The 55,409-nt window shown below is 69.2% G+C and carries 57 protein-coding genes (1 of these 57 running past the window's edge); 35 read left to right on the top strand and 22 right to left on the bottom strand.

Features of this window, described 5'->3' with window-relative positions; genetic code table 11:
* Window positions 1-192: 192 nt before the first annotated feature.
* Window positions 193-1,704, top strand: a complete 1,512-nt coding sequence (locus ACOACQ_RS20720) for an LVIVD repeat-containing protein (protein ID WP_420289215.1) — start codon at window positions 193-195, stop codon at window positions 1,702-1,704.
* Window positions 1,705-1,725: 21 nt separating this feature from the next.
* Complete coding sequence (locus ACOACQ_RS20725; protein WP_378601224.1) at window positions 1,726-2,643, top strand: MBL fold metallo-hydrolase; 918 nt, start codon at window positions 1,726-1,728, stop codon at window positions 2,641-2,643.
* A 9-nt stretch (window positions 2,644-2,652) separates the two neighbouring features.
* Here ACOACQ_RS20725 and ACOACQ_RS20730 read toward each other — a convergent pair whose 3' ends face one another.
* Both ACOACQ_RS20730 and ACOACQ_RS20735 read right to left on the bottom strand, forming a co-directional pair.
* Complete coding sequence (locus ACOACQ_RS20730; protein WP_378601222.1) at window positions 2,653-3,702, bottom strand: acyl-CoA dehydrogenase family protein; 1,050 nt, start codon at window positions 3,700-3,702, stop codon at window positions 2,653-2,655.
* Between the two features lie 9 nt (window positions 3,703-3,711).
* Complete coding sequence (locus ACOACQ_RS20735; protein ID WP_378601220.1) at window positions 3,712-4,899, bottom strand: acyl-CoA dehydrogenase family protein; 1,188 nt, start codon at window positions 4,897-4,899, stop codon at window positions 3,712-3,714.
* 38 nt (window positions 4,900-4,937) lie between these two features.
* On the opposite strand from ACOACQ_RS20735, the gene ACOACQ_RS20740 reads away from it, so the two are divergent.
* Genes ACOACQ_RS20740 through ACOACQ_RS20750 form a run of 3 tightly spaced genes read left to right on the top strand, consistent with a single transcriptional unit; the run spans window position 4,938 to window position 7,543 of the window.
* Entirely contained in the window at window positions 4,938-6,080 is a 1,143-nt protein-coding gene (locus ACOACQ_RS20740; protein ID WP_378601218.1) for a Rieske 2Fe-2S domain-containing protein, read from the top strand.
* Between the two features lie 7 nt (window positions 6,081-6,087).
* Window positions 6,088-6,390 carry a hypothetical protein gene (locus ACOACQ_RS20745; protein WP_420289216.1) on the top strand — a complete coding sequence of 101 codons (303 nt, stop codon included), beginning with the start codon at window positions 6,088-6,090 and terminating at the stop codon, window positions 6,388-6,390.
* Between the two features lie 58 nt (window positions 6,391-6,448).
* Window positions 6,449-7,543 carry a 2Fe-2S iron-sulfur cluster-binding protein gene (locus tag ACOACQ_RS20750; RefSeq protein ID WP_378601214.1) on the top strand — a complete coding sequence of 365 codons (1,095 nt, stop codon included), beginning with the start codon at window positions 6,449-6,451 and terminating at the stop codon, window positions 7,541-7,543.
* 76 nt (window positions 7,544-7,619) lie between these two features.
* Here ACOACQ_RS20750 and ACOACQ_RS20755 read toward each other — a convergent pair whose 3' ends face one another.
* A complete protein-coding gene (locus tag ACOACQ_RS20755; protein ID WP_420289217.1) occupies window positions 7,620-9,560 on the bottom strand; it encodes a GMC family oxidoreductase in 1,941 nt (646 codons plus the stop codon).
* A 243-nt stretch (window positions 9,561-9,803) separates the two neighbouring features.
* Between ACOACQ_RS20755 and ACOACQ_RS20760 the strand changes: the two genes are divergently transcribed.
* Together ACOACQ_RS20760 and ACOACQ_RS20765 are read left to right on the top strand one after the other, a co-directional pair.
* Window positions 9,804-10,007 (top strand): cold-shock protein, encoded by a 204-nt coding sequence (locus ACOACQ_RS20760; protein WP_056711996.1) that lies wholly within the window; start codon window positions 9,804-9,806, stop codon window positions 10,005-10,007.
* Window positions 10,008-10,060: 53 nt separating this feature from the next.
* A complete protein-coding gene (locus ACOACQ_RS20765; protein WP_378601209.1) occupies window positions 10,061-10,669 on the top strand; it encodes a DNA-3-methyladenine glycosylase I in 609 nt (202 codons plus the stop codon).
* Here ACOACQ_RS20765 and ACOACQ_RS20770 read toward each other — a convergent pair.
* The 3 genes from ACOACQ_RS20770 to ACOACQ_RS20780 are packed head-to-tail and all read right to left on the bottom strand — an operon-like array spanning window position 10,653 to window position 12,824.
* Window positions 10,653-11,483, bottom strand: a complete 831-nt coding sequence (locus tag ACOACQ_RS20770) for an alpha/beta fold hydrolase (protein ID WP_378601207.1) — start codon at window positions 11,481-11,483, stop codon at window positions 10,653-10,655. The genes ACOACQ_RS20765 and ACOACQ_RS20770 overlap by 17 nt on opposite strands.
* Entirely contained in the window at window positions 11,480-12,151 is a 672-nt protein-coding gene (locus ACOACQ_RS20775; protein ID WP_378601205.1) for an MBL fold metallo-hydrolase, read from the bottom strand. The genes ACOACQ_RS20770 and ACOACQ_RS20775 overlap by 4 nt, the downstream gene beginning before the upstream one ends.
* A 7-nt stretch (window positions 12,152-12,158) precedes the next feature.
* Window positions 12,159-12,824 carry a maleylpyruvate isomerase family mycothiol-dependent enzyme gene (locus ACOACQ_RS20780; protein ID WP_378601203.1) on the bottom strand — a complete coding sequence of 222 codons (666 nt, stop codon included), beginning with the start codon at window positions 12,822-12,824 and terminating at the stop codon, window positions 12,159-12,161.
* A gap of 134 nt (window positions 12,825-12,958) precedes the next feature.
* Here ACOACQ_RS20780 and uvrA point away from each other — a divergent pair, with 134 nt between their 5' ends.
* From uvrA to ACOACQ_RS20850, 14 genes are all read left to right on the top strand, one after another.
* On the top strand, window positions 12,959-15,904 hold the full coding sequence (gene uvrA, locus ACOACQ_RS20785; RefSeq protein ID WP_378601201.1) for an excinuclease ABC subunit UvrA: 2,946 nt from the start codon (window positions 12,959-12,961) through the stop codon (window positions 15,902-15,904).
* Between the two features lie 33 nt (window positions 15,905-15,937).
* The gene (locus tag ACOACQ_RS20790; protein ID WP_378601199.1) at window positions 15,938-16,417 is read left to right on the top strand and encodes a Rieske (2Fe-2S) protein; all 480 of its coding nucleotides are present in this window, start codon (window positions 15,938-15,940) and stop codon (window positions 16,415-16,417) included.
* Window positions 16,414-16,845: a Rieske (2Fe-2S) protein gene (locus ACOACQ_RS20795; protein WP_378601197.1), complete on the top strand. Its 432-nt coding sequence runs from the start codon at window positions 16,414-16,416 to the stop codon at window positions 16,843-16,845. Before ACOACQ_RS20790 ends, ACOACQ_RS20795 begins: the two co-directional genes overlap by 4 nt.
* Before the next feature lie 22 nt (window positions 16,846-16,867).
* Window positions 16,868-17,512, top strand: a complete 645-nt coding sequence (gene nthB / locus ACOACQ_RS20800; protein WP_378601194.1) for a nitrile hydratase subunit beta — start codon at window positions 16,868-16,870, stop codon at window positions 17,510-17,512.
* Window positions 17,509-18,093: a nitrile hydratase subunit alpha gene (gene nthA, locus ACOACQ_RS20805; RefSeq protein WP_378601191.1), complete on the top strand. Its 585-nt coding sequence runs from the start codon at window positions 17,509-17,511 to the stop codon at window positions 18,091-18,093. The genes nthB and nthA overlap by 4 nt, the downstream gene beginning before the upstream one ends.
* A gap of 58 nt (window positions 18,094-18,151) precedes the next feature.
* Window positions 18,152-20,122: an excinuclease ABC subunit UvrC gene (gene uvrC, locus ACOACQ_RS20810; RefSeq protein WP_378601188.1), complete on the top strand. Its 1,971-nt coding sequence runs from the start codon at window positions 18,152-18,154 to the stop codon at window positions 20,120-20,122.
* Between the two features lie 12 nt (window positions 20,123-20,134).
* Window positions 20,135-21,004, top strand: coding sequence for an RNase adapter RapZ (gene rapZ / locus ACOACQ_RS20815; protein ID WP_378601185.1), 870 nt, complete (start codon window positions 20,135-20,137; stop codon window positions 21,002-21,004).
* Between the two features lie 8 nt (window positions 21,005-21,012).
* Entirely contained in the window at window positions 21,013-21,999 is a 987-nt protein-coding gene (locus tag ACOACQ_RS20820; RefSeq protein WP_378601182.1) for a gluconeogenesis factor YvcK family protein, read from the top strand.
* A 47-nt stretch (window positions 22,000-22,046) separates the two neighbouring features.
* On the top strand, window positions 22,047-23,033 hold the full coding sequence (gene whiA / locus ACOACQ_RS20825; RefSeq protein ID WP_056712041.1) for a DNA-binding protein WhiA: 987 nt from the start codon (window positions 22,047-22,049) through the stop codon (window positions 23,031-23,033).
* 97 nt (window positions 23,034-23,130) lie between these two features.
* Window positions 23,131-24,129, top strand: coding sequence for a type I glyceraldehyde-3-phosphate dehydrogenase (gene gap / locus ACOACQ_RS20830; RefSeq protein WP_378601178.1), 999 nt, complete (start codon window positions 23,131-23,133; stop codon window positions 24,127-24,129).
* A gap of 5 nt (window positions 24,130-24,134) precedes the next feature.
* Complete coding sequence (locus tag ACOACQ_RS20835; protein WP_378601175.1) at window positions 24,135-25,349, top strand: phosphoglycerate kinase; 1,215 nt, start codon at window positions 24,135-24,137, stop codon at window positions 25,347-25,349.
* A gap of 1 nt (window position 25,350) precedes the next feature.
* The gene (tpiA, locus tag ACOACQ_RS20840) at window positions 25,351-26,163 is read left to right on the top strand and encodes a triose-phosphate isomerase (protein ID WP_378601172.1); all 813 of its coding nucleotides are present in this window, start codon (window positions 25,351-25,353) and stop codon (window positions 26,161-26,163) included.
* 33 nt (window positions 26,164-26,196) lie between these two features.
* Entirely contained in the window at window positions 26,197-26,430 is a 234-nt protein-coding gene (gene secG / locus ACOACQ_RS20845; RefSeq protein WP_420289276.1) for a preprotein translocase subunit SecG, read from the top strand.
* A gap of 57 nt (window positions 26,431-26,487) precedes the next feature.
* Window positions 26,488-26,847 carry an RNA polymerase-binding protein RbpA gene (locus ACOACQ_RS20850; protein ID WP_082573556.1) on the top strand — a complete coding sequence of 120 codons (360 nt, stop codon included), beginning with the start codon at window positions 26,488-26,490 and terminating at the stop codon, window positions 26,845-26,847.
* Between the two features lie 155 nt (window positions 26,848-27,002).
* Here ACOACQ_RS20850 and pgl read toward each other — a convergent pair whose 3' ends face one another.
* Genes pgl through tkt form a run of 4 tightly spaced genes read right to left on the bottom strand, consistent with a single transcriptional unit; the run spans window position 27,003 to window position 32,740 of the window.
* The gene (gene pgl, locus ACOACQ_RS20855) at window positions 27,003-27,743 is read right to left on the bottom strand and encodes a 6-phosphogluconolactonase (RefSeq protein ID WP_420289218.1); all 741 of its coding nucleotides are present in this window, start codon (window positions 27,741-27,743) and stop codon (window positions 27,003-27,005) included.
* Window positions 27,740-29,458 (bottom strand): glucose-6-phosphate isomerase, encoded by a 1,719-nt coding sequence (gene pgi / locus ACOACQ_RS20860; protein ID WP_378601166.1) that lies wholly within the window; start codon window positions 29,456-29,458, stop codon window positions 27,740-27,742. Before pgi ends, pgl begins: the two co-directional genes overlap by 4 nt.
* Before the next feature lie 3 nt (window positions 29,459-29,461).
* Window positions 29,462-30,580, bottom strand: a complete 1,119-nt coding sequence (gene tal, locus ACOACQ_RS20865) for a transaldolase (RefSeq protein ID WP_420289219.1) — start codon at window positions 30,578-30,580, stop codon at window positions 29,462-29,464.
* 51 nt (window positions 30,581-30,631) lie between these two features.
* Window positions 30,632-32,740: a transketolase gene (gene tkt, locus ACOACQ_RS20870; protein WP_420289220.1), complete on the bottom strand. Its 2,109-nt coding sequence runs from the start codon at window positions 32,738-32,740 to the stop codon at window positions 30,632-30,634.
* A gap of 167 nt (window positions 32,741-32,907) precedes the next feature.
* On the opposite strand from tkt, the gene ACOACQ_RS20875 reads away from it, so the two are divergent.
* Entirely contained in the window at window positions 32,908-33,813 is a 906-nt protein-coding gene (locus ACOACQ_RS20875; RefSeq protein WP_378601234.1) for a heme o synthase, read from the top strand.
* Between the two features lies 1 nt (window position 33,814).
* Here the strand turns inward: ACOACQ_RS20875 and ACOACQ_RS20880 are convergent, their stop codons facing one another.
* From ACOACQ_RS20880 to ACOACQ_RS20890, 3 genes are read right to left on the bottom strand one after another with little or no spacing between them, the layout of a single operon-like run.
* Window positions 33,815-34,708, bottom strand: a complete 894-nt coding sequence (locus tag ACOACQ_RS20880; protein ID WP_420289221.1) for a COX15/CtaA family protein — start codon at window positions 34,706-34,708, stop codon at window positions 33,815-33,817.
* The gene (locus tag ACOACQ_RS20885; RefSeq protein ID WP_420289222.1) at window positions 34,699-35,478 is read right to left on the bottom strand and encodes an ABC transporter permease; all 780 of its coding nucleotides are present in this window, start codon (window positions 35,476-35,478) and stop codon (window positions 34,699-34,701) included. Before ACOACQ_RS20885 ends, ACOACQ_RS20880 begins: the two co-directional genes overlap by 10 nt.
* Before the next feature lie 8 nt (window positions 35,479-35,486).
* Entirely contained in the window at window positions 35,487-36,422 is a 936-nt protein-coding gene (locus ACOACQ_RS20890; protein ID WP_420289223.1) for an ABC transporter ATP-binding protein, read from the bottom strand.
* Window positions 36,423-36,465: 43 nt separating this feature from the next.
* On the opposite strand from ACOACQ_RS20890, the gene ACOACQ_RS20895 reads away from it, so the two are divergent.
* From ACOACQ_RS20895 to ACOACQ_RS20940, 10 genes are all read left to right on the top strand, one after another.
* Window positions 36,466-36,831 (top strand): hypothetical protein, encoded by a 366-nt coding sequence (locus tag ACOACQ_RS20895; protein ID WP_420289224.1) that lies wholly within the window; start codon window positions 36,466-36,468, stop codon window positions 36,829-36,831.
* The gene (locus ACOACQ_RS20900) at window positions 36,824-37,225 is read left to right on the top strand and encodes a hypothetical protein (protein ID WP_420289225.1); all 402 of its coding nucleotides are present in this window, start codon (window positions 36,824-36,826) and stop codon (window positions 37,223-37,225) included. Before ACOACQ_RS20895 ends, ACOACQ_RS20900 begins: the two co-directional genes overlap by 8 nt.
* 98 nt (window positions 37,226-37,323) lie before the next feature.
* Complete coding sequence (locus ACOACQ_RS20905) at window positions 37,324-38,001, top strand: helix-turn-helix transcriptional regulator (protein ID WP_378601145.1); 678 nt, start codon at window positions 37,324-37,326, stop codon at window positions 37,999-38,001.
* Window positions 37,998-39,416, top strand: coding sequence for a Fe-S cluster assembly protein SufB (gene sufB, locus ACOACQ_RS20910; RefSeq protein ID WP_378601143.1), 1,419 nt, complete (start codon window positions 37,998-38,000; stop codon window positions 39,414-39,416). The genes ACOACQ_RS20905 and sufB overlap by 4 nt, the downstream gene beginning before the upstream one ends.
* The gene (gene sufD, locus ACOACQ_RS20915) at window positions 39,416-40,582 is read left to right on the top strand and encodes a Fe-S cluster assembly protein SufD (RefSeq protein ID WP_420289226.1); all 1,167 of its coding nucleotides are present in this window, start codon (window positions 39,416-39,418) and stop codon (window positions 40,580-40,582) included. Before sufB ends, sufD begins: the two co-directional genes overlap by 1 nt.
* Complete coding sequence (locus ACOACQ_RS20920; RefSeq protein ID WP_420289227.1) at window positions 40,579-40,914, top strand: non-heme iron oxygenase ferredoxin subunit; 336 nt, start codon at window positions 40,579-40,581, stop codon at window positions 40,912-40,914. Before sufD ends, ACOACQ_RS20920 begins: the two co-directional genes overlap by 4 nt.
* Window positions 40,911-41,681: a Fe-S cluster assembly ATPase SufC gene (gene sufC, locus ACOACQ_RS20925; protein ID WP_378601137.1), complete on the top strand. Its 771-nt coding sequence runs from the start codon at window positions 40,911-40,913 to the stop codon at window positions 41,679-41,681. Before ACOACQ_RS20920 ends, sufC begins: the two co-directional genes overlap by 4 nt.
* 2 nt (window positions 41,682-41,683) lie before the next feature.
* The gene (locus tag ACOACQ_RS20930; protein ID WP_420289228.1) at window positions 41,684-42,928 is read left to right on the top strand and encodes a cysteine desulfurase; all 1,245 of its coding nucleotides are present in this window, start codon (window positions 41,684-41,686) and stop codon (window positions 42,926-42,928) included.
* 4 nt (window positions 42,929-42,932) lie between these two features.
* Window positions 42,933-43,406, top strand: coding sequence for a Fe-S cluster assembly sulfur transfer protein SufU (sufU, locus tag ACOACQ_RS20935; RefSeq protein WP_378601133.1), 474 nt, complete (start codon window positions 42,933-42,935; stop codon window positions 43,404-43,406).
* A gap of 110 nt (window positions 43,407-43,516) precedes the next feature.
* Window positions 43,517-43,849 carry a metal-sulfur cluster assembly factor gene (locus ACOACQ_RS20940; protein ID WP_056712323.1) on the top strand — a complete coding sequence of 111 codons (333 nt, stop codon included), beginning with the start codon at window positions 43,517-43,519 and terminating at the stop codon, window positions 43,847-43,849.
* Here the strand turns inward: ACOACQ_RS20940 and ACOACQ_RS20945 are convergent, their stop codons facing one another.
* The 4 genes from ACOACQ_RS20945 to ACOACQ_RS20960 form a co-directional block, all read right to left on the bottom strand.
* On the bottom strand, window positions 43,850-44,224 hold the full coding sequence (locus ACOACQ_RS20945) for a nuclear transport factor 2 family protein (protein WP_420289229.1): 375 nt from the start codon (window positions 44,222-44,224) through the stop codon (window positions 43,850-43,852).
* A 109-nt stretch (window positions 44,225-44,333) separates the two neighbouring features.
* Complete coding sequence (locus ACOACQ_RS20950; RefSeq protein WP_378601124.1) at window positions 44,334-44,627, bottom strand: hypothetical protein; 294 nt, start codon at window positions 44,625-44,627, stop codon at window positions 44,334-44,336.
* Window positions 44,628-44,921: 294 nt separating this feature from the next.
* Window positions 44,922-45,452 carry an SRPBCC family protein gene (locus tag ACOACQ_RS20955; RefSeq protein ID WP_378601121.1) on the bottom strand — a complete coding sequence of 177 codons (531 nt, stop codon included), beginning with the start codon at window positions 45,450-45,452 and terminating at the stop codon, window positions 44,922-44,924.
* 47 nt (window positions 45,453-45,499) lie between these two features.
* Window positions 45,500-46,474 (bottom strand): zinc metalloprotease, encoded by a 975-nt coding sequence (locus ACOACQ_RS20960; protein ID WP_420289230.1) that lies wholly within the window; start codon window positions 46,472-46,474, stop codon window positions 45,500-45,502.
* 65 nt (window positions 46,475-46,539) lie between these two features.
* On the opposite strand from ACOACQ_RS20960, the gene ACOACQ_RS20965 reads away from it, so the two are divergent.
* Window positions 46,540-47,154 (top strand): acVLRF1 family peptidyl-tRNA hydrolase, encoded by a 615-nt coding sequence (locus tag ACOACQ_RS20965; RefSeq protein WP_420289231.1) that lies wholly within the window; start codon window positions 46,540-46,542, stop codon window positions 47,152-47,154.
* Window positions 47,155-47,161: 7 nt separating this feature from the next.
* On the opposite strand, the gene ACOACQ_RS20970 is transcribed toward ACOACQ_RS20965, so the two are convergent.
* Window positions 47,162-47,617: a GNAT family N-acetyltransferase gene (locus ACOACQ_RS20970; RefSeq protein ID WP_378601111.1), complete on the bottom strand. Its 456-nt coding sequence runs from the start codon at window positions 47,615-47,617 to the stop codon at window positions 47,162-47,164.
* A gap of 64 nt (window positions 47,618-47,681) precedes the next feature.
* On the opposite strand from ACOACQ_RS20970, the gene ACOACQ_RS20975 reads away from it, so the two are divergent.
* The gene (locus tag ACOACQ_RS20975; protein ID WP_378601108.1) at window positions 47,682-48,587 is read left to right on the top strand and encodes a phosphotransferase; all 906 of its coding nucleotides are present in this window, start codon (window positions 47,682-47,684) and stop codon (window positions 48,585-48,587) included.
* A 21-nt stretch (window positions 48,588-48,608) separates the two neighbouring features.
* Here ACOACQ_RS20975 and ACOACQ_RS20980 read toward each other — a convergent pair whose 3' ends face one another.
* Window positions 48,609-49,574, bottom strand: coding sequence for a neutral zinc metallopeptidase (locus tag ACOACQ_RS20980; protein WP_378601105.1), 966 nt, complete (start codon window positions 49,572-49,574; stop codon window positions 48,609-48,611).
* Window positions 49,575-49,651: 77 nt separating this feature from the next.
* Between ACOACQ_RS20980 and ACOACQ_RS20985 the strand changes: the two genes are divergently transcribed.
* A complete protein-coding gene (locus tag ACOACQ_RS20985; protein ID WP_420289232.1) occupies window positions 49,652-51,250 on the top strand; it encodes an ABC-F family ATP-binding cassette domain-containing protein in 1,599 nt (532 codons plus the stop codon).
* A gap of 48 nt (window positions 51,251-51,298) precedes the next feature.
* Here ACOACQ_RS20985 and ACOACQ_RS20990 read toward each other — a convergent pair whose 3' ends face one another.
* The 3 genes in view from ACOACQ_RS20990 to ACOACQ_RS21000 are tightly spaced (at most 32 nt apart) and all read right to left on the bottom strand, a layout consistent with a single transcriptional unit that may run on beyond the window.
* Window positions 51,299-53,842, bottom strand: a complete 2,544-nt coding sequence (locus ACOACQ_RS20990) for an ABC transporter permease (RefSeq protein WP_420289233.1) — start codon at window positions 53,840-53,842, stop codon at window positions 51,299-51,301.
* A 1-nt stretch (window position 53,843) separates the two neighbouring features.
* Window positions 53,844-54,650, bottom strand: coding sequence for an ABC transporter ATP-binding protein (locus tag ACOACQ_RS20995; RefSeq protein ID WP_378601097.1), 807 nt, complete (start codon window positions 54,648-54,650; stop codon window positions 53,844-53,846).
* Between the two features lie 32 nt (window positions 54,651-54,682).
* Window positions 54,683-55,409: the 3' portion of an S-adenosylmethionine:tRNA ribosyltransferase-isomerase gene (locus ACOACQ_RS21000; protein ID WP_420289234.1), read on the bottom strand. The gene runs 347 nt beyond the window's last position; the window shows 727 of its 1,074 coding nt (coding positions 348-1,074); the start codon falls outside the window, past its right edge — the gene reads right to left on this strand; it ends in the stop codon at window positions 54,683-54,685.

The following is a 55,409-nucleotide window of genomic DNA, read 5'->3' on the forward strand; positions in this document are numbered from 1 at the left end:
TGAACTAGACAGCTCCACTTCACAACCGGGGGCCCTCACCTGTCAGCCCGACTCACCGCCGGAGGGCGGGACAACCTCCCTGGGCATCACAGCTAGGGGGAGCCGAGACGGTCGACACGTCCGCGGGCCTGTGCGAAGGTGTCCGGACTTGTCGGCTGGTCACGCCATGCCGCACGCGACACGGGAGTCGTCATGGGGTACGGAATCGGTCACGAGGACACGGGCGACGCGCAGGACGGCCGCCGTTCCCCGGGCCTCCGGAGGATGCTGCTCGCACTGCTGGCTGCTGTGCTGGTCGTCACCGGTGCCGTGGCGACGGCGGGCTCGTCCCGGGCGGACCTCTCCCTGAGCGGTGTTCCGGAGGCCTCGTGTGCGGACGGTGACCTGCGGGAGACATCGGCCCAGGGGCGGGTGCCGACGTCCGACTACGAGTCCGGGCGGGCAGCTCAGGGCTACCGTTGCAACACGGTGCAGGTCGGTCACCACGGCAGGCGGTCCGTGCTCGGCTCGGGCGGCTACAAGGTCCAGCGCTACACCGATGTGACCGGACGGACCTGCGCCTACTACGACTCAGCACTGATGGTCGGGCTCAACATCACCACCCTTCTCACCGGAGGAGCCGGTCTCGGGGTCGTGGTGCTCGACATGACGGACCCGGCAAGGCCCGTGAAGACGGCGAACCTGATCACACCCGCCATGCTCCAGCCCCATGAATCGTTGCTCGTCAACGAGAAGCGCGGACTCCTCGCGGCCGTGATGGGCACGTTGGGGACCGCGCCGGGAGTCCTGGACGTGTACGACGTGAGCCAGGACTGCCGCAGGCCTCGACTCATGTCGACGACCCTGTCAGGCGTGATGGGGCATGAGAGCGGCTTCTCGCCCGACGGGCAGACGTTCTGGACCGCCGGTGCCGCGGGCTTCACCCTGACGGCGGTCGACCTGGCCGAACCGCGGCGGCCGCGGATCCTGCACACGAAGACGGGCGTCGTCTACCACGGCGTGCGCCTCTCCGACGACGGACGCACGATGTACGCCGCGAACATCGGCAGCCCGGGCATTCTTGACGGAACCGTCCTCAACGGTGCCGGCCTCGACATCCTCGACGTCTCCGACATCCAGGACCGACGTTCGGCGCCCCGGCTCCGGCTCCTGTCCCGGCTGACGTGGGAGGAGTCGTCCATTCCCCAGGTCGCCGAGCCGTTCACCCGCGGTTCTCGCAGGTACGTCTTCGAGGTCGACGAGTTCAGCGACCTCTTCGGTGACATCACGCAGTTCAACTCCGCCAGGAGCCCGGTCGGAGCGGCCCGGATCATCGACGTCACCGACCCGCGCGCCCCCGTCGTCGTGTCCAACGTCCGGCTCGACGTGCACGACCCGCTCCTCCGCGGCGAAGTGATGGGCGACCGAGGCGCGAGGATGATCGTCCGGAGCTACACCGGGCACTACTGCTCACTCCCGACCCGCGACGATCCGCAGATCGCGGCGTGCTCCATGGTCGGTTCGGGCCTGCGCCTGTTCGACATCTCCGACGTCGAGCGCCCGCGCGAGGTGGGCTACTTCAACCAGCCCGGCCCCGACGGCGCCGCCGCAATGTCACAGCCCGCCTGGGACGTCGAGCGTGGTGAGGTCTGGTACACCGACATGGATGAGGGCTTCTTCTCCGTCGGCCTGCGAGGGCCGGCAGCCGCGCTGCTGCAGCGGTGACTTGCCCGCTAGCGTGGTGACATGCGCCTCAAGCTCGGTCGGCCTGACCTGACCCAGTACGCCGACCGGTTCGACGTTCCGGACGCGGAGGACGCCTTCGGTGTGACCTTCCTCGGCGTCGCCAGCCTGCTGCTGGACGACGGAACGTCAGCGGTGATGACCGACGGCTTCTTCTCCCGGCCGCCGCTGCTGAAGGCGGTCGTCGGCACGATCGCACCCGACCGGCACCGGATCGCCCGATGCCTGGCGCGCGCCGGTGTCGACCAACTCGATGCCGTCCTGCCCGTCCACACCCACTACGACCACGCCATGGACTCTGCGGTCGTGGCCGACCGGACCGGCGCGGTTCTCGTGGGCGGCGAGTCGACGGCCAACATCGGCCGCGGGCACGGCCTGGCTGCCGACCGGATCAAGGTCGCGACCCCGGGCGAACCGATGACGTACGGCGCCTTCACCCTCACCCTGATCGAGTCGCACCACTGCCCGCCGGACCGCTTCCCGGGCGTCGTGTCCGAACCCCTGGTCCCTCCCGTGAAGACGGGCGCCTACAAGTGCGGTGAGGCGTGGTCGATCCTCGTCGAGCACACGAGCGGTCGCACGGCGCTGCTCCAGGGCAGTGCCGGGTACGTCGCCGGGTCGCTCGCCGGGCGGCAGGCAGACGTGGCGTACCTCGGGGTCGGGCAGCTCGGGATCCAGAGCGAGGACTACATCCGGACGTACTGGGCCGAGACGGTCGAGACCGTCGCTGCCCGGCGGGTCGTCCTCACCCACTGGGACGACTTCTTCCGCCCCCTCGACCAACCGCTCCGGGCGCTGCCCTACGCCGGGGACGACCTCGACGTCACCATGCGCGTGTTCGACGAGCTCGCGACCGCCCAGGGGGTCGCACTGCACTTCCCGAGGGTGTGGCAGCGCGAGGACCCCTGGCGCGGTCTGTAACGGCCTGGACTAGCTGGCAGCGAACGCGCGGCCGATCAGCAGCGCCTGCTCGGTGGCCGCGCCGAACAGGAACTCGAACCGCTTGCCGGTGGTGAAGTACCGGTGCGCCTCGCCGTCCATGTCGATGCCGACACCGCCGTGCACGTGGACGGTGGTGTGGGCGATGCGGTGGCCCGCGTCGGCGGCCCAGAGCTTCGCGGTGGCGACCTCGGTCGCTGCCGGCATGCCCTCCTGCAGGCGCCACACGGCCTGCCACAGCGTCAGGCGCTGCCCGAGGACGTCGATGAAGCCGTCGGCCAGGCGCTGCGAGACGGCCTGGAACGTCCCGATGGGACGGCCGAACTGCTCGCGTGTCTTCGCGTACGACGCCGTGAGCCTCAACGCACCCTCGGTGACTCCGAGCTGCTCGGCAGCCGCCAGCGTGATGAGCAGCTCGCCGAGACGCGTCGCGGTCGACCCGTCCCCGACCCGGGTCGCGGCAGCGCCGGTGAAGGTGACCAGCGCAGCGACGTCGCCGTCGCTCGTCTTCTGCGCGACCCGGTCGACGCCGGGAGCGGTCGCGTCGACGACGTACACACCCGGACCGTCAGGGCCGGTCGCGGTGACGAGGAACGCGTCGGCTGCCATGCCGGCGCGGACGAGGGTCTTGGTGCCCGCCAGCGTGCCGGTGCCGTCGGCGGTGACGACCGGGGAAGCAGGCAGGTGTGCCCGCTCCTCGGCCACCGCGGCCGCGTAGAGGCGGTCGCCGACGGCGACGTTCGCACCAGCGAGGAGCGCCGTGCAGGCGCCGTGAACGGCCAGCGGCACCGGGGCGACCCGTCGGCCGACCTCGACCAGCACCCGGGCGAGCTCGATGAGCCCGAGACCTGCGCCGCCCTCTGCCTCGGGGAGGTGCAGGGTCGTCAGGCCGGCCGTGACCAGGTCGGCCCAGAGGTCGCGGTCGAAGCGGTCGCCGCCGGCCTCGACCTGCTTGAGGCGGTCGTTCGTGGTCTTGTCGGCGAGGATCCGGGCCGCGAGCTCGGCGGCCTCGTCCTGCTCGGGGGTGAAGAGGAAGTCCATGTCTGTCCCTTAGCGCTTTGCGGCCGGCAGGCCAAGTCCGATGTAGCCGATGATGTCGCGCTGGATCTCGTTGGTGCCGCCGCCGAACGTCATCACCAGCGAGGAGCGGTGGAACCGCTCGAGGCGCCCGGCCAGGGCGGCGCCGGGAGAGTCACCCGTGATGCCGGCGTGCGGCCCGACGACCTCCATCAGGGCGCGGTAGACCTCGGTGGCCAGTTCGGACCCGTAGATCTTGGTGGCCGACGCCTCGGCGGGGGAGAGGGCAACGCCGTGGTCGGCGTCGGCAGCGAGCTTCCAGTTGATCAGCGTCAGCGCCTCGATCCGGGCGTGGGCCCGGCCAAGGGCGATCTGCACCCACTCGGTGTCGATGACCCGGGAGCCGTCCGGGTTGCGGGTCTCGCGCGCCCAGTCCTTGACCAGGGTCAACGAGTGCTGGAGGGGCGCGGCGGAGGTGAGGGCCACCCGCTCGTGGTTGAGCTGGTTGGTCATCAGCGCCCAGCCACCGCCGCGTTCGCCGACGACGTTCTCGGCGGGGACGCGGACGTCGGAGTAGTAGGTCGCGGAGGTTCCGACGCCGGCCACCGTGTGGACCGGGGTGTAGGAGACGCCCTCGGCCTGCGCAGGCACCAGGATCATCGACAGTCCCTTGTGGCGTGACGCGTCGGGCTCGGTGCGGCAGGCCAACCAGAGCCAGTCGGCGTACTGGATCAGCGAGGTCCACATCTTCTGGCCGTTGATCACCCACTCGTCGCCCTCGAGCGTGGCCTTCGTCTGCAGCGAGGCGAGGTCGGTGCCCGACCCGGGCTCGGAGTAGCCGATGGAGAAGTGCAGCTCACCGGCGAGGATCTTCGGGAGGAAGTACTCCTTCTGCTCGTCGCTGCCGAAGCGCATGATCGTGGGCCCGACGGTGTTGAGCGTCAGGTAGGGGATCGGTACGCCGGCGATGGCCGCCACGTCCGTGAAGATGAGCTGTTCGACCATCGAGCGGGCCTGGCCGCCGTACTCCTTGGGCCAGCCGATGCCCAGCCAGCCGTCGGACCCGATCTGGCGGATGACGTCGCGATAGACGCCCGCCTCGCCGAACTCGCCCGTCGCGGACGCCAGGCCGGCGCGGATCTCGGGGGTGACCAGTTGTGCGAAGTACTCGCGGAGCTCCTCGCGCAGGGCAATCTGCTGCGGCTCCAGATCGATGTGCATGTTGCTAGGGTAACCACAAAACTGTAACGTGTTCTAGTATGACCGACACTCGCCTCCTGGATCAGGGAACCGCACCGCTGCGCTTCGCGCGCGGATGGCACTGCCTCGGCCTCGCGTCCGACTTCCGTGACGGCAAGCCGCACGCCATCAACGGCTTCGGCACCAAGCTCGTCGTCTGGCAGGACAGCAAGGGCGAGCTCAACGTCCTCGACGGCTACTGCCGCCACATGGGCGGCGACCTCACCCAGGGTGAGGTCAAGGGCGACGAGATCGCCTGCCCGTTCCACGACTGGCGGTGGGGCGGCGACGGCAAGTGCAAGCAGATCCCCTACGCCCGGCGTGTCCCGCTGCGCGCGCGCACCCAGCGCTACGAGACCGTCGAGCGCAACGGCCAGCTGCTGATCTGGAACGACCCCGAGGGCTCGGCCGCGGACCACGACATCCTGCCTCCCGAGCTGCCCGACGTGATGACGGACAAGTACACGCCGTGGTCGTGGCACACCCGGGAGATCAACGGCTCGCACTGCCGTGAGCTGATCGACAACGTCGCCGACATGGCGCACTTCTACTACGTGCACTTCGCGTTCCCGACCAGCTTCCGCAACGTCTTCGACGGCACGACCGCCACGCAGTTCATGGAGTCGAAGGGCCGCCCCGACACGATGGGGGGTGGGTACGGCGACGAGAACTCGACGCTCAAGTCGGAGGCGACCTACTACGGGCCGTCGTACATGATCAACTGGCTCGAGGTCGACTACAAGGGCTTCGTCACCGAGGTCATCCTGATCAACTGCCACATCCCGACGGGACCGGAGTCCTTCACGCTGCAGTACGGCATCAGCGTGCGCAAGCCCGAGGGCCTCGACGAGAAGACCTGCGCCTACATCGCCGAGCGCTACACCGAGTCCTTCGGTGACGGCTTCCTTCAGGACGTCGCCATCTGGGAGAACAAGGTCGCCGTCCAGAACCCGCTCCTGTGCGAGGAGGACGGTCCGGTCTACCAGCTGCGCCGCTGGTACGAGCAGTACTACGTCGACGTCGCGGACATCAAGCCCGAGATGGTCGACCGGTTCGAGTTCGAGGTCGACACCACCAAGGCCAATGAGTACTGGCACGCCGAGGTCGCCGAGAACCTGGCGAAGGTGGCGGCCGAGTCGGCCGAGACCCCGGCGGACGCGTAGCCCGGCCATGTCCTCCTTCGTGCCAGCGAGCCCGGACACCCTCGAGGAGCAGGAGCTCTACACCGAGGCCCGGCTCGTCGACGTCGCCTGCCTGGACTGCCTGGCCACCGTCAGGGTCAAGAAGAACAGCGACCACCAGACCTCGCTGCAATGGAGCAGTGAGGCGCGGGCGAATTGTCAAGAGTTTGCGCGACAGGATCAGGGGACCGGTAGGCGGGACGTGCACAAGCCCTGCTCCCGGATGATGGCTAGCATCGATGACGCAGTTCGGGCCGGAGATGTCCCGATCGGAGCGGTCGACGGCTACTGAGCCGGGTCGCTTCGAGCTGCTTCAAGTCGCTTCAACAGAGTCAGGTGTGGGGAGTTTCGTGGACATCGAGTCCTTTGTGCTGGATGTCGTCGGTGTGGTCGAGGAGACCGCCGACGCCAAGTCGATCAGCTTTGCCGTACCCGCCGGTGCGGAGGAGAAGTTCGCCTACAAGCCCGGCCAGTTCCTCACGGTGGCCGTGCCGAGCGACCAGACCGGCATCGCCGCGCGCTGCTACTCGCTCTCCAGCAGCCCCCACGACGGCGGACCGCTGACGGTCACCGTCAAGCGGACGGCCGAGGGCTTCGCGTCCAACTGGATCTGCGACAACCTCTCCGTCGGTGACACGCTGCGGGTGCTGCCGCCGTCCGGGATCTTCACCCCGTCCTCGCTGGACAACGACCTGCTGCTCTTCGCCGGCGGCTCCGGGGTCACCCCGATCATGTCGATCACGCGTACGGCGCTCGCGCACGGCACCGGCAAGATCGTCGTCTTCTACGCCAACCGCGACGAGAAGTCGGTCATCTTCGCCGAGGAGTTCTCGGCGCTGTCGGCACTGCATCCCGATCGTCTCCAGGTCATCCACTGGCTCGAGACCGTGCAGGGACTGCCGTCGCCCGAGCAGATGAAGGCCTTCTGCTCCGGGTACCTCGACCGCGAGTCGTTCGTCTGCGGTCCCGCGCCCTTCATGAAGATGGTCACCACCGTCCTCAAGGACCTCGAGGTCCCGCGTTCCCAGCGCCACCAGGAGAAGTTCGTCTCCCTCGGCGGCAACCCGTTCGGTGACATCGAGGAGATGCGGCAGCAGGCTGCCGCGGAGATCGCCCTCGCCGACGGGAATGACGACGGTGCCGACGACTTCGCGGACGCTCCGGCCGGCCCGGTCAAGGTCGAGGTCGAGCTGGACGGCGAGGAGTTCACCTTCGACGACTGGAACCCCCGCACCACGCTGCTCGACTTCCTGGAGAGCAAGGGCGTCAAGGCGCCGTACTCCTGCCGCGAGGGCGAGTGCTCGGCCTGTGCGATCCGGTTGCTGGCGGGCGATGTCCGGATGCTCCACAACGACGTGCTCGACAAGGAGGACCTCGAGGACGGGATCCGTCTCGGGTGCCAGTCGGTGCCGACCACCGACACCGTGAAGGTCACCTACAGCTAGCTTGAATCGGCCGAGCGCGTCTCCGGCGCAGCGACGGCGAGCAAGCTCGCGGCGACGCCTCCCGCCGCGCTGCCGGCTAGCTCAGCTTGGCGGCCAGCCGGGTCGCGGTCATGTGCGCGATGGACTCGATCGAGATCATCGGGTTTACGCCCGATGCCGTCGGGAAGCTCGAGCCGTCGGCGACGTACAGGCCCTGGACGTCCCAGGTCTGCCCGTCAGGATCGGTCGCCGAGGTCGCGGCCGAGCCACCCATCCGCGCACTGCCCATGATGTGCAGGGCCGCGAGGGCGAGGGTGGCGGGGGCCGCACCGGCGGCGCGGAGGTCGGCCTCGAAGGTGTCGATCGAGCCACGGACCCCGGGTTCGTAGCTGACCGTCTTGTGGTGGGTCGAGGCGAGCCACGTCGCGCCGGCGGCCTCGGCGATGCGGGCTGCGCCGACGAAGCCCTGGATCAGGTGCTCCGTGTCGCGCGGCGAGAGCTCGTACCGGACGACGGGCTCGTCATCCCGGCCGATGGCCACGGTGCCGCCCGGATCGCGGTCGCGCACGATCATCGCGACGCCGAGCGTCGACTTCAGCTCGTCCATCCGGCGCCGGTAGTCGTCCGACCCACGCCAGTTCACGAACCCGGTCCCGAGCGCAGGGGTCAGCGGTGCGGTCTCGAAGAGCACGCCGTAGCCGTTGCCGTCGAGGTCGGTCATCTTGTCGACGTACCGGCTCTGCATGGCTCCGACCCAGCTGTCGACCGGTTCCTCCATGCGTCCCCACAGGGCGGTGGCGGGGTGGAGGCGGAGGTGCCGCCCCACGTTCGGGTTGCCGAGCCCGGTGCGCTGGAGCAGCGCCGGTGTCTGGATCGCTCCGGCCGCGACGACCACCGCCCGGGCGCGCACCTGCACACGATGCCCGTCCGCGGTGGTGCCCTCGACCCCCGTGGCGCGCCCGAAGCTGGTGGTGACCGTCCGGACCGTGACGCCGGTGCAGATCCGGGCACCGACGGCCGCCGCGTCCTCCAGCCAGGTCTTTGCGGTCGACTGCTTGGCGCCGAGGCGACACCCCATCCCGCACCGGCCGCACTCGACGCCCTGGTCGCAGCCGAGCACGTTGCGCGGCATCGCAGCCACGTCCCAGCCGAGCGCCCTCGCTCCGCGCTCCAGGATCGCGTCGCGGGGCGCAGCCGTGTCGTGGTCGGTGTTCACGCCCAGGCGGGCGCACACGGCGTCCATCGACGCGGCGTACTCGTCGGTCGCGAACTGCGCCGCGCCGTAGGAGGCCCACTCGTCACGAACGTGGTCCGGGGTGCGGAACGAGGTCGTGTAGTTGACCACCGTCCCGCCGCCGAGCCCCCGTCCGGCCATCAGTGCGACCTGCCCCTCGGCCGTGCTCTGCGGGGCGAGGGCGTAGAGGTTGAGGAAGCCGGACTCCTCGCCGCCGTCGAAGTGGCGCTGGTCGTGCTGCCCACCGGCCTCGAGTACGACGACGTCGAGTCCCGCAGCGGCAAGGACACCCGCCGCCGTACCGCCGCCGGCGCCCGAGCCGACCACCACGACGTCGCAGCTCATGGCGGTGTCCCGCTCGATCGCGAGCGGAGTGATGGGGGAGGCGGGCGCGTCGGGGAGCACGCCGAGCGGGCCCGGATAGCCCATGCCGTCCCACAGCGGCGCGCCGGCGGTCATGTAGTACGGCAGGAGCGAGGCACCCTTCAGGCCCTGGAACAACACCCGCTTGGCGCCGACCCGCGAGTCCGAGAGCGACAGGAGGACCCGCTCGCGCTCACCCTGGCTCAGCTGGGAGAACCGCCGGGGCTTCCCGGTCAGGGCCAGGCCGAGCGACCGCGTGTCCCACAGGTCCAGCAGGCCCTTGAGCTGGCGCACCTCGCTGTGCCGGGGATTGGCTGCTGCGATGGACAGTGCGAGCTCGTGCGAACCGACGTCGGTCGGTGACGGAATCGTCCCGCTGCGAGCGGCGAACGTGTCGGCGATCAGGCCCATCGCCCGAACCTGGCGCGGAGTGAAGGTCACGGGGGGACTCTAGGCGCGATGATGCAGTGTGGTAACTGCTCCGGTGATAAAGTCTTCCGTGTTGAAGGGGAGCGGTAAAACGTCCCTCCCGCAGATCCGGCCGCTCCGATTGTTGGCGGCCGGGAACACGGTTCACTGTTGTAGCTCCATCTGGTTTTCCACGAGGCGCGGTGCAGTTGGTTTCAGCCCGCACCGGCACCATGCCCGAGCGGCTTCGTAGGAACAGACACAAGGAGTAAGACAATGGCAGTTGGCACCGTGAAGTGGTTCAACGACACCAAGGGCTTCGGCTTCATCGCGCAGGACGGTGGCGACGGCGACGTCTTCGTGCACCACTCCGGCATCTCGGGCAACGGCTTCAAGTCGCTGGCCGAAGAGCAGCGCGTCGAGTTCGACGTCACGCGTGGCCCCAAGGGCCTGCAGGCGGAGAACGTTCGCGCCATCTGACGTGAGCTGATCTGAACTGATCACTGTCGGGGCCGGGTGGCAGGGTTCGTCGCATGACGAACCCTCTGCCCGGCCCTGACGGCATTTTTCGGTGCCCCTGGGCCGTGTCGGCCCCGGAGTTCCCGGCCTATCACGACACCGAGTGGGGCTTCCCGGTCGTCGATGACCAGCGGCTGTTCGAGAAGGTCTGCCTCGAGGGCTTCCAGTCCGGCCTCAGCTGGCGCACGATCCTGGTGAAGCGCCCTGCCTTCCGCGCCGCCTTCGCCGGCTTCGACCTCGCCACGGTCGCCGCGTACGACGAGCACGACGTCGCGCGGCTGCTGGGCGACGCCGGGATCGTGCGGCACCGCGGCAAGATCGAGGCGACCATCAACAACGCCGGCCGCGCGCTCGAGCTGATCGAGGACCGCGGGTCCTTGGCGGCGTACTTCTGGGGCTACGAACCGACGCTGGCCGAGCTGGGGGAGCCCCAGTCACTCACCACGTCGCCCTCCTCCATCGCCCTGTCGAAGGACCTCAGGAAGCGTGGCTGGAAGTTCGTCGGGCCGACCACGATGTTCGCACTGATGGAGGCGATGGGGTTGATCAACAACCACGTCAGCGGATGCGCAACGCGCGACGAAGTGGTGGCGGCCCGAAGGGCGTTCACGCCACCGGCGTGACGAAGTCCCGGATCAGCTGGGCCACCTCGACTGGTCGCTCCACCTGTACCGAGTGGCCGGCGCCGTCAAGCACCACGACCCGGGCACCGGCAGCCTCGTACAACGCCCGGGATGCCTCGGGCGGGTAGAAGCTGTCCTGATCGCCCAGGATCACCAGTGCAGGCAGCTCGAGGTCCTTGAGTCGCCGGTCGAGGCCGTTCGCCTCCAGCTGTGCCCTGCGGTCGTGGATGACGATCCGCGGGATGCGGTGGTCCGCGCTGCGCAGGTCGATGTACGCCTGCTGCGGGTCGGCGAACGCGCGGGCGTGGTCGAAGCCCTTCGCGAACCCGAGCGCCAGGCCGCCACGCAGCAGGGCGTTCGGTGCGAACCGCTGTGTTCTCGCCAGACCGGGGATCGCGAGGAGGGCGCCCAGCTTCGGCATGGTGGCCACGCCCGGTGCATAGGTCGGTCCCTGTCCCAGGACGACCATCCGGGATGCCACACCGGTTCGAGCGGCCAGCTCGGTGGTGGTGTCGTTGCCCCAGGAGTGCCCGATCAACGTGACGTCGTCGTTCTTGGTGACGCCCAGCTCACTGAGCAGTGCCGCGAGCATCCGCGCCTGGTCACCCGGCTGGAGTCCTGCCCCGCCCCTCGTCGCGCCGTGGCCGCGAAGGTCCATCCGGATGATCCGGAAGGAATCCGACAGCAGGTCGGCGACGGCGTCGTACCAACGCAGCGAACAGGTCATGCCGTGCACCATCACCAGGATCGGCGCTCCCTCGGGACTGTCGACCTCGACGTGGACATCGGTGTCATCGACCTCGACGACGGTCACCAGCCACGCTCGCGCCACTCGGCGACGTGCGGACGCTGCTCACCGAGCGTCGAGTCGCTGCCGTGGCCCGGATAGAACCAGGTGTCGTCGGGCAGGGTGCCGAAGAGCTTCGTGTCGACGTCCTCGACCAGGGTCTGGAAGGCGTCGGCGTCGCCGAACGTGGCACCGACGCCGCCGGGGAAGAGCGAGTCGCCCGTGAACAGGTGCGGGTGGCCGTCGGGATCGCGGTAGAGCAGGCAGATCGATCCCGGAGTGTGTCCCGTGATCCGGATGACCTCGAGGGTGCAGTCGCCGACGGGGACCGTGTCGCCATCGGTCACCCGCCGGGCCACGGCGACACCGGTCTGCTCGGTGATCGCGTCTGCGTCCGGCTCGCCGGCGACGACGTCGGCTCCGGTTGCCTCGACGACGGCGGCGAGGGCGCGGTGATGGTCCCAGTGCTGGTGGGTGGTGACCACGGTGGTCAGGCCGGCATCGCCGACCAGCGCGAGCAGGGTGTCAGCAGCGTCGGCAGCGTCGATCAGCACCTGGTCACCGGTGGCACGACAGCGCAGCAGGTAGGCGTTGTTGGCCATCTTCTCGTCGACGGCAACCTTCGCGATGGTCAGCGCGGACAGCTCGCGGACCTGCGGGTCGCCCCCGACGGTCACGTCTCCGGTGTAGGTCATGGCTCCATCATGCCGGGGTGACCAGGTCCCCGGCGTCGCGGCCCGACGCCCACCACGCGAGGGCGGAGGCGGCGCCGGTCCAGGTCGGTGCGTCGGGTCCGGGTGAGCCGAACGTCCACTCCTCGCCGCCATCGGTGGCGACCACGTGGCAGTCCGGGCGCATCGGGCCGCGGGCGGCGAGGTCGAGGAAGGTGATCGCGGATTCCCGCGGCCAGTCCGCGTGGGAGTAGCCCGCGTCGAGGTCGGCGTGGTGGATCTCCACCTCGCGGAGCCGGAGCAGGGGGACGACGCCCGCCCGGAGCCACTGCCCGCCGGGAGTCCGCTCGAACCGGGAGTCCTGGGGGACCCCGAGGTCGGAGAGCGCGGCGTCGAAGGCCGCCGCGGAGGCCCGGAGGCGCTCGCGGATCTCCGCGGGGGCCGCGGTCGCCAGGGTCGCGATGTCGGTGTCGCGCTGCTCCTCGGAGACGTACATGGTCGTCGGTACGCCGTCGGTGAGTCCGCGGAGCGCACCGGCGAGTCCCTCCGCATTGAGTGCCACGTGGCCGAGCACGTGTGCCCTGCTCCAGCCCTCGCAGATGCTGGGGACTCCCCACGCGTCGTCGGGCAGGGCGTCGGCGGTGGTGATCAGGCGGGCGGTGGCGGTCTCGATCCGGCTGGCAATCGGCGTGGTCACCTCCCCATCATGCCCGCGAAACGGTGGCTGTCGGCGGCGGGTGAGAAGGTGGTTCCTGGCGTGGCGGCTTGCCCGGCGCCGTACCATGGCGAACACTTGTTCGAACGACCACGCACGACACCCGAGGACCGGTAGTGACCGATCAGCTGATCATTCGCGGCGCCCGCGAGCACAACCTGAAGGACGTCTCACTCGACCTTCCGCGCGACTCGCTGATCGTGTTCACGGGGCTGTCCGGCTCCGGCAAGTCGAGCCTGGCGTTCGACACCATCTTCGCCGAGGGCCAGCGTCGCTATGTCGAGTCGCTGTCGGCGTATGCCCGCCAGTTCCTCGGCCAGATGGACAAGCCCGACGTCGACTTCATCGAGGGCCTGTCCCCGGCGGTCTCGATCGACCAGAAGTCGACCTCGAAGAACCCGCGCTCGACGGTCGGCACCATCACGGAGGTCTACGACTACCTCCGTCTGCTCTACGCCCGCGCCGGCCGCGCACACTGCCCCACCTGTGGCGCACCGATCGAGCGGCAGACGCCGCAGCAGATCGTGGACCGGATGATGGCGCTCGAGGAGGGCACCCGGTTCCAGGTGCTCGCCCCGGTCGTGAGCGGCCGCAAGGGTGAGTACGTCGAGCTCTTCAAGCAGCTGCAGGCGCAGGGCTTCTCGCGGGCCCGGGTCGACGGCACGATCCACAACCTCGACGACCCGCCCGTCCTCGACAAGAAGCTCAAGCACTCGATCGAGGTCGTGGTCGACCGGCTGGCGGTCAAGGAGACCGCGAAGCGGCGCCTGACCGACTCCGTCGAGACGGCCCTCGGCCTGGCCGGTGGACTGGTCGTCTTCGACATGGTCGACGCGGCCAAGGGGGAGCAGCAGGAGCTCAAGTTCTCCGAGAAGATGGCGTGCCCCAACGAGCACGCGATCGAGACCGACGACCTCGAGCCGCGCTCCTTCTCGTTCAACTCGCCCTTCGGTGCCTGCCCGGCCTGCGCCGGCCTCGGCACCCGGATGGAGGTCGACCCCGAGCTGGTGGTGCCGGATCCGACCGCGACCCTGGCCGAGAACGCCCTCCAGCCCTGGAGCCACGCCCACGTCGCCGACTACTTCGGCCGACTGTTGATCGCGCTCGGCGAGGAGCTCGGCTTCGACGTCGACACCCCTTGGGAGAAGCTGTCCGCGAAGGCCCAGAAGGCCGTCCTCGAGGGCCACCCGACCAAGGTCCACGTCGTCACCAAGAACCGCTACGGCCGCGAGCGCTCCTACTACGCCGAGTTCGAAGGTGTCCGGAAGTACGTCGAGCGCCGGCACCGCGAGGCGGAGAGCGACACGAGCCGCGAGCGGTTCGAGGGCTTCATGCGCGAGGTGCCGTGTCCGACCTGCGCCGGCAGCCGGCTCAAGCCGGTGTCGATGTCGGTCACGCTCGGCGCCCGTGAGTCCGGCGGCAAGAACATCGCCGAGGTCTGTGCGCTGCCGATCAACGAGGCCGCGGCCTATCTCTCCGACCTCGACCTGTCGACCCGCGAGCGCCAGATCGGCGAGCGGGTGCTCAAGGAGATCCAGGAGCGCCTGAACTTCCTGCTCGACGTCGGACTCGACTACCTCTCGCTCAACCGGCCGTCCGGGTCGCTGTCGGGTGGCGAGGCGCAGCGGATCCGGCTCGCCACGCAGATCGGCGCCGGCCTCGTCGGCGTCCTCTACGTCCTCGACGAGCCGTCCATCGGGCTGCACCAGCGCGACAACCAGAAGCTCATCGAGACGCTGGTCCGGCTCAAGGACCTCGGCAACACGCTGATCGTCGTCGAGCACGACGAGGACACCATCCGCGTCGCCGACTGGGTCGTCGACATCGGCCCGGGCGCCGGTGAGCACGGTGGCCAGGTCGTGCACTCCGGCACCGTCAAGGGACTCCTCGAGCACCCGGACTCGATGACCGGTCAGTACCTCTCCGGGCGTCGCGAGATCCCCGTCCCCGCCGTACGACGTCCGCGGACGGTGGGGCGCGAGCTCAAGGTCCACGGGGCGCGTGAGCACAACCTGCAGGACGTCGACGTCAGCTTCCCGCTGGGCGTCTTCTGCGCGGTCACCGGCGTCTCCGGCTCCGGCAAGTCCACGCTCGTCAACGACATCCTCTACACGTCGCTGGCCAAGCAGATCTACAACGCCCGCGCGATCCCCGGCCGGCACCAGAAGATCACCGGCCTCGAGCACGTCGACAAGGTGATCCACGTCGACCAGTCGCCCATCGGCCGCACGCCGCGGTCCAACCCGGCGACGTACACGGGGGTCTTCGACCACGTCCGCAAGCTGTTCTCGCAGACGCCCGAGGCGAAGATGCGGGGCTACCAGCAGGGCCGGTTCTCGTTCAACGTCAAGGGCGGCCGCTGCGAGGCATGCTCGGGCGACGGCACGATCAAGATCGAGATGAACTTCCTGCCGGACGTCTACGTCCCGTGCGAGGTCTGCCACGGCGCCCGCTACAACCGCGAGACCCTCGAGGTGCACTACAAGGGCAAGACCATCGCCGAGGTGCTCGACATGCCGATCGAGGAGGCAGCGGAGTTCTTCGCCGCAGTGCCGGCGATCAGTCGCCACATGAAGACCCTCTGCGAGGTCGGCCTCGGCTACGTCCGGCTGGGGCAGCCGGCCACGACCCTGTCGGGCGGCGAGGCGCAGCGCGTCAAGCTGTCCTCCGAGCTGCAGAAGCGGTCGACGGGGCGCACCGTCTACGTGCTCGACGAACCCACGACCGGACTGCACTTCGAGGACATCCGCAAGCTGCTGGGTGTCCTGTCGAGCCTGGTCGACAAGGGCAACACGGTCCTGGTCATCGAGCACAACCTCGACGTCATCAAGACGGCTGACTGGATCGTCGACATGGGGCCGGAAGGTGGTTCCCGGGGCGGCACCGTCGTCGCCGAGGGCACGCCCGAGGACATCGCGGCGGTGCGCGCCAGCTACACCGGTCAGTTCCTCAAGCCGATGCTGGCCGGCCGGGCCGCGACCCAGCCCAAGGGACGGGTCCGGGCCAAGGCCACGACGAAGGCCACAGGGAAGGCCACAGGGAAGGCCACAGCCAAGTCATAGCCGCGGCTCAGGTACTGGTCGTAGCCTGACGGCATGACAGCCCCCTTCAGCAGGAGACGAGCCCTGACGAGCGCTGCCACTCTCGGTGTCAGCGTGCCCTTGTTGGCTGCGTGCGGCGACGACGGTGACTCCTCGGCGACCGACGACGCAACGTCCGAACCGACGGCCAGCGGGCCGACGTCGGCGACGACGACCGAGACCGCGGACGGCGCGACCAGTGCACCGGCCGGCGGGTTGGTCGCCGCTGCCGACGTGCCCGTCGGGGGCGGTGTCGTGATCGCCAAGGAGTCGCTGGTGGTCACCCAGCCGACGGCCGGGAAGTTCCAGGGTTACTCCGCGATCTGCACCCACCAGAGCTGCCTGGTCACGAAGGTCGCCGACGGCAAGATCCAGTGCCCCTGCCACGGGAGCAGCTACAACGTCTCGGACGGTTCGGTCGCGGGTGGCCCGGCCCCCTCGCCCCTGTCCAAGGTCGCGCTCAAGGTCGAGGGCGACCAGATCGTGCGCGGATGAGCGGTCCAGCCGCACGTCTGCAGGAGGTACGCGCCAGCCGGAGGATCATCTTCTCGGGCCTCGGTGCGCTCGGGGTCGCCGCGGCCCTCGCGGGCTGCGCGGGCAGTGGCGACGACGCCTCCGGGCCGGAGGTCGCCTCCGGCGCCGAGCTGGCATCGACCTCGGAGGTCCCGGTCGGCGGCGGCATCATCCTGACCGACGAGAAGCTCGTCATCACGCAGCCGACCGAGGGCGACTTCCAGGCGTTCACCGCCGTCTGCACCCATCAGGGCCTGCTCGTGACCTCCGTCGAGGGCGGCACCATCCACTGCGCCAACCACGGGTCGTCGTACGACGCAGCCAGCGGTGACAACACGGGTGGCCCGGCGTCCGGTCCGCTCGCATCGGTCGACATCACGGTGGACAACGGGAAGATCCTCGCCGGTTGATCCCGCACAGGTAGGAGGCGGCATGGAGGGCGTTCACGACATGGGCGGCATGCACGGCTTCGGCGCCGTGCCGGTCGACGACGTGGAGCTGCCCTTCGACGAGCCGTGGGAAGGGCGGACCTTCGGACTGTTCATCGCAGCCGGAGCAGCCGGTGCCCGATCCGGTTCGATCCGCCCCGGGATCGAGGCGATCGCCCCGGCGGAGTACCTCGCCATGGGCTACTTCGAGCGGTGGGCGCGCTCCCTCGAGGCGGGTCTGGTGGATGCGGGAACGCTCACGACCGCGGACATCGACGCCCGGGTGCGCCATCCGCAGCCGCCGAGTCGGCACGCCCGGGACACCAACCCGAAGATGGCGGCCGGGCTCGTCGCGGCGCTCATCGACCATCCGCGGCGCCCGAGTGGCGAAGACGTCCCGGCACGCTTCGCGATCGGCGACAGGGTCACCGTGAAGCGGATGGCGCCGGTAGGCCACCACCGGTGCCCGCGCTACGTCCGCGGTGTCAGCGGCACGGTGATCCGCCAGCCCGGGGGCTGGCCCCATGCGAGCGGTGACGGGCCGCCCGAGGCCACGTACACCGTTCGTTTCGAGATGGGCGACCTCTGGGGCGCGGACGCCGAGCCCGGTTTCCTCCACCTCGACCTGTGGGAGCGCTACCTCGCATGAACGACCGGACGGATCACCCGCCCCGCCCGGCCTCGCTGCGCATCGAGGCCATCGAAGCCCTGCTCGTCGAGCGCGGCGTGATCACCCCGGACGTCGTCGACGCCATCATCGAGACCTACGAGCACCATGTCGGACCGTTGAACGGCGCCCGGGTGGTGGCGCGCGCCTGGATCGATGCTGACTACCGGGCGCGGTTGCTCGAGGACGGGACCGCCGCGGTGGGAGAGCTCGGCTACGGCGGCGCGGAGGGCGAGCACCTCGTGGTTCTCGAGAACACCGAGGCCGTTCACAACGTCGTCGTGTGCACGCTCTGCTCCTGCTATCCGTGGCCGGTCCTCGGGTTGCCCCCTCGGTGGTACAAGAGCGCTGCCTACCGTTCGCGCATGGTCCGCGAACCCCGGGCCGTGCTCGCCGAGTTCGGCACGACCCTCCCCGAGGACGTGGAGCTCCGGGTCTGGGACTCGAGTGCCGAGGTCCGCTACCTGGTCCTGCCCCTGGCCCCGAACGGTGCCGAAGCACGCAGCGAGGACGAGCTGGCCGGCCTGGTCACCCGGGACCACATGATCGGCGTGGTGCGCTGACCGGCCACCACGAGCGGTCGTGCCTCCGGTTGTCGGTTCACCCTCGTAGGGTTGGGGCGTGCCCGATCCGCTGAGCTATCGCCCCAAGGCCGGGGAGATCCCGACCGTGCCGGGCGTCTATCGGTTCCGCGACAAGAACCGCCGGGTGATCTACGTCGGCAAGGCGAAGAACCTGCGGGCCCGCCTGTCGTCGTACTTCCAGGACATCGGGAACCTCCATCAGCGCACCGCGTCGATGGTCACGACCGCGACGTCGGTCGAGTGGACCGTGGTGAAGACCGAGGTCGAGGCGCTCCAGTTGGAGTACTCCTGGATCAAGGAGTTCGACCCGCGTTTCAACGTGAAGTATCGCGACGACAAGTCCTATCCGTGGCTGGCCGTGACGGTGTCCGACGAGTTCCCGCGGGTGATGGTGGGGCGCGGCGCGAAGCGCAAGGGCACCCGCTACTACGGGCCCTACGGCCACGCGTGGGCAATCCGCGAGACCGTCGACATCCTGCTCCGGGTTTTTCCGATGCGTTCGTGCAGCAACGGTGTCTTCAAGCGGTCCGCGCAGATCGGGCGACCGTGCCTGCTCGGTTACATCGACAAGTGCGCCGCACCCTGTGTAGGCAACGTGTCGGCCGAGGAGCATCGCGCGATCGTCGAGGACTTCTGCGACTTCATGGCGGGTCGCACCAAGCAGTTCACCAAGCGCATCGAGAACGAGATGTACGCCGCCTCCGAGGCCCTCGACTTCGAGAAGGCCGCGCGCCTGCGCGACGACCTCGGCGCCATGCAGAAGGCGCTGGAGAAGCAGTCCGTGGTCTTCGGCGACGGTTCCGACGCCGACGTGATCGCGCTGGCCGAGGACCCGCTCGAGGTGGCGGTCCAGGTCTTCTACGTCCGCGGCGGCCGGATCCGTGGCCAGCGCGGCTGGGTGGCCGACCGCACCGACGACGGCGACACGTCTGCCCTGGTCGAGGACTTCCTGTTGCAGCTGTACGCCGGCGTGGCTCCCGAGGACGCCCGGGACGCCGTGCCGCGGGAGATCCTCGTGCCCGAGCTGCCGCCGGAGAGCGCGACGTTCGAGCAGTTGTTGTCCGACCTTCGCGGCTCGCGGGTGGAGATCCGGGTGCCGCAGCGCGGCGACAAGAAGACGCTGCAGGAGACGGTGGAGCGCAACGCCAAGGAGTCGCTGGTCCTCCACAAGACGAAGCGGGCGAGCGACCTCACGACCCGCAACCGGGCGCTGGCCGAGATCGCCGAGGCGCTCGAGCTCGACGAGGCACCACTGCGGATCGAGTGCTACGACGTCTCGCACATCCAGGGCACCGAGATCGTGGCCTCCATGGTCGTGTTCGAGGACGGCCTGGCCCGCAAGGGCGAGTACCGCCGCTTCGTGATCCGCGACCAGGAGGGCTCGGACGACGTCGCCGCGATGCACGAGGTGATCACCCGTCGTTTCCGGCGCCTCCTCGACGAACAGGCGCGTTCCGAGCTGCGCCCCGGCGACGAGACCAGTGGCCCGCTGCTGGTCGACCCGGACACGGGACGTCCACGGAAGTTCGCCTATGCGCCGGGCCTGGTGGTCGTCGACGGTGGCGCTCCGCAGGTCGCGGCGGCCCAACGTGCGCTCGACGAGCTCGGCATCGACGACATCCCGGTCTGCGGCCTGGCCAAGCGACTCGAGGAGGTGTGGTTGCCCGGACAGGAGGACCCCGTGATCCTCGCGCGTTCGTCCGAGAGCCTCTACCTCCTGCAGCGGGTGCGTGACGAGGCCCACCGGTTCGCGATCACCCATCACCGCAACCGTCGGTCGAAGTCGATGGTGGAGAGCCTGCTGGACGACGTCCCGGGACTGGGGGAGGTGCGCCGCAAGACCCTGTTGCGTCACTTCGGTTCCCTGCGCAAGCTCCGGGTGGCGACGATCGACGAGATCGCGGCGGTGCCCGGCATCGGGCCGCGCACCGCAGCAGCCATCAAGGAAGCGCTGGACGGCGGGGACGCTGTGCCTCCGGCTTCCGCCTCGACCACAATGACCCCATGAGCAAGGCGCACCATGACTGAACACAGCCCCGGGCCCCTGGTCGTCGTCACCGGCATGACCGGTGCCGGTCGCAGCACCGCGGCCAAGGAGCTCGAGGACCTCGGGTTCTACGTCGTCGACAACCTTCCCCCGAACCTGCTGCCCGACGTCGTGCGCCTCGTCGACGAGAGCCACGGTCCCGCGCAGCCGATCGCGGTCGTCGTCGACGTCCGGTCCGGCTCGTTCTTCCTCGGCCTGCGCAGTGCCCTGGCCCACGGCGTGGCCGGTCGGGACGCCACGCTGGTGTTCCTGGATGCCTCGGACGAGGTCCTCGTCCGCCGGCAGGAGGCTGCGCGCCGTCCGCACCCGCTGCAGCAGGGTGGCCGACTGCTCGACGGCCTCCAGCGCGAGCGGGTGGCTCTGGCCGACCTGCGCTCAGAGGCCGACCTGGTGATCGAGACCAGCAACCTCAACGTGCACCAGCTGACCGACCGGATCGCGGAAGCCTTCGGCACGCCTGACTCCACCCGGCTGCGGGTCACGGTCATCAGCTTCGGCTTCAAGTACGGCAGTCCGGTCGACGCGGACTACCTCGCTGACATGAGGTTCCTGCCCAACCCGCACTGGGTGCCCGAGCTCCGGCCACGGACCGGCCAGGACCCCGAGGTCTCCAGCTACGTGCTCGGGCGGCCCGGGGCCGAGGAGTTCCTCGACGCCTACGTCCCGCTGCTCACCGTCGTCGCCGAGGGCTACCTCCGTGAGGGCAAGCGGTTCATGCGGGTCGCCATCGGATGCACCGGCGGCAAGCACCGCAGCGTCGCGATGAGCGAGGAGATCGCCCGCCGGCTCAGCGAGCAGGGCTACCTCGCCCGTGCCATCCATCGCGACCTCGGCCGGGAGTGATCGACCCGATGATCTCGGACTTCGGGGCGGTTCAGCGCGCCCAGTCGGTCGTCGCCCTCGGCGGCGGCCACGGGCTGCACGCCTCGCTCAACGCACTGCGCCACCTGCTCGACGACCTGACCCTCGACAAGCTCACGGCCGTGGTCACGGTCGCCGACAACGGCGGCTCCTCGGGACGGCTCCGCGGCGAGTTCGGTGTGCTGCCGCCCGGCGACCTGCGGATGGCGCTGGCCGCGCTCTGCGGCGACGACGAGTGGGGCGACACCTGGGCCAGGGTGCTGCAGCACCGGTTCGAGGGCGAGGGGGAGATGCGCGGCCACGTCGTCGGCAACCTGCTGATCGTCGGCCTGTGGGAGCTCCTCGGCGACCACATCGACGCGCTCGACTGGGTCGGTCGGCTGCTCGGCGCCCGCGGCCGGGTGCTCCCGATGGCACAGACGCCGATGGACATCACGGCGGAGGTGCGTGGACTCGTCGAGGGGCATCCCGACGAGCTCACCACCGTCCGCGGCCAGGTCGAGGTCGCCACGACCGAAGGTGTCATCAGCTCGATCGCCCTCGAGCCGGCCGATCCCGAGGTGAGTCCGGCGGTCATCGCCGCCATCACGGAGGCGGACTGGGCCGTCCTGGGGCCCGGGTCCTGGTTCAGCTCGGTGCTGCCACACCTGCTGGTGCCTGCCGTGCGTGATGCGCTGGTCCGCACCCAGGCCCGCCTTGTCGTCGTACTCAACCTGGCGGAGCAGGCGGGGGAGACCGGTGGCTTCGGCCCCGCCGACCACCTGGCGGTGCTGGCCGAGCACGCGCCCGACCTCGGCATCGACGTCGTCCTCGCGGACGAGACGGTCATGGAGTCCGGGCTTGCCGAGCTCCAGGAGACCGTGGCCGCGCTCGGCGCGCGGCTGGTCATCGCCGACGTGGCAGCCGATGACGGGTCTCCGCGGCACGATCCCGTGAAGCTGGCTGCGGCCTACACCCGGATCTTCGCCACCGAGTGACCCGGGCACCCGCGCAGGGTTGTTGACCACCATGGCAGGATCGGCTCATGGCGATGACGGCACAGGTCAAGGCGGAACTGGCCAGTACTCCGGTCACCAAGGCGTGTTGCCGCAAGGCTGAGGTCGCCTCCACCCTGCGGTTCGCCGGTGGCATCCACATCGTGGCCGGCCGCATCGTCGTCGAAGCCGAGCTCGACACCGGCGCCGCGGCGCGTCGGCTCCGCAAGGACATCTCCGAGATCTACGGCCAGACCTCCGACGTCGTCATGGTGCAGGGCAACGGCCTGCGCAAGGGCAGCCGCTACATCGTGCGGGTGGCCAAGGACGGCGAGGCACTGGCCCGCCAGACGGGCCTGCTCGACCAGCGGGGGCGTCCGGTGCGTGGCCTGCCGCCTGCCGTCGTCTCCGGCGGCGCCTGTGACGCGGTGGCGGCCTGGCGGGGAGCCTTCCTCGCCCACGGATCACTGACCGAACCCGGTCGCTCGTCGTCCCTGGAGGTCACCTGCCCGGGCTCGGAGGCCGCCCTTGCCCTCGTCGGTGTCGCCCGACGCCTCGGCATCCAGGCCAAGGCCCGCGAGGTCCGTGGCGTCGACCGCGTCGTCATCCGTGACGGTGACGCCATCGGTCAGCTCCTGACCCGCCTCGGCGCCCACGAGACCTTGATGGCCTGGGAGGAACGCCGGATGCGGCGCGAGGTGCGCGCCACTGCCAACCGGCTCGCCAACTTCGACGACGCCAACCTGCGGCGTTCCGCGCGCGCAGCCGTGACCGCAGGCGCCCGCGTCGAACGCGCGATGGAGATCCTTGGCGACGAGGTTCCCGACCACCTCAAGATGGCGGGCGAGCTGCGCCTCGAGCACAAGCAGGCCTCGCTCGAGGAGCTCGGCCAGCTGCACGAGCCGGTCCTCACGAAGGACGCGATCGCCGGACGCATAAGGCGTCTCCTGGCGATGGCCGACAAGCGTGCCGAGGACCTGGGCGTTCCGGACACCGAGGCGTCCCTGACGCCGGAGATGCTGGCCGGCGACGCGTGACGTCCAGCATGTGATGCGGGTCACCCCAACGCTCTTGGGTGCCAGGGGTGCGGGATAGGGTCGGAATCGACCATTCCCCACCCTCAGGAGGCTCACAGTGACCGTTCGTGTCGGCATCAACGGATTCGGCCGGATCGGCCGTAATTTCTTCCGCGCAGTGCGAGCGAGCGGAGCCGACATCGAGATCGTCGGCGTGAATGACCTCACGGGGAACGCCACGCTGGCGCACCTGCTGAAGTACGACTCGATCCTCGGTCGTCTCGACGCAGAGGTTTCCTCGACGGATGACGCGATCATCGTCGGCGACCAGCAGATCCGTGCCTTCGCGGAGCGTGATCCGGCTGCCCTCGGCTGGGGCGACCTCGGTGTCGACGTCGTCGTCGAGTCCACCGGCTTCTTCACCGACGCCACCAAGGCACGCGCCCACGTCGACGGCGGTGGGGCGCGGAAGGTGATCATCTCTGCGCCTGCGACCAACGACGACATCACCATCGTGATGGGCGTGAACCACGAGCTGTACGACCCGGCCGCCCACACCGTGATCTCGAACGCCTCGTGCACCACCAACTGCCTCGCCCCGATGGCCAAGGCCCTCAACGACGGCCTCGGCATCGTCAAGGGCCTGATGACCACAGTGCACGCCTACACCGCTGACCAGAACCTGCAGGACAACATCCACAGCGACCTGCGACGGGCGCGCGCTGCGGCGATCAACATCGTCCCGACGTCGACGGGTGCAGCGAAGGCGATCGGCCTGGTCCTGCCGGAGCTCAAGGGCAAGCTCGACGGCTACGCCCTGCGCGTCCCGACGCCGACCGGGTCGCTGACCGACCTGACGTTCGAGGCGGCGCGGGAGACCACGGTCGAGGAGGTCAACGCCATCGTGCGGGCCGCCGCCGACGGCCGGTACCTCCGTTACTCCACCGATCCCATCGTGTCCTCGGACATCGTGACCGACCCGGCGTCGTGCATCTTCGACGCTCCGCTGACCAAGGTCATCGGCAACCAGGTCAAGGTCGCCGGCTGGTACGACAACGAGTGGGGCTACTCCAACCGGCTCGCGGACCTCATCGTCCACGTCGGCGCTACGCTCTGACGCTTGTGACTGACTTCAACGGGCTCGGCCCGGACTTCCTCGCGTCCGTCAGCGGCAAGCGGGTCCTGGTCCGCTCGGACCTCAACGTCCCGCTCGACGGTGGACGCATCACCGACGACGGCCGGATCCGGGCCAGCGTCCCGACAATCAAGGCCCTGGCCGACGCAGGTGCCCGCGTGGTCGTCACCGCGCACCTCGGGCGCCCCGACGGCGCTCCGGATCCGGCGTACTCGCTGGCTCCGGTCGCTGCACGGCTGGGCGAGCTCCTGGGCGCCGATGTCGCCTTCGCGAGCGACACCGTGGGCTCCTCGGCGAAGGAGACCGTCGCCGGGCTCGCTGACGGCGACGTGGCCCTCCTGGAGAACGTCCGGTTCAACGTGGGGGAGACGAGCAAGGACGACACCGTCCGCGGTGCGTTCGCCGACGAGCTCGCCTCGCTCGCTGATGCCTTCGTGTCGGACGGCTTCGGGGTCGTCCACCGCAAGCAGGCAAGCGTCTACGACGTCGCGCAGCGACTCCCGCACGCCATGGGCGGGCTGGTCGCCACCGAGATCGACGTGCTGCGCCGCCTGACGGTGAACCCCGAGCGCCCCTACGTCGTGGTGCTCGGCGGTTCCAAGGTGTCCGACAAGCTCGGGGTCATCGACAACCTGCTCGACAAGGCCGACAAGCTGCTGATCGGCGGCGGCATGGTGTTCACCTTCCTCAAGGCCGACGGCCTCGAGGTCGGCAAGAGCCTGCTCGAGGAGGACCAGCTCGAAACGGTGCGCGAGTACCAGTCCCGTGCCGCCGAGCTCGGGGTCGAGATCGTCCTCCCGACCGACATCGTCGTCGCGGACAACTTCGGCGACGAGGCGTCCGCACGGGTGGTTGCCGCCACCGACATCCCCGCCGATGCACTGGGCCTCGACATCGGTCCGGCATCGGGCGCAGCCTTCGCGGCCGCCCTGGCCGATGCGAAGACCGTCTTCTGGAACGGCCCGATGGGCGTGTTCGAACAGGCTGCGTTCGCCGAAGGCACCCGTGCAGTCGCCGACGCGCTCACCCGGGTCGACGGCCTGTCGGTCGTCGGCGGTGGCGACTCCGCGGCCGCCGTACGCACCCTCGGCTTCGACGAGGCGGCCTTCGGCCACATCTCCACCGGAGGTGGCGCGAGCCTGGAGTACCTCGAGGGCAAGGAGCTCCCGGGCATCACGGTTCTGGAAGAGGAAGGTGCCTGAGATGGCCAACAACGCAGCGCAGGCCGGTCGCACACCCCTGATGGCGGGCAACTGGAAGATGAACCTCAACCACGCCGAGGCCGTGAACCTGCTGCAGAAGCTCGCCTGGACGCTCTCGGACAAGCGCCACGACTACGGCAAGGCCGAGGTCGCGCTCCTGCCGCCCTTCACCGACATCCGGTCCGTCCAGACCGTGGTGGACGGCGACCGCCTCGCCATCAAGTACGGCGCCCAGGACGTCTCCCCGCACGTCAGCGGCGCCTACACGGGCGAGATCTCCGCGGGCATGCTCGCGAAGCTCGGGTGCTCCTACGTCGTGGTTGGTCACTCCGAGCGCCGGCAGTACCACGCCGAGACCGACGAGCTGGTGAATGCCAAGGCCAAGGCCGCGCTCGACGCTTCGATCACGCCGATCGTGTGCGTCGGTGAAGGACTCGAGGTCCGCCAGGCAGGCGAGCACGTGCCCTACACGATGGCGCAGGTCGAGGGCTCCCTCGCCGGTCTCACGAAGAAGCAGGTCGCCAGCCTCGTCATCGCCTACGAACCCGTCTGGGCCATCGGCACGGGCGAGGTGGCCACCCCTGAGGACGCACAGGAGGTCTGTGCGGCCATTCGCGGGCAGGTGCGGGAATCCTTCGGGGACGAGGCCGCCGACGCCGTACGCGTCCTCTACGGCGGTTCCGTGAAGGCCGCCAACATCGCCGGCATCATGGCCAAGGCCGACGTCGACGGCGCCCTGGTGGGCGGCGCGAGCCTCGAAGTGGACGAGTTTGGCGGCATCTGCCGGTTTTATGACATGCCGGTGCTGTCCTGATCTCGGCCCTGACGTAGGATTCCCCGCGTGTTAATCACCCTGCTCACCGTTCTGCTCGTCACCGCGAGCCTGCTGCTCATCCTCCTGGTGTTGCTGCACAAGGGACGCGGTGGCGGACTCTCGGACATGTTCGGTGGCGGTATGTCGAGCTCGCTCGGCGGATCGTCCATTGCTGAACGCAACCTCGACCGCTTCACGGTCGGCATCGGCGTCATCTGGTTCGCGTGTGTCATCGCGCTGGGCCTCTTGCTCGCCTATCAGAACTGACCGAACAACAGGCCTGCCCGACTAGCGGGCTGTCCGAAGGCTTGAGGAGAAAATCCGTTGGCTGGTGGTGGAAACGCGATTCGCGGGAGTCGCGTCGGTGCAGGTCCGATGGGCGAAGCCGAGCGTGGAGAGGCCGCACCGCGGCAGGCAGTGACGTACTTCTGTACGAACAGCCACCGCTCGGTGATCACCTTCTCCGTCGAGGCGAACGTCCCTGAGTCCTGGGACTGCCCGAAGTGCGGCCTGCCGGCTGGTCTGGACTCGGAGAACGCTCCGCCGCCCAACAAGATCGAGCCGTACAAGACGCACCTCGCCTACGTGAAGGAGCGCCGCTCCGACAAGGAGGCCGAGGTCATCCTCGACGAGGCGATCCAGCTGCTGCGCTCGCGCCGCAAGTCGGGCGAAATAATTTTCTGACGGTCTGCGCGAGGCGGGCTGGCGAGCGGCACTGCTGGCTTGCCGCCAGACCAACCCAGGTCCTACGCAAGACAACCGCGGCGCGGCAGCGCGGCGAGAGCCGTCCTCCGGGCAGCTTGCTGCCCCGTATCAACGGCGAAGACGCGCTCGCGCAGTCAGATCAGCGAGGCGGCGGCCGTGTCGAGGAACCACACCGTCTCCGCGTTGCCGCGGACGCCACGGGCGGGCGTCTCTGCGACGGAGCCGTCCTCGGCCAGGCCCCGTCGTACGGCGTCGGCCTTGGCCTCGCCACTGGCGAGGAACCAGACCGACTGGGCACGGTTCAGTGCCTCGAACGTCAGCGTCACTCGGTCGGCCGGCGGCTTGGGGGAGTCGTGCACGGCCGCGGCGATCGCGTCGGTGACGCCCAACCCGGCGTGGTCGGGGAAGAGCGACGCGATGTGACCGTCCGGTCCGACGCCCAGCATGAGGACGTCGAAGTCGCCGTGGCCCTCCGCCCGCACCGTCTCGCTGTACGACGTCGCGGCAGCCTCGGCGCTCTCGGACTCGTCCGACGCGGGCATCTCGTGCACGCGCATGGCCCGGACCTCGTCGAGGAACGCCGCGCGGGCCTGACCGGCGTTGCGTTCGGGGGAGTCCGCCGGCACGAAGCGCTCGTCGCCGAACCAGAACTGCACGGCTCCCCAGTCGACCCCGGAGGCCGGTGCCAGGCGGGCCACCTCGCGGTGGATCGCGTCGGCGATCGTGCCGCCGGTCAGCCCGATGTCCGGCACGTGGCCGGCAGCCTGGGCGTCGGCGATGCGGTTCAGCAGCTCGCCTGCGACGGCGGTGGCCAGCACGGCGGCGTCGGCGTGGACCTCGATGAGCGGGCTCGGTCGGTCTGATGCATCAGTCATCGCGCACGGTGCTCCCGGTAGTAGTGGATCAGGGCCCGCGTTGACGGGTCCTGCTCGGCAAGGACGGTCTCGTCACCCGCGAGCGCGGGAGCGATCTGCAACGCCAGCTGCTTGCCGAGCTCGACGCCCCACTGGTCGAAGCTGTCGATGCCCCACACCACGCCCTGGACGAACGTGATGTGTTCGTAGAGCGCGATCAGCTGACCGAGCACCGACGGGGTCAGCGCAGGCGCCATGATCGACGTGGTGGGCCGGTTCCCGGGGAACACACGGGCCGGGACGATGGATTCGGCGGTGCCCTCGGCGCGGACCTCCTCGGCCGTCTTGCCGAACGCCAGCGCCTTGGTCTGGGCGAAGAAGTTCGCGAGCAGCAGCTCGTGCACGTCCGTGGCGCCGTCCACCAGCGGTGAGGTGGGGGTGGCGAAGGCGATGAAGTCGGCCGGGATCAGTCGGGTGCCCTGATGGATCAGCTGGTAGAACGCGTGCTGGCCGTTGGTGCCGGGCTCGCCCCAGAACACCTCGCCGGTCTCCGTGGTGACGGGAGTCCCGTCCCAGCGCACGCTCTTGCCGTTGGACTCCATCGTCAGCTGCTGGAGATACGCAGCAAAGCGGTGCAGGGACTGCGCATAAGGGAGCACGGCGTGGGTCTGGGCTCCGAGGAAGTTGACGTACCAGACGTTCAGCAACCCCATCAGGACAGGCACGTTCGCGTCGAGCGGCGCGTTCTGGAAGTGCTCGTCGACGGCATGGAAACCGGCAAGGAACTCCTCGAACCGCTTCGGTCCGATCGCGATCACCAGGGAGGTGCCGATGGCAGAGTCGACGGAGTAACGGCCGCCGACCCAGTCCCAGAAGCCGAAGGCGTTGGTCGGGTCGATCCCGAAGGCAGCAACCTTCTCGAGCGCGGTGGACACGGCGACGAAGTGGCGGGCGATCGCTGCCTTTGCCTCGGGTGCCTCGGCGTCAGCCGTCTCGATGACACCGGCCGCGAGCAGGCCCTCCAGCAACCAGCTGCGGCACAGGCGCGCGTTGGTCAGTGTCTCGAGGGTGCCGAAGGTCTTGCTCGACACGACGAACAACGTCGTCGCGGGATCGAGGCCAGCGAGCGTCTCGGCCGCATCGGTCGGGTCGATGTTGCTGATGAAGCGGCACTCGAGGCCGGGCTGGACGTACGGCTTGAGCGCTTCGTAGGCCATCACCGGTCCGAGGTCGGACCCGCCGATGCCGATGTTGACGACGGTCGTGATGGCTGCACCGGTGACTCCGCGCCAGGTGCCGGAACGGACGTCGTTGGCGAAGGCGTAGACACGTCCGAGGACCTCGTGGACGTCGTCGACGACGTCGTGACCACCGATCTCCAGGTCGGCGTCGACGGGTTGCCGCAAGGCAGTGTGCAGGACGGCCCGGTCCTCGGAGACGTTGATGTGGTCTCCACGGAACATGGCGTCGCGCCGCCCCGAGAGGCCCACCTCGTCGGCCAGCGCCAGCAAGGCCGCCAGGATGTCGTCGTCAACCAGGTTCTTGGAGAGATCGACCAGCAGGTCTCCCGCGGGATGGGTGAGGCCTGCAGCGCGCCCGGGATCCGCGAACAGCTCACGGAGCGGGGTCTGCCACGACCCGTCGTCACCGCGGTGGGTGTCGGCGAGCTTCTGCAGTCGTGCCCACGCGGAGGTCGTCGTGGGGTCGACCGGAGCAGCGTTCTGCGGCTCACTCACCGGTCAGGCTCCCGCCTTGGCCATCTGCGCCTCGACGGTCTCGATCAGTTCGGTCCAGGACACCTTGAACTTGTCGACGCCCTCGGTCTCGAGCACGGTGAAGACGTCGTCGAGGTCGATGCCGACGGCGACGAGCTGGTCGAAGACGGACTGGGCCTCGGCGGCCTTGCCGGTCACGGCGTCGCCCCCGTTGTCGCTGACCAGCTCGCCGTGGTCGGCGAACGCCAGCAGCGTCTTCTCCGGCATCGTGTTCACGGTGTTCGCGACGACGAGGTCGGTGACGTAGAGCGTGTCGGAGTAGTTCGGGTTCTTCACGCCGGTGGAGGCCCACAGCGGCCGCTGCGCGTGGGCCCCGGCGGCGGCGAGCGCCTGCCAGCGATCGGATGCCAGGACCCCCTCGTAGACGGCATAGGCCAGGCGGGCGTTCGCAACGGCGGCCTTGCCGCGCAGCGCGAGGGCGTCGTCGGTCCCGATCTTGTCGAGGCGCGCATCGATCTCGCTGTCGACGCGGGAGACGAAGAACGACGCCACCGACCTGATGGTCGACAGGTCGATGCCCGCGGCCTGCGCCTGCTCGAGTCCAGCGAGGTAGGCATCCATCACGGCCTGGTAGCGCTCGGTCGAGAAGATCAAGGTGACGTTCACGCTGATGCCGGCGGCGATGACCTCGGTGATCGCGGGCAGGCCCTCGACCGTTGCGGGGATCTTGATCAAGGCGTTGGGGCGATCCACCGCGGCCCACAGGGCCTTCGCCGAGGCGACCGTCGCTGCCGTGTCGTTGGCAAGGGTCGGCTCGACCTCGATCGACACGCGGCCGTCGTCCGCCGTCGCGGCAGCAACGGGGGCGAGCACGTCGCACGCGTTGCGCACGTCGTCGGTGGTCAGCGCGAAGATGACGGCGTCGGCCGTGGCACCTTCGGCGACGAGCGTGCGGACCTGGTCGTCGTACCGCTCACCGTTGGCGATGGCACCGGCGAAGATCGTGGGGTTGGTGGTCACGCCGACGACCGACTTCTCGGCGACGAGCGCCGCCAGGTTGCCGGTCTCGATCCGCTCGCGGGACAGGTCGTCCAGCCAGATGGACACCCCCGCGTCAGCGAGGGCCTTCAGTCGTTCACTCATGAATCCTCCTCGAGAGGTACTGGGATGTGCTGGTGTACGACGAACGGTGCGTCAGGCTCCGGCCGCGGCAATGCTGTCCCTGGCGGCCGCGACGACCGCTTCAGGGGTGAAGCCGAACTCGCGGAACAGGGTGCCCGCGTCGGCGCTCGCACCGTAGTGGTCGATGCTGACGATCCGGCCGGCATCGCCGACGTACTCGCGCCAGCCCTGCTTCACGCCGGCCTCGACCGAGACGCGGGCCTTGACCGTCGGCGGGATCACCGAGTCGCGGTACGCCTGGGTCTGCGCCTCGAACCACTCAAGGCAGGGGAGTGACACGACCCGGGCGTTGATCCCGTCGGCCGCGAGCTGCTCACGCGCGGTGACCGCGAGCTGTACCTCCGACCCGGTCGCCAGCAGGACGACATCGGGTTCACCGCCGTCCGCGTCGATGAGGACGTAGCCACCCTTGGCGACACCCTCGGTCGAAGCGAAGCCGCCCTCCCCACGGGGAAAGGTCGGGACGTTCTGCCGGCTCAGGATCAGGCCGGCCGGGCGGTCGGTGTTGCGCAGCACCTGCAGCCAGGCCGCTGCGGTCTCGTTGGCGTCGGCCGGGCGGACGATGTCGATGCCCGGCATCGCGCGCAACGAGGCGACGTGCTCGATGGGCTGGTGGGTCGGGCCGTCCTCGCCGAGACCGATCGAGTCGTGGGTCCAGACGTAGATGACCGGCGCGTGCATGAGCGCCGCGACCCGGACCGAGCCACGCATGTAGTCGGAGAAGGTGAGGAAGGTGCCACCGAACACCCGCGTGCCGCCGTGGACGGCGATCCCGTTCATGATCGCGCCCATGCCGTGCTCACGGATGCCGAAGTGCAGGACGCGTCCCTGGTAGGGGTCGCCCTGCCACTCCTCGACCGAACGGTCGAGGGGGAGGAAGGACGGCGCGTCCTTGATCGTGGTGTTGTTGGAGCCGGCGAGGTCGGCGGAACCGCCCCAGAGCTCGGGCATGATCGGGGCAATCGCGTTGATGACCTTGCCCGACGCCGCACGAGTGGCAACACCCTTGGGGTCGGCCTCGAACGTCGGGAGGACGGCCTCGATGCCATCCGGGAGAGCGCGCCCCTTCATGCGGTGCAGCAGGGCAGCACCCTCGGGGTTCGCGGCGACCCAGGCGGCGTACTGCTCGTCCCAGTCGGCGGCCCACTGCTTGCCGCGGGCGACCAGGGAACGGGTGTGCTCCAGGACGTCCGCGGGCACCTCGAAGTCGGCGTGCGGGTCGAAGCCGAGCACGTTCTTCGTGGCGGCGACCTCGGCCGCGCCGAGTGCGGATCCGTGGGCGGCCTCGGTGTTCTGGGCGCTGGGGGCAGGCCAGGCGATCACCGTCTTGAGGACGATGATCGACGGCTTGTCGGTGACCGCGTCGGCGGCCTTGATGGCTTCGTACAACGCCGGGACGTCCTCGGCGTAGTGCGCGAGGTCGGAGTGGTCGTTGCCCGTCCAGTCGACCGTCTGCACGTGCCAGCCGTAGGCCTCGTAGCGCTGGGCGACGTCCTCGTTGAAGGCGATGTGGGTGTCGCCCTCGATCGAGATCCGGTTGGCGTCGTAGATCACCGTCAGGTTGCCGAGCTCCTGCGTGCCGGCGATCGAGGACGCCTCGCTGCTGACGCCCTCCTCCAGGTCACCGTCGGAGGCGATGACGTAGACGTGGTGGTCGAAGATCGAGGGACCGTCGCCGGCCTCCGGGTCGAGCAGGCCGCGTTCGCGGCGCGCCGCCATGGCCATCCCGACCGCGTTGGCCAGGCCCTGGCCGAGCGGGCCCGTCGTGACCTCGACGCCAGCCGTGTGGCCGAACTCGGGGTGGCCCGGGGTCTTGCTGCCCCACGTGCGCAGCGCCTTCAGGTCATCGAGCTCGAGGCCGAAGCCGCCGAGGTACAGCTGGGTGTAGAGCGTGATCGACGAGTGACCGCAGGACAGGACGAACCGGTCGCGGGCGGCCCAGTCGGGGTCGGCCGGGTCATGCCGCATGACCTTCTGGAACAGCAGGTACGCCGCAGGCGCCAGACTCATGGCGGTGCCCGGGTGGCCGTTGCCGACCTTCTGGACAGAGTCCATTGCCAGCACTCGTGCCGTGTCGACGGCCTTGCGGTCGAGATCGGTCCACACCAACTCCGGGATCATGTGTCCGAGCCTACCCAGCCCGAGTCGGCCGCCGACACTGGCTCGGTGCCAGCACATCGGCTCGCTCGGGCTACACTCAGACCGCTTTCGATCCCCTGCCCGCGAGGATTTCCGTGACCTACGTCGACCCGACCAGCCCCGAGCTGCTCGCTGACGACGGACGGCCCGTGGCAGGTGAGGCGAAGGCCACGGCGCGTGATGTGTTGATGGCGTACGTCGGCCTCACCAAGCCGCGCGTGATCGAGCTGTTGCTCCTGACGACCGTGCCGATGATGTTCTTCGCCGCCGGTGGCGTGCCGCCGCTCGGCCTCGTCGTCGCCACCGTCATCGGTGGAACGCTGTCGGCCGGGTCCGCATCGGTCTTCAATTGTGTCTACGACCGCGACATCGACGAGCAGATGCGGCGCACGCGCCGCCGGGCACTCCCGCGCCACATCGTGACGCCGCGCGCTGCGCTGGTGTTCGGGCTGGTGCTCGGGGTGCTGTCGACCGTCGTACTGGCCTGGCAGGTGAACACGCTCTCGGCCGTGCTGTCGGTCAGCGCCATCGCCTTCTACGTGTTCATCTACACGATGCTGCTGAAGCGCCGTACGGCCCAGAACATCGTCTGGGGCGGCATCGCCGGTTGCTTCCCGACCCTGATCGGCTGGACCGCGGTCACGAACGAGCTGTCGTGGGTCCCGATCGTGCTGTTCGCGGTCGTCTTCTTCTGGACGCCGCCGCACACGTGGGCCCTCGCGCTGCGCTATCGCGAGGACTACGCCCAGGTCGACGTCCCGATGCTCCCGGTCGTGAAGCCCGCGCGCAGCGTCGCCTTCCAGATCGTCATCTACAGCTGGGTCATGGTCGCCACGTCCCTGCTGCTGTGGCCGGTCGCCTCGACGGGGATCTTCTACCCGGTCGTCGCTGCCGTGCTCGGTGCGGTGTTCCTGACCCAGGCGCACGCGCTGCACCGCCGGTCACGGACGTCGGACGAGCTGAGCATCCTGCAGCCGATGCACCTGTTCCACTCCTCGAACCTGTATCTCTCACTGCTCTTCGTCGCAGTGGCCATCGACCCGCTGTTGAAGTAGGTCAGCGACGGCGGGTCGCGAGAACGACCGAGGTCAGCGCGGCCGAGGTGAGCCCGGCGCCGAGCATGTGGAACGCGACGAGGACCTCGGGCAGGTCCGTGAAGTACTGCCAGAAGCCGATCGTGCCCTGCAGGAGCTCGACGCCGAGGAGCACGGCGACGGCGCGGAACAGGACCCGGTTGCTGGTGCGCTGGGCGGTCCACAGCAGGCCGACGGTGAGCGCCACCAGGACGTAGACGGCCCAGGCGTGGACGTGCGACATCACCTGCGGGTCGAGGCCGGTGCGCCGCGACTCGAGGTCGCCGGAGTGCGGCCCGGAGCCGGTGACGACGGTGCCGAGGTAGAGCACCACCCAGCCGACGACGAACAGGAACCAGGCCAGCCGGCCGGTGCCCTGCGAGACACCTTCGCGCGACGGTCCGCGGAGGTGGTCGAGCAGGACGACACAGACACCGACGATCGCCATCGAGACGAGCAGGTGCAGCCCGACGATCCACGGGTTCAGGTCGGTCAGGACCGTGATGCCGCCGAGGACGGCCTGAGCAGGGATGCCGAGGGCGATGATCGTCGCGAGCCGTACGGCGCGGGAGTGCTCGGAAGCCCGGTTCCGGGCGGCCAGCCAGCAGGCCACCGCGATGACGACCAGGACGTAGGTCAGCATCCGGTTGCCGAACTCGATCGCGCCGTGGACGCCGAGCGCACTGTGCGGGAGGTACGACTCGTCCGTGCACTTCGGCCACGTGGGGCAGCCGAGTCCGGAGCCGGTGAGCCGGACAGCGCCGCCCGTGATGGCGATCGCGATGTTGGCGATCAGGTTGGCCCAGGCCAGCGGGACCAGCCGATCACCGAGCGCCCGCTGGACGGTCTCCCAGCGCGACGCCACGCTCACTCCCACTGGAAGGTCCTCGCTGTCAGCGCGGAGCCGACGACGGCCCAGCCCACGAGGACGAGCAGGTCGCGGACCGCCACGGTCGCGTCGCACGCTGCGCGCGCGGCCTCACCGAGCGCGCCCGAGGGCAGCCAGCGGACGACGTCGCCGAGACCGCCGTACGCCTCGGCCGGGAGCACGACGGCGCCGCCGGCGAGCAGCAGCAGGTAGACGAGGTTCGCGGCAGCCAGCGTGGCCTCGGCGCGCAGGGATCCGGCCAGCAGCATGCCGAGCGACGCGAACGCCGCCGTACCGAACACCGCGGCGAGGACCAGGGCGAGGTAGCCGCCCACGCCCTCGGGGCCGGACCAGCCGAGGGCGAAGCCGACGCCACCGATCACCACGAACTGCAGGACCTCGACGAGCAGGAGGGCGACGACCTTGCCGCCCAGCAGCGTCGCGCGGGACAGGGGAGCGGTGCCGAGCCGCTTGAGGACGCCGTAGCGGCGTTCGAAGCCGGTCGCGATCGCGAGCGACGTGAACGCGGTGGACATCACGGCGACGGCGAGCACTCCGGGAGTGAGGACGTCGATCGGCCGGCCGTCGAGGTTGACGCCCACCCGGTCGGCGCCACGGACCGATGCGACCAGCACGATGACCGGAATCACGACGGCCAACAGGAGCTGCTCGCCGTTGCGCAGCATCAACCGGGCTTCCATTCCGGCCTGCGTGACGAGCTGGCGCAGCACGGGAGCGGCGCCCGGCGCAGGAGCGAAGGTGCCGCTCGGGGTGCTCATCGAGGTGCTCATGCGAAGTCTTCCCGTCCGGTGAGCTCGAGGAAGACGTCCTCGAGGTTGCGCTGGCCGAGGGACAGCGACTCGGGCAGCACGTCGTGGTCGGTGCACCAGGCGGCGACCTTGCCGAGCGTGGAGCCGTCGGCAGGTCCGGACACCTGGAGGCTGAGCGGGTCGAGGACCGTGAGCTCGGTGCCGTCTCCGAGCGCCTTGGCCAGGGCTTCCGGCGAACCGGGCGGGAACGGCTGCGTCACGACGAGCCGGATCGTGGCCACCGTGCCGCCACGGGTGAGCTCGAGGGGCGACCCACTGGCCACCAGCTTGCCGTGGTCGAGGATATGGACCTTGTCGGCGAGCCGCTCGGCCTCTTCGAGGTAGTGGGTCGTCAGCACGACCGTCACGCCGTCGCCGCGGAGCTCCTCGAGGAGGTCCCAGACGGCCCGGCGGATCTGCGGGTCCAGTCCTGCCGTCGGTTCGTCGACGAAGACGAGTTCGGGGCGGCCGACGAGTGCCAGGGCCAGGCCGAGCCGCTGCTGCTGCCCGCCCGAGAGCCGGCGGTACGGCGTGCGGCCGCACTCGTGCAGCGCGAGCCGGTCCATCAGCAGGCCGGTGTCGAGCGGGTTCGCGTGCAACCGGGCGAAGTGGCGCAACATCTCGTCGGCGCGGGCGCCGCTCCACGCGCCGCCGGACTGCAACATCACGCCGATCCGGGGGAGCAGCTCGCGCCGCTCGCGCACCGGGTCGAGGCCGAGCACGCGGACGGTGCCCGACTGCGCGCGCCGGTAGCCCTCGCAGGTCTCGAGAGTCGTCGTCTTCCCGGCGCCGTTGGGGCCGAGGACGGCGGTGATGGTGTGGGCCTCGACCTCGAAGGAGAGGCCGTCGACAGCCGTGCGGTCGCCGTACCTCATCACCAGGCCATCGACGAGGACAGCAGGACCAGCGGGCACCCGGGGAGTCTAGAGCGCGGCCTCCGGGCCTACGCTGGCGGCCGTGACTGTCTGGTTCTACGGCGTCGTTCTCGCCCTTGCGGGTGCGGCTGCCGTGCTGCTCGTGGTGGACCTGGTGCGCGACCGCGCGGCCCAGGACTCCCACTACATCGCGCTGGCCGTGCTCGAGGTGGCGCTGCTGGCGCAGCTGGTCGGGGGAGCGGTGGCGCTGGCCCGCACCGAGCGCGACGTCGAGGGCGCGGTCTTCGTCAGCTACCTGGTCACCGTCTTCCTCGTCCCGGTCGTGGGTGCGCTCTTCTCGCTCGCCGAGCGGTCGCGGGTCGGGACCACCATCCTGCTGCTCGCGGTGGCGACCGTTGCCGGTCTCGAGCTCCGCCTGTGGGACGTCTGGGGAGGTCGGCATGCCTGAGCTGCAGCATCCGCTGTCGGAGGGCTGGGGCCGGGCACTCGTCTTCGTCTACGGCCTGTTCGCCGTCGCGGCGACCGGCCGCTCGGCCGTCCAGCTGGGCGTGGACCCGGACCGGGCGCCGCTGGCGTACTCCCTCTCGCTGCTCGCCGCGGTGATCTACCTCGTCGCCACGACCTGCCTGCTCTTCGGGGGCACCACCGGCTGGCGGGTGGCCGGTATCGCGGTCTCGATCGAGCTCCTCGGAGTGCTGTCCGTCGGGGCCATGAGCTACCTCGCGACGGACCTCTTCCCCGACAAGACCGTGTGGTCCCACTTCGGCCAGGGGTACGGATTCCTGCCGCTGGTGCTGCCGTTCGCGGGCCTGGCGTGGCTGCGGCACACCCGCCCGCGGTAGGCCCGGAGGGACCCGAATGTGACGCACGTCGCTAAGGGCTGCCTCAGTAAGCCTGACCTTGCTTGAATAGCCTCAGGCATTATCGGCACACTGTTGTTGTGGAATTGCCGACCGAGTGCGACCAGCCGACGCGCCAGCGCGTGGCTCAGTCGATCCTGGTCAACGGCGCATCCACTGCTGCGGCCCTGGCGGAGCGGCTCGACCTGACCCCCGCGGCGGTCCGCCGGCACCTCGACCAGATGGTCGCCGACGGTTCCCTGGTCGCTCGCGACCCGCGGCCCGTGGGTTCGCGCGGACGTGGTCGCCCGGCCAAGGTGTTCGTGCTGACCGAGCGTGGACGCGACGCCTTCGACCAGCAGTACGACGACCTGGCCACCGAGGCACTGCGCTTCCTCGCCGAGACGGGAGGCGACGCCGCCGTACGCGCCTTCGCGGACCGTCGGGCATCCTTCATCGAGAAGCGCTTCCCCGAGGTCCAGGCGGCCAACCCGGACGCGTCCCCGGCGCAGGTGCTCGCCACGATCTTCACCGCCGAGGGCTATGCCGCAGCGGTGCACGACATCCCCGTGGGTGCGGAGCTGTGCCAGCAGCACTGCCCCGTCTCCCACGTGGCCCATGAATTCCCGCAGTTGTGCGAAGCCGAGACCGAGGCGATCAGCCGCGTCCTCGGCACGCACGTCCAGCGTCTGGCCACCATCGCCCACGGCGACGGGGTGTGCACCACGTGCATCCCGACCGTCCACAGCATCCAGAAGAAGGAGCAGGTCACGTCATGACCTCGATCGAAGAACTGAACCCCGAGCTCAAGGGCATCGGACGCTACGAGTTCGGCTGGTCCGACAAGAACGACGTCGGTGCCGATGCGAAGCGCGGCCTCTCCGAGGAGGTCGTCCGCAACATCTCGGCGCTCAAGAACGAGCCCGACTGGATGCTCGACATGCGCCTCAAGGGCCTCAAGCTCTTCCACCGCAAGCCCATGCCCACGTGGGGTTCGGACCTGTCGACGATCGACTTCGACAACATCAAGTACTTCGTCCGGTCGAGCGAGAAGCAGGCTGCGACCTGGGACGACCTCCCCGAGGACATCAAGAACACCTACGACAAGCTCGGCATCCCCGAGGCGGAGAAGCAGCGTCTCGTCTCCGGTGTCGCCGCGCAGTACGAGTCCGAGGTCGTCTACCACTCGATCCGCGAGGACCTCGAGGCCCAGGGCGTGCTCTTCCTCGACACCGACACCGCGCTGCGCGAGCAGCCGGAGCTGTTCAAGGAGTACTTCGGCACGATCATCCCGATCGGCGACAACAAGTTCTCCGCGCTGAACTCCGCCGTGTGGTCGGGCGGCTCGTTCATCTACGTGCCCAAGGGCGTCCACGTGGACATCCCGCTGCAGGCCTACTTCCGCATCAACACCGAGAACATGGGCCAGTTCGAGCGGACCCTGATCATCGTCGACGAGGGCGCCTACGTGCACTACGTCGAGGGCTGCACGGCGCCGATCTACTCGTCGGACTCGCTGCACTCCGCGGTCGTCGAGATCATCGTCAAGAAGGGTGGTCGTTGCCGCTACACGACCATCCAGAACTGGTCGAACAACGTCTACAACCTCGTGACGAAGCGCGCTGTCTGCGAAGCCGGCGCGACCATGGAGTGGGTCGACGGCAACATCGGCTCCAAGGTGACGATGAAGTACCCCGCCGTCTACCTCATGGGCGAGCACGCCAAGGGCGAGACCCTGTCGATCGCCTTCGCGGGCGAGGGCCAGCACCAGGACGCCGGCGCCAAGATGGTGCACGCTGCGCCGAACACCTCGAGCTCGATCCTGAGCAAGTCAGTGGCGCGCGGCGGCGGCCGGACGTCGTACCGCGGCCTCATCCAGGTCAACGAGGGTGCGCACGGCTCGAAGTCCAACGTGCTCTGTGACGCGCTGCTGGTCGACCAGATCAGCCGCTCGGACACCTACCCGTACGTCGACATCCGTGAGGACGACGTCTCCATGGGCCACGAGGCGAGCGTCTCGAAGGTCTCCGACGACCAGCTGTTCTACCTGATGTCGCGTGGCATGGGTCAGGACGAGGCCATGGCGATGATCGTGCGCGGGTTCATCGAGCCGATCGCCAAGGAGCTCCCCATGGAGTACGCCCTCGAACTCAACCGGCTCATCGAGCTGCAGATGGAAGGAGCCGTCGGCTGATGTCGGCTGCTGTAGTGAGCGACGCCCTCGAGCAGGAGCACGTCGAGTCCCACCTCCACCCGGAGCCCACATTCGACCTCGAGGCGCACCCGCTGCCCACCGGTCGCGAGGAGGTCTGGCGGTTCACCCCGCTCAAGCGCCTGCGTGGCCTGCTGGAGGACGTCCCGTCGGTCGAGACCCTGGAGTGGAAGGAGTCCCTTCCCGCCGGTGTCACGCTGACCCGTTTCACCACCGAGGACGCGATCGCCCTCGGCGGTACGGCGCCGTTCGACCGCCTCGGTGCGCTCGCGGCCAAGAACGCCGGTGGTGCCCTGGTGCTCGACATCCCGTCGAACGCCGAGGTCGAGGAGCCGGTGCGGCTGATCCTGCACGGCACCGCGCTCGACGCCCTCGTCTGGGGCCACCTCGTCATCCGGATCGGCACGCACGCCAAGGCGACGGTCGTCGTCGAGCACTCGGGCAGCACGACGTACAACGCCTTCACGACGGTGCTCGTCGGTGACGGCGCGCACCTCGACCTGGTCCACGTCAACGACTGGGCCGACGACGCCGTGCACGCCGAGCAGATCAACGCCCGGGTGGGCCGCGACGCGACCCTGCGCCAGTTCGAGTTCACCCTCGGTGGCGACCTGGTGCGCACCAGCACCAACGTCGACTACGCCGGCCCGGGTGGAACGGCCGAGCTCTTCGGCCTGTACTTCGCCGACGCGGGGCAGCACTTCGAGCACCGTCTCTTCGTCGACCACACCGCTCCGAAGACCGTGTCCAACGTGGTCTACAAGGGCGCACTGCAGGGCGACAAGGCGCACACCGTGTGGGTCGGCAACGTCCTGATCCGCAAGGTCGCCGAAGGCATCGAGACGTACGAGGAGAACCGGAACCTCATCCTCACCGAGGGCTGCCACGCCGACTCGATCCCGAACCTGGAGATCGAGACGGGCGAGATCGCCGGCGCCGGCCACGCCTCGGCAGTCGGTCGCTTCGATGACGAGCAGCTGTTCTACCTGCGCTCGCGCGGCATCGAGGAGAAGGAAGCCCGCAAGCTCGTCGTGCGCGGCTTCTTCGACGACCTGATCCGCAAGGTCACCATTCCCGAGCTCGCCGCGAAGTTGAGCGGCCAGGTCGAGGAGGAGCTCCAGCGCCACGTCCTCGCGGACCTGGCATGACGTTCGAACGCGCGTGTGCGCTCGCCGACGTCCAGGCCGACGAGGCCCTGGCCGTGACGATCGACCGGTACGACGTGGCGATCGCGCGTAACGGCGACGAGGTCTTCGCCCTGCAGGACCTCTGCTCGCATGCAGCGGTCCAGCTGAGCGAGGGCGAGGTCGACAACGGCACCGTCGAGTGCTGGCTGCACGGGTCGTGCTTCGACCTGCGCACCGGCAAGCCCACGAACTTTCCGGCCACCGAGCCGGTAGCCACCTTCCCAGTAGAAATCCGCGACGGCGACGTGTACGTCGACGTGGAGTCCACCCTGAACGGAGTCACCCCCACATGAGCACTCTCGAGATCAAGGACCTGCAGGTCCAGGTCAACACCGAAGACGGTCCGATTGAGATCCTCAAGGGCGTCACGCTGACCATCAACTCCGGCGAGACGCACGCCATCATGGGCCCGAACGGCTCCGGCAAGTCGACGCTGGCCTACTCCATCGCCGGTCACCCGCGCTACGAGGTCACCGGTGGCACGGTCACCCTCGACGGCGAGGACGTGCTGAGCATGTCCGTCGACGAGCGCGCCCGCGCCGGCCTGTTCCTCGCGATGCAGTACCCCGTCGAGGTCCCCGGCGTCTCGGTCTCCAACTTCCTGCGGACCGCCAAGACCGCGATCGACGGCGAGGCCCCCAAGCTCCGCACGTGGGTCAAGGACGTCAACGGCGCGCTCGAGAAGATGAACCTCGACACGACCTTCTCGCAGCGCTCGGTCAACGAGGGCTTCTCCGGTGGCGAGAAGAAGCGCCACGAGATCGCCCAGCTCGACCTGCTCGACCCCAAGGTCGCGATCCTCGACGAGACCGACTCGGGTCTCGACATCGACGCGCTCAAGGTCGTCTCGGACGGCGTCAACCGGTTCCGTGAGCGCGACAACAAGGGTGTCCTGCTGATCACGCACTACACGCGGATCCTGCGCTACATCAAGCCTGACCACGTCCACGTGTTCGTTGCCGGCCGCGTCGCCGAGTCCGGTGGCCCGGAGCTCGCCGAAGAGCTTGAGGCCAACGGCTATGACCGCTTCCTCAAGGCAGCTGCGGAGTCTGGGGTCTGATCATGGCTCCCCTCACTGGTCTGCTCCCCGAGCTGGAAGTCATCCGCAAGGACTTCCCCATCCTGGAGCGCACGCTCGCGGGCGGGCTGCCGCTGGTCTACCTCGACAGCGCGAACACCTCGCAGAAGCCGCAGGTCGTCATCGACACGATGGTCGACCACCTGGAGCGGCACAACGCGAACATCGCACGTGCCATGCACCAGCTCGGTGCGGAGTCGACGGAGGCCTACGAAGCGGCGCGCGACAAGGTCGCCCAGTTCCTCAACGCCCCGTCGCGCAACGAGATCATCTTCACCAAGAACGCCACCGAGGCGCTCAACCTGCTGGCGCGCACCATCACGCTCGCGCCCGGCGACAACGTCGTGATCACGGAGATGGAGCACCACTCCAACATCGTGTCGTGGCAGCTCGCCTGCGAGCGCTCCGGTGCGGAGCTGCGCTGGTTCGGCCTGACCGACGATGGGCAGCTCGACTTCAGCAACGCCGACCAGCTGGTGGACGAGAACACCAAAGTCGTCGCGTTCACCTGGGTCTCCAACATGCTCGGCACCATCAACCCGGTCGCCGACCTGGCGGCCCGGGCCAGGGCAGTCGGTGCGGTGTCGGTCATCGACGCCTCGCAGGCTGCGCCGCAGCTGCACGTGGACGTCCAGGCCGTCGGTTGCGACTTCCTCGTGTTCACCGGCCACAAGGTCTGTGGACCGACGGGCATCGGCGTGCTCTGGGGTCGTGAGGAGCTGCTCAACGAGCTGCCCCCATTCCACGGCGGCGGCGAGATGATCGAGACCGTGACGATGGCGCGTTCGACGTACGCCAAGGCGCCGCACCGCTTCGAGGCCGGCACCCCGCCGATCGTCGAGGCCATCGGTCTCGGCGCTGCGGTCGAGTACCTCGGCCACATCGGGATGGATGCCATCCATGCCCACGAGCAGGCAATCACCGGCTACGCCCTCGAGGGGCTGCAGACGGTCAAGGGGCTCACCGTGCTCGGGCCGCTCGATGCGGCCTCCCGCGGCGGCGCGATCTCCTTCGAGCTCGACGGCGTGCACCCGCACGACATCGCGCAGGTGCTCGACAGCCGCGGCATCGCCGTACGCGCGGGTCACCACTGCGCGAAGCCGGCCCACGCGCGGTTCGGTGTCCAGAGCTCGACCCGGATGTCGTCGTACCTCTACACGGAGCCGCGGGAGATCGACGCGCTCGTCGAGGCGCTGGAATACACCCGCCGCTACTTCAAGTTGGACTGACCTGATGACTGCACAGGATCTGGACGCGCTCTACCAGGAGATCATCCTGGACCACTACAAGTTGCCACATGGCAAGGGACTGCGGGAGCCGCACGAGGCCGAGGTGCACCACGTCAACCCGACGTGCGGCGACGAGGTGACCCTGCGGGTGCACCTCGACGGCGGCGTCGTCAGTGACGTGTCGTACGACTCGGTCGGATGCTCGATCTCGCAGGCGTCGGCCTCGGTGCTCTACGACCTCGTGGTCGGCAAGAGCGTCGACGAGGCGATGGCGATCCACCAGGAGTTCCTGACCCTGATGCAGGGCAAGGGCACCGTGGTGCCCGACGAAGAGATTCTCGAGGACGGCATCGCATTCGCCGGGGTGGCGAAGTTCCCCGCCCGCGTGAAGTGCGCACTGCTGTCCTGGATGGCGTGGAAGGACGCGACGACACAGGTCGTCGCCTCAGCAGTTGACGCAGACGGAGGCAAGGCATGAGCGAGCACAACCATGACCACGACCACAGCCACGACGGGCATGGCCACGGCCACGGACACGGCGTCGACCACGGTGACCTCCCGGAGGTGCCCGAGGCGGGCGCCCACAAGATGGTCGGCTCGTCCGCGTCTTCGAACGTTGCGATCGCCGACGTCGAGGAAGCGATGAAGGATGTCGTGGACCCCGAGCTCGGCATCAACGTCGTCGACCTCGGCCTGGTCTACGGCATCCACGTCGACGAGGCCGCGAACCTCGTGCTGGACATGACGCTGACCTCCGCGGCCTGCCCGCTGACCGACGTGATCACTGACCAGACCAACTCGGCCCTCGAAGGCCTGGTCAATGACGTGGCGATCAACTGGGTCTGGATGCCGCCATGGGGCCCCGACAAGATCACCCCCGACGGCCGCGAGCAGCTCCGGGCGCTGGGCTTCAACGTCTGATTACTTGGTGCCCCAGATTCGTTCCTGGAGCGCGGTGTCGCCGTAGCTGGTGAAGCTCACGACCTGGTCACCATTGAACGTGATCACGTCGGCCGCTTCGCCTGTCTCGCCGGCAGCGGTCGTGGTCGTGAGGACCACGACCCGGTTCTCGTTGCCGAAGTAGTCGACCGGTGTCGTGGTGAAGCCCTTCTCGAGCAACGCCATCCACAGCCCCATGACGGCTTCCTTGCCGACATAGGTCCCCGAGAGTGTGCTGTTCCCCGGAACGATCCATTCCACCTCGTCAGCGAGCGCGGCCTGAGCGGCCACCGCATCGCCGGCAGCGAAGGCCGCGTAGGCCGCCTTGGTGTTCGCAATGTTGTCTTCTGCTGACATCGTGCTCAATCCCATCCGGTCCCGGGCGGGGCCACGACGTCCACGGTGCCACCGTCGTGGCGCCGTGTATGTAATCGGATGTGCGCATGGTGGCCGCCGACGAAGGCAGTCAGACCACCCACGCGAAGCTGGTCACGAAGTCACCCTCGGGGCCGCTCCCGAACAGGTCGACGCGGTAGGTGCCCGAGGTCAGACCGCTGGCAACGGTGATCGTGAAGTCCTGCGCCGCCGTGCGGGTGACGGCGCCCTTGCCGACCAGCTCGCCGGGATCGTCGCCGGGCACGTCGCGCATGAAGGACGCCTCGAAGGTCCACCCGGGACGCCCGAACCAGAAGTCGACGGTGGCGACCGGGCCGACGGTCTCGAGACGCTCCAGTTCTGGAGTGACGCCGTCCGAGCACATCGATGACGCCACGCCGTCCGGGCCGGCGGGTCCGCTCCAGCAGTGGTGCAGGCGTCCAGCGTGACGTCGCCGCGCGGCAGCACGAGCACCAGGGGCGATGGGGTGTTGCTCCACTCGTAGGACCGGGTCCCCGTGGCCCGGGTCCCTCCGTCCGCTGCCGGAGCCTCCTGGACGGACGGCGTGTCGATCGCCCGCTTCTCGTGCTCCAGCGCGCACCCCGCGAGCATGGGTCCGCCCAGGAGGACGCCGGTCGCCATCGCCAGGGCCGAGCGACGGGAGTGAGTCGTCATGGTCCTACGACGGGGGAGCGTCCGATCCGGTTCCCGGTTGCGCGAAACGTTCGTCGGTGTAGCGCCGCAGGTTCGTCAGGAAGCGCCGGAAGGTCGCGTTCATGACCGGCTTGCCCAGCGGCATGCCGAGTCGCGACGGTCCGCGTACGTCGAGGGCCAGCGTCCAGGTGAGTCGGCATCCGTCGGCGGTGGGGACGACGTCGTACCGCTCGGCGAAGGCCTTGACGGTCCGTGTCGAGGACTCGTTGAACCGGAACGACATCATCGTGGGCGGCTCCCACGCGAGGAACTCCTCGTCCCCGATCAACCCACCCCTCATCGTGACCGTGCGCCGGGTCCCCACGCCGATCGGTTCCGGCGTCGTCCACACCACGCCGGTGATCACGCTGGCCCAGCGCGGCCAGGCGCCGGCATCGGCGAGCACCTCGAACAATTGGTCCGGCGTGATCGCGAGGTCGACGCTGTTCGCGTAGCGGTACCTGGCCGTGTCGACGAAGTCGATCCCGACCTGGGTGCTGGGGTACATCGAGGGCATGTGCCGAGACTAGAACACGTTCCTGTCTGGCGCCCAGGCCCACCGGCTCAGAGCCTGTAGAGCGTCCACATCGTGTCCATCCGGCTCGACTGCAGCGGAGTGAACTCGTAGTAGCAGCTGTCGTAGCTGTAGTCCATGTAGTTGTGGATCGGGTCGTCGCCGGGAGCGGTGCAGGAGTTGCGTCCGGTCGGGCAGCCCGAGGACGGCGACGCCTGCGCCGCGGTGTCCGCGACCTCGTCGCCCGCGCCGGTGCAGCCGCCCTGGAAGGTGTGGTAGAGCCCGAGCCAGTGTCCGACCTCGTGCGTGGCCGTCTCGCCGAGGTTGTAGTTGGTCGCGCTGCCGCCGGGCAACGAGCTGTACTGGACCCGGATCCCGTCGATGTTCGGGTTGGCCGCGTAGTCCCACGGGAACGTGGCGATGCCGAGGTACTTGAAGTCGACCAGCCAGATGTTGAGCGCGTTCTTGCCGCCGTCGCGGGTCTGCGCGCGGTAGGTGGTGCTCTGCCTGTCGGTGTGCCAGCTGTTGTTGGCGATCCGCTCGGTACCGGCCAGGCGGAACCGGATGCCGGTGTCTCCGGCGGTGCCGTTGACGTCGTGACCCGAGTAGGTCTGGTTCAGGACGGCGATCTGTTGCGCGATCTGGGTGTCGGTCACGTCGCCCGCGCCGTTGGTCGCGGTCATCACGTGCACGTAGACGGGGATGTCGCTCTTGACCCCTCCGGGACCGGTGCCGCCACCGCCGCCCGGCGGGGGCTTGCCCGTGGCGCCCTTGCGCTCGGCGAGCAGGCGGGCGTTCTTCGCCTCGATCGCGCGCTGCTCCGCCGCTGAGATGTCGCGGTGGTCGAGGGCGCGGCCGCCTGCGCCGCGCGCTGCGGTGCCGTGCTCCGGCTCGAGGCATCCGCTGTCGGACCCTCCAGCCGGGGCCGCGGTCGCGCCCGTGGGAACGGGCACGGCCGATCCGGTGAGCACGAGCGAGCTGGCGATGGCACCGGCGGCGACCGCCGTACGCAACATTCGGTTCATGGCATTCCTCCGGTGGGGTGAGAGGAGCCTAAGGCGCGAAGGCGCCGAGAGGTAGCGTCTTGCTCGTGTCCGTCGTCCTGATTCCAGTTGCCCGCTGGCCGCGCTGGGTCACGAACTTCGCGGCATCCCACGGCGACCCGGTGTTGAGCGTCGTAGGGGGTGTGCTCTTGGGCGTGGCTCCGGACGGTTCGCACTTCTCTGCATCGCTCCCGTTCTCGCAGCCGTACGACGGCCAGCCGGCCGCCGACGCGTTCGTCGCGGAGGTGCGTCCTCCCGAGCGCTGGGGCGTGCTGCTGGTCCGCAAGGGCGGGTTCGCCGTCGCCCGCCTCGATGGTGGAACGGTCACGGAGTCGAAGGTGGGGCAGCGGCACGTGCAGGGCCGCACCAAGGCCGGCGGCCAGTCCCAGCAGCGGTTCGCCCGCCGCCGGGACAACCAGGCGCGGGCTGCCTACGAAGCCGCCGCTGACCATGCGGCGCGGGTGCTGGCCGGGGTGGAGGTCGTCGCCGCAGGAGGTGACCGGTCCGCCGTCACCGAGGTGCTGACCGACGCTCGCCTCGACAAGGTGCAGGTCGTGGGCGCGTGGCATGCCGTTCCCGATCCCCGACGCGCGGTCCTCGAGAAGGTGGTGGCGGACGCGCAGTCCATCCAGGTGGACGTCGAGAACGCTTCCCGGGACTGACCCGGGGTCAGAGGGCGAGCGTCATGAAGACGCTGTGGGGGTCGAGGACGTAGTCCTCGAACGGGTCGCAGACCTGGAAGCCGCGGGTGGCGTACAACGCCCGCGCCGGAGCGAAGTAGTCCTCGGCGCCGGTCTCCAGGCTGATCCGCTGGTGTCCGCAGGAACGCGCGTGCGTCAGGACATGGTCGAGCAGCGCAGCAGCGACACCGCGCCGCCGGGCCGCCGTCGCCGTGCGCATCGACTTGAGCTCGACGTGCGTGGACGTGTGTTGCTTGAGCGCGGCGCAGCCGAGCAGCTCGTCCCGCTCGCGAACACTCCAGAACGTGATGTCGGGCGCGGCCAGCGTGTCCGGATCAAGGGCGTGCACGCTCTCGGGCGGCGACGTCGCGTACATGTCGGCGAGGTGCTCCTCCAGGAGCGCGAGGACGTCACCGCGACGGGGGTCGTCGATCTGGATCTGCACCGGTGCAGTCTCCCGCACTCCTGCGTCCCACTGTGGGAGGCCCGGATCGGCTAGTTTCAGGCTCATGTGGCGGCCGGAGCCGGACTGGGTGGCGCTGCCGGGTGGATCCGGTACGTCGACGGTGGGCGTGTGGCGGACGGCGCTCGGCGGCCGGCCGGTCGTCGTCAAGCGCCTCGGCGCTCCACAACAGGGTGACCCCGCCGTGCTGTCCGACCGTGCCCACATCGGGTACTGGCGCCGCGAGGCCGACGTGCTGCTGACCGGGCTCACCAACGAGACTCCGGGGCTCCAGGCGGCGAGCGGCTCGGTCGAGGAGGACGACGAGGGAGTCACGATCGTCCGCGACTGGGTGGAGGACGCCGCGTCCAGTGGCCTGTTCCTCGCCCTGTCCATCGGCCGTTTCGCCGGCGCACAGCTGGGGCATCCGCAGTTCCTTGCCGAGAACCTCATGCGCGACCGGCTGGCGAGGGTCGAGCGTCGGGGAGGCTGGCCGACTCTCGCGCGGACGACCGTCGCGGACGTGGCCGACCATCTCTGGACCCACCGCGAAACCATGCTCACGTTGCTCGAAGGCGTGCCCCGGGTCGCCCAGCACGGCGATCCCACGGCACTGAACCTGCCGGGCCGCTCCGGCGACGAGGCGCTCGCCATCGACTGGGGGACCCTCGGCCACGGTCCGGTCGGTGGTGACCTCGGCTACCTGTCGCTGTCAGCCCGCGAGGAGTTCGAACCGCTCCTGGACGCCTACCTGCTCGGCCTTCCCGACGGGCTCGCGGACCACGACGCCGTCGTGCTCGGGGCACGCATCGTCGCCGTCTACACCGCACTCAGTCGCGCGGAGTGGGCGCTGGCGCGGGTCGCCGGGGGAGAGGGAGCCCTGGCGGGCAAGTACCGGCACCCCGCTGTTGCGCCGCACCTGCGCACGCTGCAGCGCACGTTCGGCCACATGGAGGCCCTGCTCGAGCTCTGAGCGGCGCTGGAACCGACCGGGTCAGACCTTGTCGGCGCTGAAGGTGTCGCAGGACTTCACGGTGCCGCCCTCGTAGCCCTCACGGAACCAGCTCATCCGCTGGGCAGACGAGCCGTGGTTCCAGGTCTCGGGGTTGGTCTGGCCCTGGGTCTTCTTCTGGATGTGGTCGTCGCCGACGGCCGCCGCTGCCTTCAGCGCGTTGTCGATGTCTTCGTCGGAGAGGTCGAGCAGCAGCACCTCACCACTCGCGTCCTCGGTCGTGGTCGCGTGCTGCGCCCACAGGCCGGCGTAGCAGTCGGCCTGCAGCTCGAGACGCGTGGCGAGGCTCTGCGGACCGGTGCGCTGGTTGGTCACCTTGTCCATGAAGCCCAGCAGGTTCGAGATGTGGTGGCCGTACTCGTGGGCCAGCACGTAGAACTCGACGAACGGCTCGTCGGGAGCACCGAGCTGCGGCTCCAGCACGGTGTCGAAGAACGTCGTGTCGAGGTAGATGCCGCCGTCGGCGGGGCAGTAGAACGGCCCGACCTGCGAGGTCGCGGCGCCGCAGCCGGTGTTGACGCTGTCCGTGAAGGTGGTCAGGGTCGTGATGGGCTGCCAGTTGTCGATGCCCTGGTCGGACCAGAAGTCAGTGAGCGAGTTCTCGATCGCGACGCGGGCGCAGTCCTGGGACTTGTTGGCGTCGTCGCCGGTCTTGCAGCTGGCGTACCGGTCGCCGCCCTCGGTGGCATCGCTCAGCCGGGTCGGCGAATAGACCTGGCTGCCCACGCCGCCGGTGCCGCCACCGAGACCGAGATCGACTCCGGCGCACTTCGCCACGACGAAGAGCAGGACGAGGATCAGGATCGTGCTGAGCCCGCCTCTTCCGGTCGGGATCGGAAGGCGCATTCCGCCGCCGCCGACACCGCCGCCGAGGCCGCCACCACCGCCCCCGCCGCCATCGCGCATACGGGACTGGTCAAGGCGGGCCTTCGGATTGAATCGCACCACGGCAGCACCCTAGGGCAAAGACCGGGCCGCTCGGCGTTTTCAGTGCCGTCGTCGCGTCATGGGAGACTGGAGCCCTCATGATCACGGTGCACCAGGTCGAGGTCCGCGTCGGTGCACGGCTCCTCATGGAGAACGTCAGCTTCCGCGTCGGTCCCGGCGACAAGATCGGCCTCGTCGGCCGCAACGGCGCTGGCAAGACGACCCTCACGAAGGTCCTTGCCGGTGACGTGCTGCCCGCTGCCGGAACGGTCGGCAACAAGGGCGAGCTCGGCTACCTCCCGCAGGACCCCCGCGTCGGTGACCCCGAAGTCGTCACGCGCGACCGGATCCTGTCCGCGCGGGGACTCGACGACGCCGTACGACGGCTGCGCGCTGCCGAGGTCGAGATGGGCTCGGAGGACCCGGCCGTCCTGGAGAAGGCAATGCGCCGTTTCCAGCGCGCCCAGGACGAGCTCGACGCCGGGGGTGGCTACGCCGCTGAGACCGAGGCACTCCAGATCGCCCAGAGCCTCGGGATCCCGGACCGCCTGATGGACCAGCCGCTCGGCACCCTGTCCGGCGGCCAGCGTCGTCGGGTCGAGCTCGCGCGGATCCTGTTCTCCAGCGCCGAGGTACTGATCCTCGATGAGCCGACGAACCACCTCGACGCCGACTCGATCAACTGGCTGCGCGAATGGATGAAGACCTACAAGGGTGGCTTCATCGTTATCTCGCACGACAACGCGCTGCTGGAGGAGACCGTCAACAAGGTCTTCCATCTCGACGCGAACCGCGGCGTCATCGACATCTACAACATGGGGTGGAAGAACTACCTCATCCAGCGTGAGACCGACGAGGCCCGTCGCAAGCGCGAGCTGATGAGCGCGCAGAACAAGGCCAAGACGCTCACCGACCAGGCCAACAAGATGCGCGCCCGGGCCTCGGGTGCCAGCGCTGCCCAGCAGATGCTCAAGCGCGCCGAGAAGCTGCTCGGTGGTGTCGAGGGCGAGCGCCAGTCCGACAAGATCGCCGCGATCAAGTTCCCGACGCCGGCTGCGTGCGGCAAGACGCCGCTCATGGCGAAGGACCTGTCCCGGTCCTACGGTGCCCTGGAGATCTTCACCGCCGTCGACCTGGCCATCGACCGCGGCTCGCGCGTCGTCATCCTCGGGCTGAACGGCGCCGGCAAGACCACGATGCTCCGGATCCTCGCGGGTGTCGACAAGCCCGACACCGGGCAGGTCATCGCCGGCCACGGCCTCAAGGTCGGCTACTACGCGCAGGAACACGAGACCCTCGACGTCGGTCGTACCGTGCTCGAGAACATGCAGTCGGCGGCGCCTGCGCTCACCGACACCGAGGCGCGCTCCGTCCTCGGGTCGTTCCTCTTCAGCGGCGACGACGTGCACAAGCCCGCCGGCGTGCTGTCCGGGGGCGAGAAGACGCGTCTGGCCCTGGCCTCGCTCGTCGTCTCGCAAGCCAACGTGCTGCTGCTCGACGAGCCGACGAACAACCTGGACCCGGCCTCCCGCGAGGAGGTCCTCAACGCGATCCGTCGCTACGAGGGCGCCGTCGTGCTCGTCACCCACGACGAGGGTGCGGTCCACGCCCTCGAACCCGACCGGGTGCTGATCCTCCCGGACGGTGTCGAGGACCTGTGGAGCCAGGACTACGCGGACCTCGTCGAACTCGCCTGACCGGTCTCGAGACGATCGCTGCGCGACCTCCTCGACCAACGGCGCTCGCTACTCGGTAGAGATCGCGTCCAGGACGTTGAGCCGGGACGCACGGATGGCGGGGACCACCGCTGCGAGCACGCCCACCACGACGGCGATGACCAGGAACACCACCAGCTGCCCCAGCGGTAGGCCCAGACTGCTCAGCTCCTCGGACAACGAGTGCTGCAGGAGTACGCCGATGGTGAGGCCGAGCACCATTCCGAGCACCGCTCCGAGCACGGCGATGGTGATCGACTCGAGCGTGATCATGCGCCGCAGCTTCGTGCGACTCATGCCGATGGCGCGCAACAGGCCGATCTCCCTGGTCCGTTCGATGACGCTGAGCCCGAGCGTGTTGATGATGCCGATGACGGCGATCACGATGGCCAGGGTCAACAGGCCGTAGATCATGTAGAGCAGCTGGTTGACCTGGCCGCGGATCTCGTCGGCGAAGCCCTCCTTGTCGAAGACGCCGACGATCGGGGCCGACTTCGCGGCGTCGTCGACGGCGTCGCGCACGGTGGAGGCGTCGGCTCCCGGGGTGAACGCGATGCTGACCGTGGTGTCCTGGCGGAGGACGCCAGCCTTGGCGAGCTGGTCGATCGGGATGTTGACCGCTCCGGCGACCTCGGTGTCCTCCACGACGCCGACGACCTTCGGCGTGAGCTTCTTGCCGCCCTGGAACCCGAGGTCGAGGGCGTCGCCGACGGCGATCTCGTTGTCCTTGGCGAAGTCCTCGGTGACGAAGGCCTCGGCACCGGAGACGTCCTGGCGTCCGTCGACCACCTTGAGGTCGTAGATGTCGTCGAAGTTGTCGTCGTTGCCCGTGAGGTAGATCGACTTTCCGCGGAACTGCGCGTTGGCGAACTGCTGGCGACTCATCACGCCGACACCGTCGACCTCGGCGATCCGGTCGCCGACCTCGGTCGAGAAGGGCAGGAAGTTGGTGCTCTGGACGAGCAGGTCGGCCGTGAACTGTTCGTCGACCACGTCGTCGATGGACTTGTTCAGCGACGCGGCCAGGACGCCGATCGTCGAGACCAGGGCCAGCCCGATCATCAGTGCCGAGGCGGTCGCGCCGGTCCGACGCGGGTCGCGCAGGGCATTCTCGCCGGCGAGGCGGCCGGCAGCGCCGAACAGCCGGGCGAACAGGCTGCGGCACACGACCAGCACCGGCTTGCCAACCACGGAGCTGATGGCCGCGACGGTGAGGATCCAGATCACGGCTCCCACGCCGATCCAGGCGGCGTCCGACCCGGGAGCACCCAGCACGCCGTTGACAGCGAAACCGGCGCCGACGACGAGGAAGACGCAGCCGACGAGGGTACGACGCCGCAGGGACGCACGCTCGACGGTGCTGTCGGCTCGCATGGCAGCCACGGGCGCCGCCTTGCCGCCGCGTCGCGCCGGCAGGTAGGCGGCCAGCATGGTCATGCCGACCCCGACGACGTAGCTGGTGATGACGGTCCGGGAGGTGAGGTCGAGTGCGTCGCTGGCGATGTCGAGCCCGACGGAACGGAACACCCCGGCGAGACCGCGGGCCAGGAGCAGGCCGAAGCCGATCCCCATCGTGGAGGACACGACGGCGAGCACGAAGGCCTCGAGCAGCACCGATCGGGTGACCTGTCCGCGGCCCGCACCCAGGGCCCGCAGCAGTGCCAGCTCACGACTGCGTTGGGCGACGAGGATCGAGAAGGTGTTGACGATGATGAAGCCGCCGACGATGACGGCGATGATGGCGAACACCAGGAGGAAGGTGTTGATCACGCCGAGGAAGCTGCCCACGGCGTCCTGCGACTCCTCGGCCACCTGGTCACCGGTGACGGCCTCGAAGCCCTGCGGAACGACCTTGTCGGCGGCGTCAGCGAGCTGCTCCTGCGTCACCCCGTCGGCCGCCGTGAGGCTGATCCGGTTGTAGACGTCCTTGCCCGCCACGAAGAGCTGCTGGGCGGCCTCGGTCGAGAAGATCAGCAGGGTCGCGCCCGCCGTACCCCCGCCGTTGAACTCGGCGATCCCCACCAGCTTCGAGGTCCGTTCGAGCGTCCCGAACGGGGCGAGGAGCTTGACGTCGTCGCCGACGCGGTAGTCACCCGCCTTGGCCGCGGCCTCGTCGAGCACGATCTGGTCCGTGCCCGTGGGCCAGGCGCCCTTCGTGAGGACGAGGGCCTCCTCGCCGGCCATGTTGGGGCCGTCGTGGTAGTTGAAGGCGAGGGTCGGCGCTCCCGTGCCACCCACGAGCGTGCCGTCACTGGCCAGCAGGCTCATGCCGAAGCCGACGACGTCGCCGTCGGCTCGCGCGACCTCGGGCAGGGCACTCAGGTCGGCCACGACACCCGGGTCGAGGACCTGGTCGGTCTGGCCGGAGATGCCGCCGTCGAACTCCTCGGTGTCCTGGGCACGCACGGCACCGTCAGGGGTGGAGCCGTAGATGATCGAGTCGAAGGTCGACGAGAGGCCGTTGCTGAAGACCAGGACGCCGGACAGGAACGCGACACCGAGCACGATCGCGAGTCCGCTCATGAGGAGCCGGACCTTGCGGGCGAAGATGTTGCGCAGCGTGAGCCGCAACATGTCAGGCCTTTCCGCGCGCAGCGGCGGCCTGCAGGGCCCCAAGTTCAACGAGCCGGTCCGAAATCTGGCCCACCCGCGTCGGCTGCTCACGGTCCGGGTTGTTGATCTCGTCGACCACCCGGCCATCGGCGAGGAACACCACGCGGTCGCAGTACGACGCCGCGACGGCGTCGTGCGTGACCATCACGATGGTCTGCCCGAACTCGTCCACGCTGCGGCGTAAGAACGACAGGACCTCCGCGCCCGAGGTGCTGTCGAGGTTGCCGGTGGGCTCGTCGGCGAACACGATCGACGGCTTGCTGACGAGGGCGCGGGCGCAGGCCACGCGCTGCTGCTGGCCGCCGGACATCTCGGCCGGCCGGTGCTTGAGGCGATCGCGCAGTCCGACCGTGTCGACGACCGTGTCGAACCAGGCCTGGTCGGGCTTCCGGCCGGCCAGGCTGAGCGGCAGCAGGATGTTCTCCTGGGCGGTGAGGGTCGGAATCAGGTTGAAGGCCTGGAAGACGAACCCGACCTCTTCACGCCGCAGCGTGGTGAGCGCCTTGTCCTTGAGGCGCGACAACTGGGTCTCGCCGACCATCACCTCGCCTGCCGTGGGCGCGTCCAGTGCCGCGAGGCAGTGCATCAGGGTGGACTTCCCGGAACCGGACGGTCCCATGATCGCGGTGAACTGGCCCTGGGCGAGCGAGATCGTCACGCCATCGAGGGCCCGGACCTCGGAGTCACCGGACCCGTAGGTCTTGTGGAGGTTGATCGCGCGGGCCGCGGCGGGAAGTCCGGGGGAGACCTGGTGGGGGGCGGTCGTCATGGGAACACCCTGCCCGATGAGTGTTCGTCCGGTCATCGGGATTTGCCCTGACTCCTCCCTGAGCCCGGCAGCAGGAGGCACGAGTCCCCGAACTCGTGCCAGAGGTAGCCCGATGCCGAGGCGGCGGTGTACGCGCGTCGCGTCAGTCCGGCTCCTGCCACCGCCTCGACCAGCATCAGGTGCGACGCCTCGGGGTCGTGCCAGCCGGTCACGAGGCCGTCTGTCACCAGCGGTGGCTCGGCCGGGCTGATGATCCTGCTGGTCCATCCGGACCGGGCGACGACGGTCGCACCGTCCCGGCCGACGTCAACGGCCGACTCGAGTGCCCGGGTGACCGTGGTGCCGACGGCGATCACCCGGCCTCCCGCGGCACGGGCAGCGTTGACCGCAGCCGCGGTGGAACGCGGCACCTCGAAGCGTTCTGCCTGAGGGAACTCGCCCGCCTCCTGGGAGGAGACGCCCGTGTGCAGGGTGATCGGGGCGACCAGCACCCCCTTCGCGACCAGCCTTGTCACCAGGTCGGGACTGAACGGACGTCCCGCCGACGGCATCTCGGCGCTGCCGGGTCGGTGACCGAAGACGGTCTGGTAGTCCGTGAGCGGGTAGCGGGCATCGAGGTAGCCGTAGGCGATCGGTCGGCCGAGCCGCCGCACGGCCGCCGTGAGGTCGCCGGTCATGCTCGCCCGCCACAACCGGTTGCCGGTGCCGGTGGGGGACGACCCGGGAGCCGGGTACGGCTCGATCAGCTGCAGGTGGGCC

Origin of the sequence: Nocardioides sp. CPCC 206347, assembly GCF_048654605.1 — a bacterium.
Lineage (GTDB): Bacteria > Actinomycetota > Actinomycetes > Propionibacteriales > Nocardioidaceae > Nocardioides.

What these genes read in the sequence shown, in the direction of transcription:
- tkt (WP_420289220.1), bottom strand. Translation starts at nt 32,740, where the DNA reads ATGATCCCGGAGTTGGTGTGGACCGATCTCGACCGCAAGGCCGTCGAC.
- ACOACQ_RS20945 (WP_420289229.1), bottom strand. Translation starts at nt 44,224, where the DNA reads ATGTCAGCAGAAGACAACATTGCGAACACCAAGGCGGCCTACGCGGCC.
- ACOACQ_RS20920 (WP_420289227.1), top strand. Translation starts at nt 40,579, where the DNA reads ATGACGTTCGAACGCGCGTGTGCGCTCGCCGACGTCCAGGCCGACGAG.
- ACOACQ_RS20975 (WP_378601108.1), top strand. Translation starts at nt 47,682, where the DNA reads ATGTGGCGGCCGGAGCCGGACTGGGTGGCGCTGCCGGGTGGATCCGGT.
- ACOACQ_RS20900 (WP_420289225.1), top strand. Translation starts at nt 36,824, where the DNA reads ATGCCTGAGCTGCAGCATCCGCTGTCGGAGGGCTGGGGCCGGGCACTC.
- ACOACQ_RS20990 (WP_420289233.1), bottom strand. Translation starts at nt 53,842, where the DNA reads ATGTTGCGGCTCACGCTGCGCAACATCTTCGCCCGCAAGGTCCGGCTC.
- ACOACQ_RS20735 (WP_378601220.1), bottom strand. Translation starts at nt 4,899, where the DNA reads ATGCACATCGATCTGGAGCCGCAGCAGATTGCCCTGCGCGAGGAGCTC.
- pgl (WP_420289218.1), bottom strand. Translation starts at nt 27,743, where the DNA reads ATGACTGATGCATCAGACCGACCGAGCCCGCTCATCGAGGTCCACGCC.
- ACOACQ_RS20730 (WP_378601222.1), bottom strand. Translation starts at nt 3,702, where the DNA reads ATGGACTTCCTCTTCACCCCCGAGCAGGACGAGGCCGCCGAGCTCGCG.
- ACOACQ_RS20940 (WP_056712323.1), top strand. Translation starts at nt 43,517, where the DNA reads ATGGTCGGCTCGTCCGCGTCTTCGAACGTTGCGATCGCCGACGTCGAG.
- sufB (WP_378601143.1), top strand. Translation starts at nt 37,998, where the DNA reads ATGACCTCGATCGAAGAACTGAACCCCGAGCTCAAGGGCATCGGACGC.
- ACOACQ_RS20760 (WP_056711996.1), top strand. Translation starts at nt 9,804, where the DNA reads ATGGCAGTTGGCACCGTGAAGTGGTTCAACGACACCAAGGGCTTCGGC.
- ACOACQ_RS20955 (WP_378601121.1), bottom strand. Translation starts at nt 45,452, where the DNA reads ATGCCCTCGATGTACCCCAGCACCCAGGTCGGGATCGACTTCGTCGAC.
- ACOACQ_RS20790 (WP_378601199.1), top strand. Translation starts at nt 15,938, where the DNA reads ATGACAGCCCCCTTCAGCAGGAGACGAGCCCTGACGAGCGCTGCCACT.
- tal (WP_420289219.1), bottom strand. Translation starts at nt 30,580, where the DNA reads ATGAGTGAACGACTGAAGGCCCTCGCTGACGCGGGGGTGTCCATCTGG.
- ACOACQ_RS20720 (WP_420289215.1), top strand. Translation starts at nt 193, where the DNA reads ATGGGGTACGGAATCGGTCACGAGGACACGGGCGACGCGCAGGACGGC.
- sufU (WP_378601133.1), top strand. Translation starts at nt 42,933, where the DNA reads ATGACTGCACAGGATCTGGACGCGCTCTACCAGGAGATCATCCTGGAC.
- nthA (WP_378601191.1), top strand. Translation starts at nt 17,509, where the DNA reads ATGAACGACCGGACGGATCACCCGCCCCGCCCGGCCTCGCTGCGCATC.
- tpiA (WP_378601172.1), top strand. Translation starts at nt 25,351, where the DNA reads ATGGCCAACAACGCAGCGCAGGCCGGTCGCACACCCCTGATGGCGGGC.
- ACOACQ_RS20745 (WP_420289216.1), top strand. Translation starts at nt 6,088, where the DNA reads ATGTCCTCCTTCGTGCCAGCGAGCCCGGACACCCTCGAGGAGCAGGAG.
- ACOACQ_RS20725 (WP_378601224.1), top strand. Translation starts at nt 1,726, where the DNA reads ATGCGCCTCAAGCTCGGTCGGCCTGACCTGACCCAGTACGCCGACCGG.
- ACOACQ_RS20985 (WP_420289232.1), top strand. Translation starts at nt 49,652, where the DNA reads ATGATCACGGTGCACCAGGTCGAGGTCCGCGTCGGTGCACGGCTCCTC.
- ACOACQ_RS20930 (WP_420289228.1), top strand. Translation starts at nt 41,684, where the DNA reads ATGGCTCCCCTCACTGGTCTGCTCCCCGAGCTGGAAGTCATCCGCAAG.
- ACOACQ_RS20960 (WP_420289230.1), bottom strand. Translation starts at nt 46,474, where the DNA reads ATGAACCGAATGTTGCGTACGGCGGTCGCCGCCGGTGCCATCGCCAGC.
- ACOACQ_RS20765 (WP_378601209.1), top strand. Translation starts at nt 10,061, where the DNA reads ATGACGAACCCTCTGCCCGGCCCTGACGGCATTTTTCGGTGCCCCTGG.
- ACOACQ_RS20950 (WP_378601124.1), bottom strand. Translation starts at nt 44,627, where the DNA reads ATGTGCTCGGACGGCGTCACTCCAGAACTGGAGCGTCTCGAGACCGTC.
- ACOACQ_RS20795 (WP_378601197.1), top strand. Translation starts at nt 16,414, where the DNA reads ATGAGCGGTCCAGCCGCACGTCTGCAGGAGGTACGCGCCAGCCGGAGG.
- ACOACQ_RS20995 (WP_378601097.1), bottom strand. Translation starts at nt 54,650, where the DNA reads ATGACGACCGCCCCCCACCAGGTCTCCCCCGGACTTCCCGCCGCGGCC.
- ACOACQ_RS20885 (WP_420289222.1), bottom strand. Translation starts at nt 35,478, where the DNA reads ATGAGCACCCCGAGCGGCACCTTCGCTCCTGCGCCGGGCGCCGCTCCC.
- ACOACQ_RS20820 (WP_378601182.1), top strand. Translation starts at nt 21,013, where the DNA reads ATGATCTCGGACTTCGGGGCGGTTCAGCGCGCCCAGTCGGTCGTCGCC.
- nthB (WP_378601194.1), top strand. Translation starts at nt 16,868, where the DNA reads ATGGAGGGCGTTCACGACATGGGCGGCATGCACGGCTTCGGCGCCGTG.
- ACOACQ_RS20740 (WP_378601218.1), top strand. Translation starts at nt 4,938, where the DNA reads ATGACCGACACTCGCCTCCTGGATCAGGGAACCGCACCGCTGCGCTTC.
- sufC (WP_378601137.1), top strand. Translation starts at nt 40,911, where the DNA reads ATGAGCACTCTCGAGATCAAGGACCTGCAGGTCCAGGTCAACACCGAA.
- ACOACQ_RS20775 (WP_378601205.1), bottom strand. Translation starts at nt 12,151, where the DNA reads ATGACCTACACCGGAGACGTGACCGTCGGGGGCGACCCGCAGGTCCGC.
- sufD (WP_420289226.1), top strand. Translation starts at nt 39,416, where the DNA reads ATGTCGGCTGCTGTAGTGAGCGACGCCCTCGAGCAGGAGCACGTCGAG.
- rapZ (WP_378601185.1), top strand. Translation starts at nt 20,135, where the DNA reads ATGACTGAACACAGCCCCGGGCCCCTGGTCGTCGTCACCGGCATGACC.
- whiA (WP_056712041.1), top strand. Translation starts at nt 22,047, where the DNA reads ATGGCGATGACGGCACAGGTCAAGGCGGAACTGGCCAGTACTCCGGTC.